The following is a 57,671-nucleotide window of genomic DNA, read 5'->3' on the forward strand; positions in this document are numbered from 1 at the left end:
TCCAGGGCAGCACCCGCCACAGCATCCCGTGGCAGCGCGTCCTGATCCCCGTCGCCGTCGTCGGCGCCGCCGCGCTCGGCAGCTGGGGACTGGTCGTCGCTCTGTGCGCGCTGCTCGACGCCGTCGCCCACGCCGCCACCGTCATCGCCGGCGCCGCCGGACCCATTGGCGTCGGCGGCATCACCCTCAAGCTCACCCGCTCCAAGCACTGAACCAGGGAGACAGCATGTCGCTCGGAGAGACCCCGGTCACGATCATCGGCAACCTGACCGCCGAGCCGGAACTGAAGTTCACCGACTCCGGCCAGGCGCTCGCCAAGTTCACCGTCGCCTCCACCCCGCGCACCTTCGACAAGGACTCCGGCCAGTGGAAGGACGGCACCTCCACGTTCTTCCGCTGCGCCGCCTGGCGCTCGCTCGCCGAGCACGTCGCCGAGTCCCTCACGAAGGGCTCGCGCGTGGTGCTGTCCGGCCGGATCCGTCAGCACAACTGGCAGACCGAGCAGGGTGAGAACCGTTCCATGCTCGCCGTCGAGGTCGACGACATCGGCGCCTCGCTGCGCTTCACCACCGTCGCCATCAACGGCAAGCCGGGCGACAAGCCCGACCCCTCCGGCGACCCATGGAACACCGACGGCAACACCGCCAAGCCCCCGTTCTAGATACGCCCGGGGCGGTCGCCCTCTCGCCAAAGAATCGCGACCGCCCCGGCTCTCCCGTCCCTTCGACAGAACCGGAGACCTCCAGCATGACGTATGACGCACGACTCGCGCTGCTGTCCGCAGCGCTGCAAGCCGCCGCCCGCGGCTGGTACGTTCACCCGCTCCGGCCCGGCGCCAAAGGCTCCGCGCTGCACGGCGAACGCACCTGCCCCCACACCGGCGAGTGCGCCGGCGGACACGTGAAGTGGGAACAGCGCGCCACCACCGACCCGGACCGGATCCGTCAGGCATGGGCCGCGGGTGCGTTCAACGTCGGCATCGCCACCGGGCCCTCCGGCCTGGTCGTCGTCGACCTGGACGTGCCCAAGGAGAAGAGCGGGAAGGGCAGTTCGGGCGCGCCTGACGGCGCGACGTCCTTTGCGGCGCTCTGCGAGCGCGCCGGACAGCCCATCCCCCTCACGTACACGGTGCGGACGCCCAGCGGCGGACTGCACCTGTACTACGGCATGCCGTCGGACGTCCGGCTGTTCAACACCGCCCGTACCGTGGCGCCGAACGTGGACACCCGGGCGTGGGGCGGGAACATCGTCGCCGCGGGCAGCACCACCTCTCAGGGCGCCTACGAGGTCATCAACGGTGCCCCGGTGGCCACGCTGCCCGCCTGGCTTCGGACCCTGCTACAGACTCCGGCCGTGCCCGGCCGGGCGCCCGCTCCACTGCTCATCCCGGGCCAGGCCACCCGCCGCGCCGAGGTGGCCCTGGAACGCGAGACCGCCGCCGTCACCGGCACCTCGGAGGGCGGGCGCAACAACCGGCTGTTGGCGGGCGCCCGTGCCATGGGGCGCTTCGTGGCCTGGGGTGAGATCACCCGGGAGGTGGTCGAGACGGCTTTTCAGGCGGCCGGCGAGGCGGCCGGACTGTCGGCGGGCGAGTGCCGGACCACCATTCACAGCGCCCTGGACTGGTCGATCCGCACCTGCCGACCGAGGGAGACCGCATGAGCCCCTGCCGCGGCCCTGAAAAGCCGTTCCGGCTCACGTCCGGCCGTACGCGCCTGTCTCTGGTCACCCCGGACGTCAGCCGTGGCACGAAGGACGACGGCCGCCAGGCCGTCCCTTCAGCCCTTCCCCCCGAACCGCCCGTGACCCACACGACCGGCATGCAGCCCGGCTTGCAGATCCGCATGACCGGAGGACCCGTCGCGGACTGGCTGTGCGCCTGCGGTCACCACGAACGCGCCCGCGGAAAACGCGCCGTCATCGAACTGACCACCCGCGCCCGCGTCGGGCACTGCCCCCACCAGACCACCCCTCACACAGAAGGGAGGAGCGCCGTATGACCAGCACCGAGGCGCCCGCACCGACCATCGACGGCGCGGCCCTGCTCGATGAGGTCGAAGCGTTCCACCGCCGCTTCAACGTCTTCCCCACTGAGGGCGCCTACGTGGCCGTGGCCCTGTGGGACGCCCACGCGCACCTGCTGGACTGCTTCGACTCCACCCCGCGCCTGGCGTTCCTGTCTCCGGAGCCGGGGTCGGGGAAGTCGCGGGCGCTGGAGATCGTGGAAACCCTGGTCCCGCACCCCATGGTGGCCGTCAACGCGTCCGCCGCCGCCCTGTTCCGTGCCGTCTCCGGCACGGAGGGACGGCCCACGATCCTCTTCGATGAGATCGACACCGTGTTCGGCCCCAAGGCCAACGACAACGAGGAACTCCGCGGCTTCCTCAACGCAGGCCACCGACGCTCCGGGGTCACCTACCGGTGCGTGGGCGACGGCTCCAGCCAGAGCGTGCAGCCCTTCCCCTCGTACTGCGCGGTCGCCATGGCCGGACTCGGCTCGCTGCCCGACACGATCCTGACCCGCTCAGTCATCGTCCGCATGCGCCGGCGGGCCAGGAACGAGCACGTGGAACCGTTTAGGCAGCGACTCCACGAGAAGGGAGGGCACGCGCTGCGCGACCGGCTAGGGAAGTGGGCCGACAGCGTTCGCAAGGCCGTCGAAGGTTCCTGGCCTGCCATGCCGGAGGGCATCACCGACCGGCCCGCGGACGTGTGGGAACCCCTGCTCGCCGTCGCGGACGCGGCCGGCGGGATGTGGCCCAGGCGGGCCCGCGCCGCCTGTGTCGAGCTGGTCGCCGCTGCCGCCCAGGACGACGAAGCCTCCCTTGGAATCCGGCTGTTGATCGACCTGCGCGACACCGTGTTCTGCGGCATCGACCGCATGCCCACGGCCGCCATCCTGGAGTGCCTGACCGCCATGGACGACGCACCGTGGGTCGACATGGGCGGCAAGCCGCTGACGCCGCGCGGACTGTCCCGTCTGCTCAGTGGCTACGTCACCGGAGCCAACAAGCCCATTAAGGCACGCCCGATCCGCACGGCCGCCGGCACGGTGCCGCGCGGCTACTACGCCGAGGATCTCGCGGACGCGTGGGCCCGCTACTGTCCCCCGCCCCCTCCAAAGTCCGCTACATCCGCTACATCTGCTACACCGCAGGTCAGCGGCGGTGAATCTGTAGCAGAAAGGCTCCCTGGAATCTGCTACACGGCCACCGAAACCGCTACACCGGACGCTCGGACAGCCTGATCGGCGCGAGCGCGTAAGACCGAACTGACCACCATCAGCCGCTACACCGCCCTCCCGGGCCGCTGAATCCGCTGTGCCCCCGGGAGGGCGGGTGCAGTGGGTCTATCTGCTACACGCTACCTATCTGCTACAGAAAACAGGCCCCTGACCTGCGATGTAGCGGATGTAGCGGATGTAGCGGATCTGGGGGAAGGGAGGCGTAGCGATCCGCGACAGGAGTGACGCCGTGGCCAGGCCTCGCGACGAAATGCTCACCATCCCGCAGGTGATCGAAGAGATCGGAATTCCTCGGGCGACGTTCTACCGTTGGCGCGCCTGTAAGAAGGGCCCGAAGTCCATCAAACTCCCGAACGGCTCCGTAAGAATCCGTCGTTCCGAACTCGATCGCTGGCTGACCTCACTGGAGGAAGCCGCGTGACGAGCAACAACAACTTGGGGGCCGGGCGGCAAAACCGTCCGGCTTCCGAGGGGTTTTCCTTCGATGTTCGCCTATGGAACGTGACAAAGGTGAACAGTAAAACCCGGCCGTACCAACTGCGTTGGAAGGTCGGTGGCAAAGTCAGTAGCGCCACGTTTGCCACCGCCACGCTTGCCGATGGACGCCGATCTGAACTCCGGCAAGCCATGCGCAAAGGGGAAGCTTTTCGGATCACGGATGGACTTCCTGAGTCCGAAGTGCGCGCGGCCGAAGCAGCGGCCATGGTGCGCAACGATCCGTCATGGTTCGAATTCGTCCGCGAGTACATGGCAGTTCGCTGGCGCACCGCCGCCGCGAAGACGCGCGAGGGGTTGGCTGACAGCCTCGCCACCGTGGCTCTCGCCATGATGGGGGAGGACTCCAAGGCACCGACGCTGGAGGACGTTCGGCGCACCGTGCGGTGGGCTGTCGTACCGGCGCACAAGGACGAGGAACCCCCGGAGGAGCTGGAGGCTGCGTACGCCTGGCTCGCGGCGCACTCGCTTCCGCTGTCGGCTCTCACGGACTCCAAGGTCATCCGGGACGTCCACTATCGGCTGTCCTTCAAACTGGACGACACCCCTGCCGCAGCCGATACGTACAAGCGGAGACGTCGCGGATTCAACACCGCGATGGAGTACGCGATTCAAGAGGGCTATCTCGAAGAGAACCCCCTGAACGGCGTGAAGCGATCCACATCCCAAAGGGGCGATGCTGTCGACCCCCGAACCCTGGTGAACGAGCTACAGGGAAGGCAACTTCTCACAGCCGTCTCGTACGTGGGATCCGTGCACCGGAACCGCGGGCGTCGACTGGTTGCCTTCTTCGCCTGCATCCTTTACGCCGCAATGCGTCCGGCTGAAGTCGTCGGGCTCCGGCTGAGTGACTGTCATCTTCCTGAGTCACCTCCGTACGTCGTGAGTCTCGTCAAGGGATTCAGGAAACCCCGGGCGAAGTGGGGAACGCTGACTCTTCGAGAGACACGGCCCATCTCGGGAAAGAAGTGGACCGATTCGGGGGAGCGCCACGACAGACGCGGGCTGAAGTCACGAGACCCCGGGGCGGACCGACCGGTGCCCATACCGCCCGTCCTGGTGGCGATCCTTCGAGCCCACATCGCGGAGTTCGGCACGGCCAAGGATGGTCGGCTCTTCCCGAACGAGCGCGGGGGACTACTCGGGACCTCCAGCTACTGGAGGGTGTGGCAGGAAGCCCGGCCGTTCGCGCTCACCCCGCATAAGGTGGCGTCCCCTCTGGCTCGCAGGCCCTACGACCTACGGGCCACCTGCATCACGAACTGGCTCCGCGCTGGCCTCCCGGTAGCCGAGGTGGCCCGGCGCGCGGGCAACTCTCCAGAGGTCATCCACCGCCGCTACGCCGGCGTCATCGACGACAGCGACGAGGCGAACAACAGGAAGATCGAACAGGCAATGGGCTGGGCAGGCTGAGGCCACGGTATGGAGTGGTGAGCTTGGAGGCGGGCCGTGGGGTATCCACGACCATCGGCCCGCCGGCGGCTGCGCGAAGCCTCACCAATGTCACGGCTACTCAGTCAAGAACTTCCTGAGGGTGAATCCCAGGGTGGCTACTCCGATGAAGGTGGCGCCCCCTGCCCCCAGTGAGGTGTACGCGGGCGCCCCCACGGTCCAGAGTGCGGCGGTGCTCAGCATTGCGGCGATGAGCGCACCGAGCACGATGACCGCCGCCCAAAGGCTCCGGATCGATGAGTCGTGGCTGGACAATCTGTATCAATCCCCTCATCAGCGAATCGCGGCAGCGTCCCGATGAACCGCCCGACGATGTCGCGCTTGACTGATGACGATGCTGACAGGGGTAAAACCCCAGGTCAAAGAGGGTGAATGCCCTTTGTGAAGGAGGCAGACAACCTCAGTACAGGGATTAATTTCCTTTGTGCAGTGGAGGCGTAGCGCTCTTGCTGTAGCCTCCCGACTGCTGTGGCGGAATCTATAGAAGAGCCGTGAACCCCCTAGTACCCCTGGTATCCCCATACCCCTGTTGCTCCTGCAGGAAGGTAAAAGTCGTGCCGATTGATGAAGTCCGCTCTGAGGCGCTCGGCTTGCTGCAGGGGGCGGCGGACAAGGCGAAGAGGCGGGGGTACATCCCGTTTCCGCCGACATTCGTCATAGCGCCGGAGGATGCCGATGGGCCTCCGCCCCTGGCGCGGCTGGTCCAAGGCGGGCGTGGAGGCAGGGTGCGACTTCAGCTGTACATGTGCATCACCATGATGGCCACGGGTAAGCCTTACGACCTGCGGACACCGCCAAGTCCGAACGGCTGGACGCGGATGCTCGCGCTCGATCGGAAGAAGGGTCCGCGGCGAGTAGCCAGCAATCTGAAGTGGCTCGCAGACAAGAAGTTCATCGACCTTCAGCCCCAGTGGGGGCGGCCCTCCGCGATCACGCTGCTAAGTGCCACGGGTGACGGAGGCGAGTACACCCAGCCGCGGGAAGAGGGCCGCTACGTCGGTATGCCAGTCGAGTTCTGGACCCAGGGCTGGGTCTTGGAGCTGTCCCCGACGGCCACGGCTCTGCTGTTCGTTCTCCGAGAGGCTCTGGGAGGGCACTCGGAACCGCAGTACATCTCCACGACAAGGCGTCAGCGGTACGGACTGTCCTCAGATACGTGGACAAAGGGTCGCAAAGAACTCGAAGCGCGGGAACTGTTGACCGTCAAGTACGAACCGCAGGGCAGCTTCTACGACTTCACCCGGCTGAGGAACACCTATCAGCTCACCTTGGAGCGGCTGAATGACTATCCGCCCTCCTGGAGTTGATCAAGCGGCCTTCGTTCTATCGCAGGTCTATCGCGACCACTGCGAAACAACGAGAAAGAGCGGGAGTCAGTGAGACTGACTCCCGCTCTTTCATGTCGGCATCCGCCCTGGTCAGCGCTTGGTTTCTGCTGATCTACGGCGAGTGCCCCCGGCAGGATTCGAACCTGCGCACACGGCTCCGGAGGCCGTTGCTCTATCCCCTGAGCTACGGGGGCGTGTTCGTCGCGTTGCTCGCGGCGACGGGTAGAACACTACCAGCTCCCTCGGTGTGGTCATGAACGGGTTTCCGCTGCCCGGGACGGGGGTGTGAGTCGCTCGTGCGGGGTGGAAGTGGGGAAAACCCGGACGCGATGGCCGGGGTCGACCTACTCTCGAGTTGTGCCAGGCGTGTCGGGCCGGGTGCTTGTTGTGGACGACAACAAGGTCATCCGGCAGTTGATCAGGGTCAACCTCGAGCTGGAGGGGCTGGAGGTCGTGACCGCGGCCGATGGTGCCGAGTGTCTTGATGTCGTTCATCAGGTGCGGCCCGATGTTGTGACCCTCGACGTCGTCATGCCGCGGCTTGACGGGCTCAGGACCGCCGCCCGGCTGCGGGCCGATCCCCGTACCCGCGACATGCCCCTCGCCATCGTCAGCGCCTGCGGTCACCCCGAGATCGAGGCCGGGCTCGAGGTGGGCGTCGACGCCTTCCTCTCCAAACCCTTCGAGCCGGCGGAACTGGTGCGGATGGTGAGCCAGTTGGTCGAGCGGGCGCGGGGCGGTGGGCGGGAGCGCGGTGGCGGCCCTGACTCCGACGGCGGTGGTGCCCAAGTGGAGGAACCGGTGAAGGGTCAGGGGAAGGAAGTGGATCTTCCCGCCGTATCGTAGGCGGGTGGCGTCGGCGCAAGCCCTGAACGAGCACGGGCGGCGTCCATCGGTGCAGGTCTTAACGTCCATTCGCAGCGCCTACCGGCGCAAGTTCCGAACATGGGTAACCTTCACCGGCCCACCGGCCCACCGGCCCACCGGCCCACCGGCCCACCGGCCCACCGGCCCACCGGCCCACCGGCCCACCGGCCCAGCTCCCGACAAGCAGTGGCCCCCTGCACCCAGCGCCGCGTCCACATCCCGGACCGCACCGAAACCGGGTCGCATACCCACCCCCTTCCTCCCATACGCTTGTCCCGTGACCCCCGTCGAGCTCTCCCGCACCGTGCTGCACGCCGTGCGCCGCGCTGTCGACGAGGGTGAGCTCAGCGTGACCGTGCCGGAGCGGGCCGTGGTCGCTCCGCCGGGGCCCGGCGGGTGTGGCGACTACGCCACGAACATCGCCCTCCAGCTGGCCGCCGCCGCAGGGCAGCCGCCGCACCGTGTCGCCGAGATCCTGCGCGCCCGGCTCCTCGACGAGCAGCGGTTCGCCGACGTCGTCGTCACCGGGCCCGGCTTCCTCAACTTCAGCCTGTGCGGCACCGCCTCCGCCGAGCTCGTCGAGGAGGTCCTGCGGCGCGGGCCGCGCTACGGGCACGCGACGACCGGCGTCAGCGGGACCGCCGTCCGGATCTCGTGCCCGGCAGAGGTGCGTGCCGTCGTGGTCGCGGACGCCGTGAGCCGGGTGCTGCGCAGCCAGGGCCACTGCGTCCGGGTCGAGTGCGAGGGCCGGCCCGCACCGGAGTGGCAGTCCGTGCTCGGGGCAGACGTCACCGCCCGAGGGTTGAATATCGCCGACACGTACGCCCGGGTCGAGTGCGAGGGCCGGCCCGCACCTGAGTGGCAGTCCGTGCTCGACGCGGACGTCACCGCCCAGGCGCCGCGCATCGCCGGCACCGACCTCCGCTGCGAGGGCCGGCCCGCACCTGAGTGGCAGTCCGTGCTCGACGCGGACGTCACCGCCCAGGCGTCGCGTATCGGCGACACATGCGCCCGCATCGCCGACACGCACGTCCGCATGTCTGACACGTACGTCCGTATCGCCCCCGTCCCCGCCCCCGCCGACCCCCTGCCCCTCGGCCGGGACGCCGCCCGCTGGGCGCTGCTGCACCCCGCCGGCCACGACCGGCCCCGGATCCCCGGCGATCACCTCGTCCAGCGGGAGAGCAATCCCCTCTTCCGTGTCCGGTACGCCCACGCCCGCACCCGGGCCCTCCTGCGCAACGCCGCCGACCTCGGCTTCCACCCCGAGCCCGGTCCCGTGAGCGAAGCGGACGCGCTGACCGCCCTGCTCGGCGACCACCCCCGCGTCCTCGCCGCCACCGCCACGCATCACACCCCCGACCGCCTGGCCCGGCACCTCCTCGCCGTCGCCGATGCCGCGATGCCCCTGCTCCCCGCCGTGCTGCCCCTCGGTGAGGAGAAACCCTCGGCCGCCCACCGTGCCCGGCTCGCGCTCGCCGAAGCCGCCGGGACGGTGCTGGCCGGCGGCCTGTCCCTGCTCGGCATCGACGCTCCCGACCATCTCTGAGAGACACGAACAGATCATGAGCCGTTCCGCACACCCCGCCGGGCCCCGTCACGCCGATGTCCTCCCCGAGGGCCACTACTCCGCCCCGCCCGCCGATCTCAACGCGCTGGACCCCAAGGTGTGGGCCCAGACCGTGACGCGGGACGAGGACGGAGTCGTGACCGTCGGCGGTATCCCCGTCACCAGGCTCGCCGAGGAGTACGGCACCCCCGCCTACGTCCTGGACGAGGCCGACTTCCGGGCCCGCGCGCGGGCCTGGCGCACCGCCTTCGGTGCCGAAGCCGACGTCTTCTACGCCGGCAAGGCGTTCCTCTCGCGCGCCGTGGTGCGCTGGCTCGACGAGGAGGGGCTGAACGTCGACGTCTGCTCGGGCGGCGAGCTGGCCACCGCCCTCTCCGCCGGCATGCCCGCCGACCGCATCGCCTTCCACGGCAACAACAAGTCCGTCGACGAGATCACCCGGGCCGTCGAGGCCGGGGTCGGGCACATCGTCCTGGACTCCTTCCAGGAGATCGTCCGCGTCGCCCACATCGCGCAGAGCCTCGGCAAGCGGCAGAAGGTCCTCATCCGCATCACCGTCGGCGTCGAGGCCCACACCCACGAGTTCATCGCCACGGCCCACGAGGACCAGAAGTTCGGCATCCCGCTGGCCGGCGGGCACGCCGCCGAGGCCGTACGCCGGGCCCTGCAGCTCGACGGGCTGGAGCTCGTCGGCATCCACAGCCACATCGGGTCGCAGATCTTCGACATGTCCGGGTTCGAGGTCGCCGCGCACCGGGTCGTCTCGCTCCTGAAGGCCGTCCGCGACGAGCACGGCGTCGAGCTGCCCGAGATCGACCTCGGCGGCGGACTCGGCATCGCGTACACCAGCGACGACGACCCCCGCGAGCCGCACGAGATCGCCAAGGCGCTCACCGAGATCGTCACCAGGGAGTGCGAGGCCGCGAAGCTGCGCACGCCGCGCATCTCCGTCGAGCCCGGGCGCGCCATCGTCGGTCCGACCGCCTTCACGCTCTACGAGGTCGGCACCATCAAGCCCCTCGAGGGGCTGCGGACCTACGTCTCGGTCGACGGCGGCATGTCGGACAACATCCGCACCGCGCTCTACGACGCCGAATACAGCATCGCGCTCGTCTCGCGCACCTCCGACGCCGAGCCGATGCTCGCCCGCGTCGTCGGCAAGCACTGCGAGAGCGGGGACATCGTGGTCAAGGACGCCTTCCTGCCGTCCGACCTGGCACCGGGTGACCTCGTCGCCGTACCGGCCACCGGCGCGTACTGCCGGTCGATGGCCAGCAACTACAACCACGTGCTCCGCCCGCCGGTCGTCGCCGTCGACCGCGGTGAGGCGCGGGTGATCGTCCGCCGCGAGACGGAGGAGGACCTGCTGCGTCTCGACGTCGGCTGAACGGCAGAAGGCCTGGACCTTGAAGCCGAGAGCCGTGAGCGGAGGCCCAGAGCCGAGAGCCGAAGGCCGAGAGCCGTGAGCGGAGGCCCACAGCCGAGAGCCGAAGGCCGAAAGCCGTGAGTCGAAGGCCCAGAGCCGAAGGCCGTGAGCCGAAAGCCAGCAAGCGGGCGGCGGAAGATCTCCTGTCTGCCGCCCGCGTGAAAATGAAATAGACATCTCACGATCCGGACCGGGGGCAGAAACTCCCGTCCGGTGAGTGAGACTGGTTCCACCGTAGACGGTAAAGAGGAAACGAGGTCGGATGATGCGTACGCGTCCGCTGAAGGTGGCGCTGCTGGGCTGTGGAGTGGTCGGCTCAGAGGTGGCGCGCATCATGACGACGCACGCCGACGACCTCACGGCCCGGATCGGGGCCCCGGTGGAGCTGGCCGGTGTGGCCGTACGGCGGCCCGACAAGGTGCGCGAGGGCATCGACCCCGAGCTCGTCACCACCGACGCCACCGCCCTGGTCAAGCGCGGCGACATCGACGTCGTGGTCGAGGTCATCGGCGGCATCGAGCCCGCGCGCGGCCTCATCACCACCGCCTTCGAGCACGGCGCCTCCGTCGTCTCCGCCAACAAGGCGCTGCTCGCCCAGGACGGCGCCGCCCTGCACGCCGTCGCCGAGCAGCACGGCAAGGACCTCTACTACGAGGCCGCCGTCGCCGGTGCCATCCCGCTGATCCGGCCGCTGCGCGAGTCCCTCGCCGGCGACAAGATCAACCGGGTGATGGGCATCGTCAACGGCACGACGAACTTCATCCTCGACAAGATGGACTCCACCGGCGCCGGCTACCAGGAGGCCCTCGACGAGGCCACCGCCCTGGGGTACGCCGAGGCCGACCCGACCGCCGACGTCGAGGGCTTCGACGCCGCCGCCAAGGCCGCGATCCTCGCCGGCATCGCCTTCCACACGCGCGTGCGCCTCGACGACGTCTACCGCGAGGGCATGACCGAGGTGACCGCCGCGGACTTCGCCTCGGCGAAGGAGATGGGCTGCACCATCAAACTGCTCGCCATCTGCGAGCGGGCCGAGGACGGGGCGTCCGTCACCGCGCGCGTGCACCCGGCCATGATCCCGCTGAGCCACCCGCTCGCCTCCGTCCGCGGCGCCTACAACGCCGTGTTCGTCGAGTCCGACGCCGCCGGGCAGCTCATGTTCTACGGCCCCGGAGCGGGCGGTTCCCCCACCGCCTCCGCGGTGCTCGGCGACCTCGTCGCCGTCTGCCGCAACCGGCTGAGCGGCACGACCGGGCCGGGCGAGTCCGCCTATGCCGCGCTGCCGGTGTCCCCGATGGGCGACGTCGTCACGCGGTACCACATCAGCCTCGACGTGGCCGACAAACCGGGTGTTCTCGCCCAGGTCGCGACCGTATTCGCCGAGCACGGAGTCTCGATCGATACGGTTCGCCAGTCGGGGAAGGACGGCGAGGCCTCCCTCGTCGTCGTCACGCACCGCGCGTCCGACGCGGCCCTCACCGGGACCGTGGAGGCGTTGCGCAAGCTCGACACCGTGCGTGGTGTCGCCAGCATCATGCGGGTTGAAGGAGAGTAACCAGCAATGACCCACCAGTGGCGCGGAATCATCGAGGAGTACCGGGACCGGCTGCCCGTCTCCGACAGCACTCCGGTCGTGACACTCCGCGAGGGCGGTACGCCCCTCGTGCCCGCGCAGGTGCTCTCCGAGCGCACGGGCTGCGAGGTCCACCTCAAGGTCGAGGGCGCGAACCCGACCGGGTCCTTCAAGGACCGCGGCATGACCATGGCCATCACCCGGGCCAAGGAGGAGGGCGCGAAGGCCGTCATCTGCGCCTCCACCGGCAACACGTCGGCCTCCGCCGCCGCGTACGCCGTGCGGGCCGGGATGGTCTGCGCCGTGCTCGTGCCGCAGGGCAAGATCGCGCTCGGCAAGATGGGCCAGGCCCTCGTGCACGGCGCGAAGATCCTCCAGGTCGACGGCAACTTCGACGACTGCCTCACCCTCGCCCGCGGCCTGAGCGACAACTACCCCGTCTCGCTGGTCAATTCGGTCAACCCGGTACGTATCGAGGGTCAGAAGACGGCCGCCTTCGAGATCGTGGACATGCTCGGCGACGCGCCCGACATCCACGTCCTGCCGGTCGGCAACGCGGGCAACATCACGGCCTATTGGAAGGGCTACACGGAGTACGCCGCCGACGGCGTGGCGACCCGTACGCCGCGGATGTGGGGCTTCCAGGCCTCCGGCAGCGCCCCGATCGTGCGCGGCGAGGTCGTCAAGGACCCGTCGACCATCGCCACGGCCATCCGCATCGGCAACCCGGCCTCCTGGCAGTACGCGCTCGCCGCGCGGGACGAGTCGGGCGGCTTCATCGACGAGGTGACGGACCGTGAGATCCTGCGCGCCTACCGGCTGTTGGCGTCGCAGGAGGGCGTCTTCGTGGAGCCGGCGTCCGCCGCGTCCGTCGCCGGTCTGCTGAAGGCCGCCGAGCAGGGCAAGGTCGACCCCGGGCAGCGGATCGTGTGCACCGTCACCGGCAACGGGCTGAAGGACCCCGACTGGGCCGTCGCCGGTGCCCCGCAGCCGGTCACCGTGCCCGTCGACGCGGCGGCCGCCGCGGAGCGCCTCGGCCTGGCCTGACCTGCGGCGACGCACCGAGCGCCGGGGCAACGCCGGACACGTTCCGGCGTAAGACGGCGCTTGTCCGAGGGTGTTCCCCACGGGGGGTGCACAGGGGGCTTACGACACGCATCGTGCGCCTCCTGTGCGCCCTATGTCGCCACAGAACCTTCCTTCGATAGGCTGTACTGAACCCGCCCGCCGCATATGCCTCCGCACGGAGCGCGGTGCCGCGCCGTCTCCGCGGCCGGGACAGCGGCCGGCCATCGCGGCCGGCGGCGGCCCCCAGGGTTCTCGTACGTCATCGAATGTCCACTGAACGTCATTCGACAATCACCGCAGCTCAAGGAGAGTCATCGAGCGATGGCCGGTCCAGCGTTCCGCGCCGCCGCCGTCCGGGTGCGCGTCCCCGCCACCAGCGCCAACCTCGGCCCGGGCTTCGACGCCCTCGGCCTCGCGCTGGGCTTGTACGACGACGTGGTCGTCCGGGTGGCCGACTCCGGGCTGCACATCGACATCGCGGGTGAGGGAAGCGAGACGCTCCCGCGCGACGAGCAGCACCTTCTCGTGCGTTCCCTGCGCACCGCCTTCGACCTGCTGGGCGGACAGCCGCGCGGTCTGGAAATCGTCTGCGCCAACCGCATTCCGCACGGCCGGGGTCTCGGCTCCTCCTCGGCCGCCATCTGCGCCGGGATCGTCGCCGCCCGCGCCGTCACCATAGGGGCCGACGCCAAGCTCGACGACACGGCGCTGCTGGAGCTCGCCACCGAGATCGAGGGCCACCCCGACAACGTCGCGGCGTGTCTGCTCGGCGGCTTCACGCTGTCCTGGATGGAGGCCGGCGCCGCCCGCGCGATCAGGATGGACCCCGCCGATTCCATCGTTCCGGTGGTTTTCGTCCCCGGAAAGCCGGTCCTGACCGAAACGGCGCGCGGCCTGCTCCCGCGCACCGTTCCGCACGTCGACGCAGCCGCCAACGCGGGCCGGGCCGCCCTGCTCGTCGAAGCCATGACGCGCCGCCCCGAGCTGCTGCTGCCCGCCACCGAGGACCGTCTGCACCAGGAGTACCGCGCACCCGCCATGCCCGAGAGCGCGGCACTGGTGGAGCGGCTGCGGGGCGACGGCATCCCCGCGGTGATCTCCGGGGCCGGACCCACGGTCATGGCCCTGGCCGACGCCGAGACCGCCGACAAGGTCGAGGCCCTGGCAGGCGCGGAATGGGCCGCGAACCGGCTGCGCCTCGATCAGCAGGGCGCGAGCGTGCTGCCGCTCGCGGCCTCCGGCGATATCTGAATACGGCGCGGTTGCCGGATTTCGAGAGGGGGAATGTTTGTTGGATCCGGTAGTGTTAACCTCAAGTCTGCACCCGACCCCACCATGGCGAGGTGCCTTGTGTCCCCGTCCGGGACAGACATTCTTCCGGGAGCCCCCCAAGCCGCACTGTGTTCTGTACGTCGGACCGTACGCCGTACAAGGGCACTGAGCGGGGCGCAGGGCATGCTCCGGAACCGGTGCGACCACGCCGCGTGACACTGACACTGGGTGCCACGGCTCAAGGAAGCGCCATCACCAGATTCCTCCGCCGCTTAGGCGGACCACCGCCCCGGCACGGTTCACACCACACGGACCGAAGTCGGACAGCACAACCGGTCGCCGAGCCAGACAGGCCGACGTCCGCTCCAGGGAAGGACCCTTCGTGAGCGACACCACCGATCTGATGGGCGCACGTGTCGAGGAGACCGCTGCCGCGCCCGCCACGGACGCCTCCGCGCCTGCCACCGGTGCCGGCTCCCGGCGGCGCCGCGGTACCGGCCTCGAGGGCATGGTGCTGGCCGAACTGCAGCAGGTCGCATCCGGCCTCGGCATCAGGGGCACCGCGCGTATGCGCAAGAGCCAGCTGATCGAGGTCATCAAGGAGGCACAGGCGTCCGGCGGCGCCGCTCCGGCCGCGAAGGCCGACGCGCCCGCCGAGACCAAGCCCAAGCGCCGCGCCACCTCGCGGACCCGTACGGGCGACAACGCCGAGAAGGCGGACAAGAAGGCGGACGCGAAGGAGGCCCCCCAGGCCCCCGCGGACCAGGCCGACAAGGCCGTGGCCCAGCAGCAGATCGAGATCCCCGGCCAGCCGGCCGGCGGCCCCGCCCGCGACGGGGGGGACGAGGCGCCCGAGCGCCGTCGCCGCCGGGCCACCGCCGAAGCCGGAGCCCCGGCCTCCGCTGCCGCGGAGACCATCGTCGCCGAGGCGAAGAACGACACCAAGTCCGAGACGCAGTCGCAGCAGCAGTCCCAGGGCAACGACGCCAAGTCCGACGGCGGTGACGGCGGCGAGGGCCGTCGTCGCGACCGCCGGGACCGCGGCCGGGACCGCGACCGCGACCGTGACCGCCGCGGTGGCAAGGGCGACGACCAGCAGGGCGGCCAGCGCGGCCAGCAGCAGGGCCAGGGCGGCGGCGGCCGTCAGGACCGTGGTCAGCAGCAGCAGGATGACGACGACTTCGAGGGCGGGCGTCGTGGCCGTCGCGGGCGCTACCGCGACCGCCGGGGCCGTCGCGGCCGTGACGACGTCCAGGAGCCGCAGATCACCGAGGACGACGTCCTGATCCCCGTCGCGGGCATCCTGGACATCCTCGACAACTACGCGTTCATCCGCACGTCGGGCTACCTGCCCGGCCCGAACGACGTGTACGTCTCCCTCGCCCAGGTCCGCAAGAACGGCCTGCGCAAGGGCGACCACGTCACCGGTGCCGTGCGCCAGCCCAAGGACGGCGAGCGGCGCGAGAAGTTCAACGCGCTGGTGCGGCTCGACTCCGTCAACGGCATGGCGCCCGAATCGGGCCGCGGGCGGCCGGAGTTCAACAAGCTGACGCCGCTGTACCCGCAGGACCGCCTCCGTCTGGAGACGGACCCGGGCGTCCTGACCACCCGCATCATCGACCTCGTCGCGCCGATCGGTAAGGGCCAGCGCGGTCTGATCGTGGCCCCGCCGAAGACCGGCAAGACCATGATCATGCAGGCGATCGCCAACGCGATCACCCACAACAACCCCGAGTGCCACCTGATGGTCGTCCTCGTCGACGAGCGTCCGGAAGAGGTCACCGACATGCAGCGGTCGGTGAAGGGCGAGGTCATCTCCTCGACCTTCGACCGCCCGGCCGAGGACCACACCACCGTCGCCGAGCTGGCCATCGAGCGCGCCAAGCGCCTGGTGGAGCTGGGCCACGACGTGGTCGTCCTGCTCGACTCGATCACCCGTCTGGGCCGCGCGTACAACCTCGCCGCCCCGGCCTCCGGCCGCATCCTGTCCGGTGGTGTCGACTCGACGGCGCTGTACCCGCCGAAGCGCTTCTTCGGTGCGGCCCGCAACATCGAGGACGGCGGCTCGCTGACGATCCTCGCCACCGCCCTGGTGGACACCGGGTCCCGCATGGACGAGGTGATCTTCGAGGAGTTCAAGGGCACCGGCAACGCCGAGCTGAAGCTCGACCGGAAGCTCGCCGACAAGCGCATCTTCCCGGCGGTGGACGTCGACGCGTCCGGCACCCGCAAGGAAGAGATCCTGCTGGCCCCGGACGAGCTGTCCATCGTCTGGAAGCTGCGCCGGGTGCTGCACGCGCTCGACCAGCAGCAGGCGGTCGAGCTGCTTCTCGACAAGATGAAGCAGACGAAGTCGAACGCCGAGTTCCTGATGCAGATCCAGAAGACCACCCCGACGCCGGGCAACGGCGACTGAGGCAGGTCGACCGCGTAAGAACCGCACAAGAGGGCCGTCCCCCGAACTGGGGGCGGCCCTCTGTGCTGTTCGGGTGCGGATAGGATCACGCTCTCTTCGAACTTGTGATCCCGAGGGGGGACATTCGTGGGTACACCCATGCCCGGGGGCGGTCGGCACAGACGCCGGATACGCATAGCACTGCCCGTCGCCGCGGCCGGTGTGGCCGCCGCCGTGGCCGGCGCGCTGCTGACGACCTCCGCCGGTGCGGCCACCGTGCTGCCGCAGCCGAAGGTCAGGCCCGCCGCCGACGCGCCGTCGCCCGCCGAGCTGCAGAAGCGGGTCGCGGGCGCCATGGCCGGTGACGACGTCGCCGGCAAGACGGGCAAGGCCGCGCTCACCGCGGGCACCGTCGCCGGCGGCATCGACGCGAAGGTCATCGGCGGCAACGAGACCACCATCAGCACGGCCCCGTGGATGGCGCAGCTCCACTACTACGACGACCGGGGCACTTCCAGCACCGGCGACGACATCGGCTTCTTCTGCGGCGGCGCCGTCGTCGCGCCGACGAAGATCCTCACCGCCGCGCACTGCGTCAAGGGCTACAACTGGTACGCCAACGGTGCCGTCGTCACCGGCACCTCCAAGCTGCCCTCGGACAACGGCGCCGACCTGCACGGCGGTACCGCCACGGCGGTCTGGCGGCAGTGGAACCACTCGTCGTACGACCCGACGGCCATCGACAACGACATCGCGGTGCTGACGCTCGACACCGCGGTCAAGGCCACGCCGATCCGCATGACGACGTCAGGTGACACCGCGTCGTACAAGGCCGGCGTCAGCGCCAAGGTCTACGGCTGGGGCCGCACCAGCTCCACCAGCGACGACATCTCCGAGACGCTGAAGACCGCCACGCTGCCCATGCAGTCCGACACGACCTGCTCCGGCGCGTACGGCAGGAACTTCGTCAAGGGCCACATGGTCTGTGCGGGCAAGCCCGCCACCGGCAGCGACACCGGCACCGTCTCGGCCTGCAACGGCGACTCCGGCGGCCCCCTGGTGGTCAACAACCGGATCGTCGGTGTCGTGTCCTGGGGCGTCACCGACTGCGTCGCCAAGGGCGCCTACAGCGTCTTCAGCAAGGTCAGCACGTACATCGGCGCCACCTACCCGCGCGTCGACGACGCCAACCTCAGCGGCGACAGCAAGGCCGACCTGTGGGTGCGCAACGCCTCCACCAAGACCGGCTACTCCAAGGACTCCAAGGGGACGTCGTTCGCCGCCCGTCAGTCCTGGGGCAACTGGAACGGCGTGAACGTCGTCCTGCAGACGGACCTCGACCGCGACGGCTACCAGGACCTCGTCTACCGGCGCAGCAGCGACGGCGACGTCTTCTGGGCCTCCGGCCGTACGGGCACCACCAAGCAGATCGCCGACAACTGGAAGACCCGCACCCGGATCGTCACCCCCGGTGACGTCACCGGCGACTACCTGCCCGACCTGCTCTCGGTCGACTCCGCGGGCGTCCTGTGGATCTACCCGGGCAAGGGCAACGGCACCTTCGCGACCCGTGTGAAGGTCGGCACCGGCTGGAACCAGTACAACTCCGTGCGCGGCAAGGGCGACTTCAACGGGGACGGCAAGACCGACCTGATCGCCCGCAGCAAGTCGGGCAGCTACCTCTACCTCTACAAGGGCACCGGCAAGGCCGGCTCGGGCGCCTTCTCGGCCCGCGTCAAGGTGCGCACGTGGGACGGCTACAACGCCTTCGACGCGCCCGGCGACGTCACCGGCGACGGCAGGGCCGACTTCCTGGCCCGCACCCCCGGCGGCACGCTGTATCTGTACGCGGGCACCGGCAAGGGGACGAGCGAGATCTTTGCCACAAGGAAGTCCGTCGGCACCGATTTCAAGCAGTACGACATCTTCGGCTGAAACCGCAGGTGAGCGAGGCTCACCGCGCTGTGACGAACACGGACTGTGCCCACCGCCGCACGCGGTGGGCACAGTCCGTTGTGCAACCCTTTCCCGAGTTTCCCCGTCTGACCAGGTGGGGCGACGATAGTGCGAGGAAGGGTCTTCTCCGGCCACGCCTGGCACTGACCGCAGGGGGTAACCGACCGTAGAAGAGCTGAGGAGTACATGTCTGCCGAGAGCACGCCGGGTCCGGGTATACCGGGCGATACCGGCACGAGCGGAGCGAGTGGCCGCGGCAAGGGCAAGCGCCGCAAGCCCCAGCGGCGACGCAAGGGCTTGATGATCACGGCCTGGACCGCCGCGGGCATCGTCGTGATCGGCGGCGCCGGCGCCGGGTACCTGTACTTCCAGCTCAACGGCAACCTCAAGAGCGTCGACATCGACCAGGCCCTCGGCGCGGACCGGCCCAAGAAGGCCGACAACGGCTCGGAGAACATCCTCGTCCTCGGCTCGGACACCCGCTCCGGCAGCAACAAGAAGCTCGGCGGCGGCACCGACGACGGCAGCTCCCGCTCGGACACGGCGATGATCGTGCACCTCTACAAGGGTCACAAGAAGGCCAGCGTGGTCTCCATCCCGCGCGACACCCTCATCGACCGGCCCGCCTGCACGGACGCCCAGGGCACCGAGCACCCGGCCGCGCAGAACGCGATGTTCAACTCCGCGTACTCCACCGGCGGGGCCGCCTGCGCCGTGAAGACCGTCGAGTCGATCACCGACCTGCGCATGGACCACTACCTCGAGGTCGACTTCGCCGGTTTCCAGAAGCTCATCGACGACCTCGGCGGCGTGGAGATCACCACGACCAAGAGCATCGACGACCCCGACAGCCATCTGAAGCTGAAGGCCGGCACCCACACGCTCGACGGCAGACAGGCCCTCGGCCTGGTCCGCACCAGACACGGCGTCGGCGACGGCTCCGACCTGGGCCGCATCCAGCTCCAGCAGGCCTTCGTCAAGGCCCTGGTCAACCAGATCAAGGACGTCGGCGTCTTCTCCAACCCCAAGAAGCTGCTCGACCTCGCGGAAACCGCGACCAAGACCGTGACGGCCGACTCCGACCTCGGCTCGGTCAACAAGCTCGCGTCCTTCGCGAACGGACTCAAGGGCATCAGCCCGTCCGACATGCACATGATCACGATGCCGGTGGTCTACGACCCGGCCGACCCCAACCGCGTCCTCCTCCAGAAGAAGAAGGCCGACCGGATCTGGAAGGCTCTGGAGAACGACAAGCCGATCCCGGGGTCGGCGACGTCGGGCACGGCGACAGGTGAGGCCAAGGGCGTCGTGAGCGCCCCGTGAGGGGCGGGGCCGGCCCGCGGGGAATAGGTCACGACAACCCCCGGTTTTGGGAGTAGGCCCCAGTCCTGGCAGACTGGTACGTCGGCTCCGGTTCACGCTCGCGCACCCCGCGTCAGCGACCCGGCGCCCTCCCGAACCTAGGAGACACCTTGAAGCGCGACATCCACCCCGAGTACGTCGAGACGCAGGTCAGCTGCACCTGTGGCGCGTCGTTCACCACCCGCAGCACCATCGACTCCGGCACCATCCGCGCCGATGTCTGCTCCGAGTGCCACCCGTTCTACACGGGCAAGCAGAAGATCCTCGACACCGGTGGCCGTGTGGCCCGCTTCGAGGCCCGCTTCGGCAAGGCCGCCGGCTCCAAGAAGTAGCGAGCCCCATTTCGCCGGTCCGCGGACGCGCCCCCACCGAGGGCGCTCCGGGACCGGCGTTTTTGGTCGCCCGCCCTTCACCCCCGTCCGTACACAGGAGCCCAAGATGTTCGAGGCCGTCGAGGAACTCGTCGCCGAGCACGCCGACCTGGAGAAGAAGCTCGCCGACCCGTCGGTCCACGCCGACCAGGCCAACGCGCGCAAGCTGAACAAGCGCTACGCCGAGCTCACCCCGATCGTCGCCACGTACCGCTCCTGGAAGCAGACGGGCGACGACATCGAGACCGCGCGCGAACTGGCCGCCGACGACCCCGACTTCGCGGCCGAGGTCAAGGAGCTGGAGCAGCAGCGCGAGGAGCTCACCGAGAAGCTGCGCCTCCTGCTCGTCCCGCGCGACCCCAGCGACGACAAGGACGTCATCCTCGAGATCAAGGCGGGCGCGGGCGGCGACGAGTCGGCCCTGTTCGCCGGCGACCTGCTGCGCATGTACCTGCGCTACGCCGAGCGCGTCGGCTGGAAGACCGAGATCATCGACGCCACCGAGTCCGAGCTGGGCGGCTACAAGGACGTCCAGGTCGCCGTGAAGACCAAGGGCGGCCAGGGGGCCACCGAGCCCGGCCAGGGCGTCTGGGCGCGGCTGAAGTACGAGGGCGGCGTGCACCGCGTGCAGCGCGTGCCGGCGACGGAGTCCCAGGGCCGTATCCACACCTCCGCCGCCGGTGTGCTCGTCACGCCCGAGGCCGAGGAGGTCGACGTCGAGATCAACCCCAACGACCTGCGCATCGACGTCTACCGGTCCTCCGGGCCCGGTGGGCAGTCCGTCAACACCACCGACTCCGCCGTGCGCATCACCCACCTTCCCACCGGAGTCGTCGCCTCCTGCCAGAACGAGAAGAGCCAGCTGCAGAACAAGGAGCAGGCACTGCGTATCCTGCGCTCCAGGCTGCTCGCAGCGGCGCAGGAGGAGGCGGAGCGGGAGGCCGCCGACGCCCGCCGCAGCCAGGTCCGCACCGTCGACCGCTCCGAGAAGATCCGCACCTACAACTTCCCGGAGAACCGCCTCTCGGACCACCGCGTCGGCTTCAAGGCGTACAACCTGGACCAGGTCCTGGACGGCGACCTCGACGCGGTGATCCAGGCCTGTGTCGACGCGGACTCCGCGGCGAAGCTGGCGGCCGCGTAGGGCAGGCACGAACACGTACGAGTGATCACGTACGAGTAATACGGAGGACTTGCGTGCAGCAGTCATTTGGGGGGCGACCCCCAAGCCCCCGCAGCGTGCTGCTCGCGGAGGTGGCCCAGGCCACCCAGCGGCTCGCCGACGCCGGCGTGCCCTCGCCGCGTACCGACGCGGAGGAGCTCGCCGCGTTCGTGCACGGCGTCAAGCGCGGCGAGCTTCACTCCGTCAAGGACTCCGACTTCGACGCCCGCTACTGGGAGGTCATCGCCCGCCGCGAGGCCCGCGAACCGCTCCAGCACATCACCGGGCGTGCCTACTTCCGCTACCTGGAACTCCAGGTCGGCCCCGGGGTGTTCGTGCCCCGGCCCGAGACGGAGTCGGTGGTCGGCTGGGCCATAGACGCCGTGCGGGCCATGGACGTCGTCGAGCCGTGCATCGTCGACCTGTGCACCGGCTCCGGCGCCATCGCGCTGGCGCTCGCCCAGGAGGTGCCGCGCTCGCGCGTGCACGCCGTGGAGCTGTCCGAGGACGCCCTCAAGTGGACCCGCAAGAACGTCGAGGGGTCCAGGGTCGACCTGCGGCAGGGCAACGCCCTCACCGCCTTCCCCGACCTGGACGGCCAGGTCGACCTGGTCATCACCAACCCGCCGTACATCCCGCTCACCGAGTGGGAGTACGTCGCCCCCGAGGCGCGGGACCACGACCCCGACATGGCCCTCTTCTCCGGCGAGGACGGCCTGGACCTCATCCGCGGCCTGGAACGCACCGCGCACCGGCTGCTGCGCCCGGGCGGTGTGGTCGTCGTCGAGCACGCGGACACCCAGGGCGGCCAGGTGCCGTGGATCTTCGCCGAGGACCGCGGCTGGACCGACGCGGCCGACCACCCGGACCTCAACAACCGCCCGCGCTTCGCCACGGCCCGCAAGGCACTGCCGTGAGCACACCGGGCACCCCGCGCTCTTCGCGGACTTCATCCCAGCAGCACGTGTACGAGGAGGCCAGCTAAAGATGGCACGGCGATACGACACCAACGACGCGACCGACCGTGTGACCGGTCTGCGCGAGGCAGCGTCCGCCGTCCGCCGTGGCGAGCTCGTGGTGCTGCCGACGGACACGGTGTACGGCATCGGCGCCGACGCGTTCTCCTCGGAGGCGGTCGCCGACCTGCTGGACGCGAAGGGCCGGGGCCGCAACATGCCCACCCCCGTCCTCATCGGCTCCCCGAACACCCTGCACGGCCTCGTCACGGACTTCTCCGAGCTCGCCTGGGAGCTGGTCGACGCCTTCTGGCCGGGCGCGCTGACGCTCGTCGCCCGGCACCAGCCGTCCCTCCAGTGGGACCTCGGGGACACCCGTGGCACGGTCGCCGTGCGCATGCCGCTGCACCCGGTCGCCATCGAGCTGCTGACCGAGGTCGGTCCCATGGCCGTCTCCTCCGCCAACCTGACCGGCCACCCGGCGCCGGAGGACTGCGACGCCGCGCAGGCGATGCTGGGCGACTCCGTCTCCGTCTACCTCGACGGGGGCCCGACCCCCGGCATCGTGCCGTCGTCGATCGTCGACGTGACCCGTGAGGTGCCGCTGCTGCTGCGCGCGGGCGCCATCTCGGCGGAAGAGCTGCGAAAGGTCGTACCCGACCTCGAGGTGGCGAATTGACGGCCCCTGGATCGGGGCGTGGCATAGGCAACGGGGAAAGCGCGGCGGAGATCACGACGACCTTCGTGGGACTTCCGCGCGACAGCTTCCGCATCCTCCACGTCAGCACCGGCAACGTGTGCCGCTCGCCCATCACCGAGCGGCTGACCCGGCATGCCGTGCGGGAGCGGCTCGGGATCCTGGGCGGCGGGCTGATCGTGGAGAGCGCCGGCACCTGGGGCCACGAGGGCGCGCCCATGGAGTCCCACGCGGAGACCGTCCTGGCCGACTTCGGCGCGGACGCCTCCGGCTTCACCGGGCGCGAGCTCCTCGACGAGCACGTGATCCGCGCCGACCTGGTGCTGACCGCCACCCGGGACCACCGGGCGCAGGTCATCTCCATGGGGCACTCGGCGGGCCTGCGCACCTTCACGCTCAAGGAGTTCACCCGCCTGGTCAAGGCCATCGACCCGGCGACCCTGCCGCCCCTGGAGGAGGGCGTGGTCATCCGCGCGCGTGCCCTGGTCCGCGCCGCGGCCGCTCTACGCGGGTGGCTGCTCGCGCCGACCGCCGAGGCGGACGAGGTCTACGACCCCTACGGCGCGCCCCTGACGTTCTTCCGTTCCATCGGGGACGAGATACACCAGGCACTCGATCCGGTCGTCACGGCCCTCACGGGCGTCCCCGCAAAGACGTAACAGCCGAGCGCTCCGCAGGCCCCGGGCCTACATTGGTCGTACGTGTCACCGTCGACGCCCGGAGCCCACCATGACGGTCACCCCTGCCATCGAGGCCGACGTCCTGCGCCGCCAGGACCCCGAGCTCGCCGACATCCTGCTCGGGGAGCGGGAGCGGCAGTCGACGACACTCCAGCTGATCGCCGCCGAGAACTTCACCTCCCCGGCCGTGCTGGCCGCGCTCGGGTCACCGCTGGCCAACAAGTACGCCGAGGGCTATCCGGGGGCGCGCTACCACGGCGGCTGCGAGATCGTCGACGTCGCCGAACGCCTCGCGGTCGACCGGGCCAGGGCGTTGTTCGGCGCCGACCACGCCAACGTCCAGCCGCACTCGGGCTCTTCGGCGGTGCTCGCCGCCTATGCCGCCCTGCTCCGCCCCGGGGACACCGTCCTGGCGCTCGGCCTGCCCTACGGCGGGCACCTCACGCACGGCTCGCCCGCGAACTTCTCCGGCCGCTGGTTCGACTTCGTCGGCTACGGCGTGGAGGCCGAGTCCGGGTTGATCGACCACGAGCAGGTGCGCACGCTGGCCCGCACGCGCCGGCCCAAGGCGATCGTGTGCGGCTCGATCGCCTACCCGCGCCATGTCGACCACGCCTTCTTCCGCGAGGTCGCCGACGAGGTGGGCGCGTACCTGATCGCGGACGCCGCGCACCCCCTCGGCCTCGTCGCGGGGAGAGCGGCCCCGAATCCGGTGCCGTTCGCGGACATCGTCTGCGGGACCACCCACAAGGTGCTGCGGGGTCCGCGCGGCGGCATGATCCTGTGCCGCGCGGAGCTGGCCGAGCGGGTCGACCGGGCCGTGTTTCCTTTCACACAGGGTGGTGCGCAGATGCACACCATCGCCGCCAAGGCGGTCGCCTTCGGGGAGGCGGCAACACCGGCGTTCCACGCGTACGCCCATCAGGTGGTGGCGAATGCGCGGGTTCTGGCGGCCTGGCTGGCCGCGGCGGGCATGGTCGTCACCACGGGCGGCACGGACACCCATCTGATCACCGCCGACCCGGCCCCGCTCGGCGTCGACGGGCGCACCGCCCGGGGCCGTCTCGCCGCCGCGGGCCTGGTCATGGACTCCTGCGCGCTGCCGCACGGCGACGCCCGGGGGCTCAGGCTCGGTACGGCCGCGATCACCACACAGGGCATGGGCGAGGCGGAGATGGTCCGCATCGCCGAGCTGATCACCGGGGTGCTGCGGGGTGTGACGGAGACCTCGAGAGCCCGTGAAGATGTGCGGGAGCTGGCCGGTGGATTTCCGCCGTATCCCGCCTGAGCCGGGGTAGGCGCATCAGGGTGCACAGCCACCCGTGCAACCATCGTCGCTACCCGGAAGTCCCCACTCATATGCGCGCATCGCTAGGGTGTGGGGCTGAGATGGCCAGCGAGACCTGTGGGGAAGCCTGTGCGTGAATACCTCCTGACGCTCTGCATCACGGCCGCGGTGACGTATCTGCTGACAGGGCCGGTACGGAAGTTCGCGATCGTGGCCGGAGCGATGCCGGAGATCCGGGCGCGTGACGTGCACCGGGAGCCCACTCCGCGCCTCGGCGGTATCGCGATGTTCTTCGGCCTGTGCGCGGGCCTGCTGGTCGCCGACCATCTGACCAATCTCAACCAGGTCTTCGAGACGTCGAACGAACCCCGGGCGCTGCTGTCCGGAGCGGCCCTGATCTGGCTGATCGGGGTGCTGGACGACAAGTTCGAGATCGACGCCCTGATCAAGCTGGGCGGCCAGATGATCGCCGCGGGCGTGATGGTCGTGCAGGGTCTGACGATCCTGTGGCTGCCGATCCCGGGCGTCGGCTCGGTCGCGCTCACCCAGTGGCAGGGCACCCTGCTCACGGTCGCGCTGGTCGTCATCACCATCAACGCGGTCAACTTCGTCGACGGCCTGGACGGCCTCGCGGCGGGCATGGTCTGCATCGCGGCCACGGCGTTCTTCCTGTACGCCTACCGCATCTGGTACTCGTACGGCATCGAGGCCGCCGCCCCGGCCACCCTCTTCGCCGCCATCCTGATGGGCATGTGCCTGGGCTTCCTGCCGCACAACATGCACCCGGCGCGGATCTTCATGGGCGACTCGGGCTCGATGCTGATCGGTCTGGTCCTGGCCGCCGGCGCGATCTCCGTCACGGGCCAGGTCGACCCGGACGCGCTCAACCTGTACGTCGGGTCGGAGAAGGAGGCCGTGCACCAGACGGTCCCCGTCTATATCCCGCTGCTGCTGCCGCTGACGATCATCGCGGTGCCTGCCGCCGACCTGATCCTGGCGATCGTGCGCCGGACCTGGCGCGGGCAGTCCCCGTTCGCCGCCGACCGCGGGCACCTGCACCACCGGCTGCTGGAGATCGGCCACTCGCACAGCCGCGCGGTGCTGATCATGTACTTCTGGTCGGCGCTGATCGCCTTCGGGGCGCTCGCCTACTCGGTCAACTCGGCGTCCATGTGGATCGTGCTGGGTGTGGTGTTCCTCAGCGCGATCGGGCTGCTCCTGCTTCTGCTGCCGCGCTTCACGCCGCGCACCCCGCGCTGGATGGAGCGCTTCGTGCCGCCGCGCTACCGGCGCCGCGGTTCGGTCGCGGCCCTCTCACCCGAGGCCTCCACCCCGGCGCCGACGGACCAGTCCGTCCCGGCCGGGGCCGAGAACCGCACGCCCGTGGTGTCCGGGGTGGCCGGCGTCAATGGGGCGACCGCCATCGGACCCCGTTCGCGTCTGGCCGACCGGCGCAAGGCGGGGACAAGGTAAGAATCTGACGAGAGCATTGCCAAGTCGTGGGGTGGTGATGGGGGTGCGAAGCACCCCAATACCAGACATGTCGGCGCTGTTCTCGCTCAGACGCGCAAGTTCACTCTCATGTGTGACAGTCCGCACACCTCCAGGTAAAGACTGCATCAAATAGTTTGTGATACGGTTCACGAGAACCCCCCGGATAGAGCCGAAGGACCGCAGTGCGACGGTCCATTGGTGTGAGGTCTCCACTCAGCCCGGGACTACGCTCGTCCATGACGACACCCCTGCCCCCTGCGAAAGCGGAGTTGCCGCCATGCCGTCCAATGACGCCCGGAACCTCTTGCAGTGCGCTGTACCCACAGCCGCTGCCGGTGCGGTCGTGGTCGCCGTCAGTGGCGTGGTTGCCGGAGGCAAGGGAGCCGTCGGAGCGGCCGTCGGCACGGTGCTGGCCATCCTCTTCATGGGGATCGGCCTGTACGTCCTCCAGTGGACGGCAAAAACGCTCCCGCAGCTGTTCCAGGCCATGGGGCTGATGCTCTATGTCGCCCAGCTGCTGCTTCTCCTGATCTTCGTCGCCCTCTTCAAGGACACCTCTCTCTTCAACGCGAAGACGTTCGCCCTCGGGCTCGTCATCGCCACCGTCGTGTGGATGGCCGCGCAGGCTCGTGCGCATATGAAGGCCAAGATCTTCTACATCGATCCGGACTCCGAGAAGAGTGAGAAGCCCGAGAAGACCGGACCGTCGTCGTGACGAGTAGGGGCGCGATAAAGGGCAGTAGGAACTCCTGCTATCGTCCGGTGCCAACTGCGGCATCGCGGGCGCGGGCATGTGAGCTGACGCCTGCTCGATCGCGAGGCTCGATGCCCCCAAGCCGCCCTCACATCCGTAACACCAGTCCGGTGCCGATCCGCGGCTGCGCGCCGCGCCGACACAACGAGGTTGCCGTACCTATGCGTCACACCGAAGGAGCCCGCGGTGAGTGCTGACCAGACCCAGCTCGCCTTCGACTGGAGCTGTCGGATCATGTCCGACGGGTGTGGTTTTCCGGCACCGGGCCTGCACTCGTTCCTCTTCAAGCCGATTGCCACGGTTGGAGGGTTCGAGTTCAACAAGGTGATGCTGCTCGCCCTCATCACCACCGTCCTCGTCATCGGCTTCTTCTACGCGGCCTTCGGCAAGGCCAAGGTCGTGCCGGGCAAGCTGCAGATGGTCGGTGAAGCCGGATACGACTTCGTCCGCCGCGGCATCGTCTACGAGACCCTCGGAAAGAAGGAGGGCGAGAAGTACGTCCCCCTGATGGTCTCGCTCTTCTTCTTCATCTGGATCATGAACATCTGGTCCGTGATCCCGCTCGCGCAGTTCCCGGTCTCGTCGATCATCGCCTTCCCGGCGGTCCTCGCCGCGATCGTCTACGTGACCTGGGTCTCGCTGACCTTCAAGCGGCACGGCTTCGTCGGGTTCTTCAAGAACGTCACCGGCTACGACAAGTCGCTCGGCCCGGTGCTGCCGCTCGTCATGGTCATCGAGTTCTTCTCGAACCTGCTCGTCCGGCCGTTCACGCACGCCGTGCGACTGTTTGCGAACATGTTCGCCGGCCACCTGATGCTGGTCATGTTCACCGTCGCCTCCTGGTACCTGCTGAACAGCTGGATGATCCCGGCGGCCGGTGTCTCCTTCGTCATGACCGTCGCGATGATCGGCTTCGAACTCTTCGTGCAGGCCGTCCAGGCGTACGTCTTCGTACTCCTTGCCTGCACGTACATCCAGGGCGCTCTGGCCGAGCACCACTGAGCCCCGCCCGCCCCGCCAACCCCAAGAACGTCCGGTGGCCAACCCCCGCCGGTCCGTGAAAGAGAAGGAAGAAACAGCATGGCTGCCACTGAGACCCTCGCCGCTGTCTCCGGTTCGCTCGGCTCCATCGGCTACGGCCTCTCCGCCATCGGCCCCGGCATCGGCGTCGGCATCATCTTCGGCAACGGCACCCAGGCTCTGGCCCGTCAGCCCGAGGCCGCCGGCCTGATCCGTGCCAACCAGATCCTGGGCTTCGCCTTCTGTGAGGCGCTCGCCCTCATCGGCATCGTTATGCCGTTCGTGTTCGGTAAGTAATCACCGCTTACTGACACGCATCGACGAAAGGCACTGATGTGATCGCCAACCTGGTGCAGCTGGCGGCCGAGGAAGAGCAGAACCCGCTCATTCCTCCGGGCCCCGAGCTGCTCATCGGCACCATCGCCTTCGCCATCGTGTTCTTCTTCTTCTGGAAGAAGCTGCTTCCGAACATCAACAAGGTTCTGGAGGAGCGCCGCGCGGCGATCGAAGGCGGTATCGAAGAGGCCGAGACCATGAAGGTCGAGGCCCAGAGCGTCCTTGAGCAGTACAAGGCACAGCTCGCCGAGGCCCGGCACGAGGCCGCGCGCCTGCGCCAGGAGGCGCAGGAGCAGGGCGCCACGCTCATCGCCGAGATGCGGGCCGAGGGCCAGCGTCAGCGCGAGGAGATCGTCGCCGCCGGCCACGCCCAGATCGAGGCCGACCGCAAGGCCGCCGCTTCCGCGCTGCGCCAGGACGTCGGCAAGCTCGCCACCGAACTGGCCGGCAAGCTCGTCGGCGAGTCCCTCGAGGACCACGCCCGCCAGAGCCGCGTGATCGACCGGTTCCTCGACGAGCTCGAGGAGAAGGCCGAGGCCGGGCGATGAACGGAGCGAGCCGCGAGGCCCTGGCAGCCGCACGTGAGCGTCTCGACGCGCTGACGGACTCCACGTCCGTGGACGCCGCGCAGCTCGCCGACGAGCTGGCCGCCGTCACCGCGCTGCTCGACCGCGAGGTGTCGCTGCGTCGGGTCCTCACCGACCCGGCGCAGCCCGCAGAGGCCAAGGCAGAGCTGGTCCAGCGCCTGATCGGCACCCAGGTCAGCGGCGCCGCCGCCGACCTGGTGGCCGGCATGGTGCGCTCGCGCTGGTCGCAGTCCCGCGACCTGGTGGACGCGCTGGAGCAGCTGGCCGACATCGCCGACCTCACGGCCGCCCAGCAGGCGGACAAGCTCGACGACGTCGAGGACGAGCTGTTCCGGTTCGGCCGGATCGTCTCCGGCAGCGCCGAGCTGCGCGCCGCGCTGACCGACCGCAAGGCCACCGCCTCGGCCAAGAGCGAGCTGCTGCGCAACCTCCTCGGCTCACGGGCGCAGCCGACCACCGTGCGTCTGGTCACGCGCCTTGTGACCGCGCCGCGGGGACGTAGCCTGGAGTCGGGACTCGAGTCCCTGTCCAAGCTCGCCGCCGAGCGCCGGGACCGCATGGTGGCCATCGTCACCTCGGCGGTGCCGCTGAGCGACACGCAGAAGCAGCGCCTGGGCGCCGCCCTCGCGAAGCTCTACGGCCGCGCGATGCACCTCAACCTGGACGTGGACCCCGAGATCATCGGCGGAATCCGGGTGCAGGTCGGCGACGAGGTGATCAACGGCTCCCTCGCGGACCGCATCGAGGACGCCAGCCGCCGGCTCGCCGGCTGAGCAGCAACTCAATAGGCACAACGTACTTACGACGGCCCTGGTTGGGCCGTGCAGAAGAATCCTGGGGGTCAACCCCAGACCCCAAGAAACTTCGGGCCCAACAAGGAGAGCAGGGAACCCAGATGGCGGAGCTCACGATCCGGCCGGAGGAGATCCGGGACGCGCTGGAGAACTTCGTCCAGGCGTACAAGCCGGACGCGGCCTCGCGCGAGGAGGTCGGTACGGTCACCTTTGCCGGCGACGGCATCGCGAAGGTCGAGGGCCTGCCCTCGACCATGGCCAACGAGCTGCTGAAGTTCGAGGACGGCACCCTCGGCCTCGCCCTCAACCTCGAGGAGCGCGAGATCGGTGCCATCGTCCTCGGCGAGTTCAGCGGCGTCGAGGAGGGTCAGCCGGTGCAGCGCACCGGTGAGGTTCTCTCCGTCGCGGTGGGCGAGGGCTACCTCGGCCGCGTGGTGGACCCCCTCGGCAACCCGATCGACGGCCTCGGCGAGATCGAGACCGAGGACCGCCGCGCCCTGGAGCTGCAGGCTCCGGGCGTCATGGTCCGCAAGTCGGTGCACGAGCCGATGGAGACGGGCTACAAGGCCGTCGACGCGATGACCCCGATCGGCCGTGGCCAGCGTCAGCTGATCATCGGTGACCGCCAGACCGGCAAGACCGCCCTGGCCGTCGACACCATCATCAACCAGCGCGACAACTGGCGCTCGGGCGACCCGAACAAGCAGGTCCGCTGCATCTACGTCGCCATCGGCCAGAAGGGCTCCACCATCGCCGGCGTGCGCGGCGCTCTGGAGGAGGCCGGCGCGCTGGAGTACACGACCATCGTCGCCGCCCCGGCGTCCGACCCGGCCGGCTTCAAGTACCTGGCGCCGTACACCGGTTCGGCCATCGGCCAGCACTGGATGTACCAGGGCAAGCACGTCCTGATCGTCTTCGACGACCTGTCGAAGCAGGCCGACGCCTACCGCGCCGTGTCGCTGCTGCTGCGCCGCCCGCCGGGCCGTGAGGCCTACCCGGGTGACGTCTTCTACCTGCACTCCCGTCTGCTGGAGCGCTGCGCCAAGCTCTCCGACGAGATGGGTGCCGGTTCGATGACCGGTCTGCCGATCGTCGAGACGAAGGCCAACGACGTCTCGGCGTTCATCCCGACCAACGTCATCTCCATCACCGACGGCCAGTGCTTCCTGGAGTCGGACCTGTTCAACGCCGGTCAGCGCCCCGCGCTGAACGTCGGTATCTCCGTCTCCCGAGTCGGTGGTTCCGCGCAGCACAAGGCGATGAAGCAGGTCTCCGGCCGTCTGCGCGTGGACCTCGCCCAGTTCCGTGAGCTGGAGGCGTTCGCCGCCTTCGGTTCCGACCTGGACGCCGCGTCGAAGGCGCAGCTGGAGCGTGGTCAGCGCATGGTCGAGCTGCTGAAGCAGCCGCAGTACCAGCCGATGGCCACCGAGGACCAGGTCGTCTCCGTCTGGGCCGGCACCACCGGCAAGATGGACGACGTCCCCGTCGCCGACATCCGCCGCTTCGAGAAGGAGCTGCTGGAGTACCTGCACCGCAAGGAGCAGGGCCTGATGACCTCCATCCGCGAGGGCGGCAAGATGTCCGACGACACGCTTCAGGCCCTCGCCGACGCCATCGCGGAGTTCAAGAAGCAGTTCGAGACCTCCGACGGCAAGCTGCTCGGCGAGGACACCCCGGCTGCCGGCAAGTGACGACGGAAGGGACCTGACTCATGGGAGCCCAGCTCCGGGTCTACAAGCGTCGCATCCGATCCGTCTCCGCGACCAAGAAGATCACGAAGGCGATGGAGATGATCGCCGCCTCGCGCGTCGTCAAGGCGCAGCGCAAGGTGACGGCCTCCACCCCGTATGCGACCGAGCTCACCCGCGCGGTCACGGCGGTCGCCGGCGGATCCAACACCAGGCATCCGCTGACGACGGAGCCGGAGAACCCGACCCGTGCCGCGGTCCTGCTCCTCACGAGCGACCGCGGTCTGGCCGGCGCCTTCAACTCCAACGCCATCAAGGCCGCGGAGAAGCTCACGGCCGAGCTCGAGGCCGCGGGCAAGGAGGTCGTCAACTACATCGTCGGCCGCCGTGGTGTCGCCCACTACAACTTCCGCGAGCGCAAGATCGCGGAGTCGTTCACGGGCTTCACCGATGAGCCGTCGTACGCGGACGCCAAGAAGGTCGCGGCCCCGCTGATCGAGGCGATCGAGACGGAGACGGCCGAGGGCGGCGTGGACGAGCTCCACATCGTCTACACCGAGTTCGTGTCGATGATGACGCAGACGGCGATCGAGGCCCGGCTGCTGCCGCTCAGCCTCGACGAGGTTGCGGCGGAGGCCAAGCCCAAGGGCGAGATCCTCCCGCTGTTCGACTTCGAGCCCTCGGCGGAGGACGTCCTCGACGCCCTGCTGCCGCGCTACGTCGAGAGCCGTGTCTACAACGCGCTGCTTCAGTCGGCCGCCTCCAAGCACGCCGCCACGCGGCGCGCGATGAAGTCGGCCACCGACAACGCCGGAGAGCTCATCGAGACGCTCACCCGGCTTGCCAACCAGGCCCGCCAGGCCGAAATCACCCAGGAAATCAGCGAGATCGTCGGTGGCGCGAGTGCCCTGGCCGACGCGACCGCGGGGAGTGACCGATAAATGACCACCACTGTTGAGACGGCCACGGCGACGGGCCGCGTCGCGCGGGTCATCGGCCCGGTCGTCGACGTGGAGTTCCCCGTCGACGCGATGCCGGACATCTACAACGCCCTTCACGTCGAGGTCACCGACCCGGCGCTCGCGGGCGAGAAGAAGACGCTGACCCTGGAGGTCGCCCAGCACCTGGGTGACGGCCTGGTCCGCGCGATCTCCATGCAGCCCACCGACGGTCTGGTCCGCCAGGCCCCGGTGACCGACACGGGCGCGGGCATCACCGTCCCCGTCGGCGACTTCACCAAGGGCAAGGTGTTCAACACCCTCGGTGAGGTGCTGAACAGCGACGAGACCCACGACGGCGAGCGCTGGTCCATCCACCGCAAGGCCCCCGCGTTCGACCAGCTCGAGTCGAAGACCGAGATGTTCGAGACGGGCCTGAAGGTCGTCGACCTGCTCACCCCGTACGTCAAGGGCGGCAAGATCGGTCTGTTCGGTGGTGCCGGTGTCGGCAAGACCGTGCTGATCCAGGAAATGATCATGCGTGTCGCCAACCTCCACGAGGGCGTCTCCGTCTTCGCGGGCGTCGGCGAGCGCACCCGTGAGGGCAACGACCTCATCGCGGAGATGGAAGAGTCCGGCGTTCTGGACAAGACCGCCCTGGTCTTCGGCCAGATGGACGAGCCCCCGGGCACCCGTCTGCGCGTGGCCCTGGCCGGCCTGACGATGGCGGAGTACTTCCGTGACGTCCAGAAGCAGGACGTGCTGTTCTTCATCGACAACATCTTCCGCTTCACCCAGGCCGGTTCCGAGGTGTCGACCCTGCTCGGCCGTATGCCCTCCGCGGTGGGCTACCAGCCGAACCTGGCCGACGAGATGGGCACCCTCCAGGAGCGCATCACCTCGACCCGTGGTCACTCGATCACCTCGATGCAGGCGATCTACGTCCCCGCGGACGACCTGACCGACCCGGCCCCGGCCACCACCTTCGCCCACCTCGACGCGACGACGGTTCTGTCCCGTCCGATCTCCGAGAAGGGCATCTACCCGGCCGTGGACCCGCTGGACTCGACGTCCCGCATCCTCGACCCGCGGTACATCTCGGCGGAGCACTACAACGCCGCGATGCGCGTGAAGAACATCCTGCAGAAGTACAAGGACCTGCAGGACATCATCGCGATCCTCGGTATCGACGAGCTCGGCGAGGAGGACAAGCTCGTCGTCCACCGTGCCCGTCGCGTGGAGCGCTTCCTGTCCCAGAACACCCACGCCGCCAAGCAGTTCACCGGCGTGGACGGTTCGGACGTGCCGCTGGAAGAGTCGATCGCCGCGTTCAACGCGATCTGCGACGGTGAGTACGACCACTTCCCGGAGCAGGCGTTCTTCATGTGCGGTGGTCTCGAGGACCTGAAGAAGAATGCCAAGGAGCTCGGCGTCTCCTGAGCCCCGTGCTCGTCGGAGGGGGCGGGGTTCGTCCCGCCCCCTCTGTCACGCCTACTAGACTTGTAACCAACACCCGGCACTCCCGCCGGGTGGTGACCCGAGGAGCCACCCTTGGCTGCTGAGCTGCACGTCGCGTTGGTCGCGGCCGACCGTGAGGTCTGGTCCGGCCAGGCCACCCTGGTCGTCGCGCGCACCACGTCCGGCGACATCGGCGTCATGCCCGGTCACCAGCCGCTGCTCGGTGTGCTGGAATCGGGCCCGGTGACCATCCGTACGAGCGAGGGCGGGACGGTCGTCGCCGCTGTGCACGGCGGATTCATCTCGTTCGCGGACGACAAGCTCTCGCTCCTGGCGGAGGTCGCGGAGCTGGCGGACGAGATCGATGTCCAGCGCGCGGAGCAGGAGCTCGAGCGTGCGAAGGCGGAGGACGACGCGGACGCCCAGCGCCGCGCGGACGTCCGTCTGCGGGCTGCCACGGCGGCGCGCTGACCCCGTCCGCCGTGTGATGACGTCACTCAGCCGCGGCTGGGTACCGGAGAGATCCGGACCCCGCCGCGGCTGAGGCGGATGTGGGTGATTTTTACGTTCCGTTACCTAGGAGACGAGGAGGTCGGTGTCGATGGTCCTCGCTCTGACTGTGTGCGGAATCGTGGTGGCCCTCGTGGTGGTGGGCCTGTTCGTCTTCGGCCTGCGCCGCCGGCTGATCCAGCGGTCGGGCGGCACGTTCGACGCCAGCCTGCGCTGGGACGCCCCCGCCGAGGGTGACACCAACGGCAAGGGCTGGGCGTACGGGGTGGCCCGCTACAACGGCGACCGGGTCGAGTGGTACCGCGTCTTCTCGTACTCGCCGCGTCCGCGCCGTGTCCTGGAGCGTTCCGCGATCGAGGTGGTCGGCCGTCGCGTGCCGGAGGGCGAGGAGGAGCTGGCGTTGCTCTCCGACCATGTGATCCTGGCCTGTCTGCACCGGGGCACGCGTCTGGAACTGGCGATGAGCGAAGACGCGCTGACCGGTTTCCTCGCGTGGCTGGAAGCAGCCCCGCCTGGTCAGCGCGTCAATGTCGCTTAGGGTCTACGACCCTTCGAACTTCTCTTTCATCCGGCCTACTTCAGGCCGCTGTCGATGGCCGTTGCCAGCTCGCCGTTCGCGGTGTCGCCGCTGAACTCCCAGAAGAACGCACCGCCCAGGCCCTGGTTCTTGGCCCAGCTCATCTTCCCGGCGATGGTCGACGGGGTGTCGTAGGACCACCAGTTGCTGCCGCAGTGCGCGTAGGCCGTGCCGGCGACGGTGCCGGTGGCCGGGCAGGAGTTCTTCAGGACCTTGTAGTCCTCGATGCCCGCCTCGTACGTGCCCGGAGCCGCGCCGGTCGCCGATCCGCCCGGGGCGGACTGGGTGACGCCGGTCCAGCCGCGGCCGTAGAAGCCGATGCCGAGCAGCAGCTTCTTCGCGGGGACGCCCTTCGCCTTGAGCTTGGCGATCGCGTCGGCCGAGTTGAAGCCCTCCTGCGGGATCCCCGGGTAGGACGTGAGCGGGGAGTGCGGGGCGGTCGGGCCGTCCTTGTCGAAGGCGCCGAAGTAGTCGTACGTCATCACGTTGTACCAGTCGAGGTGCTGGGCGGCGCCGCCGTAGTCGGCCGCGTCGATCTTGCCGCCGGAGGAGCCGTCGGCGGTGATGGCCGCGGTGACCAGGTAGTTCGGGCCGAACTCGGTGCGCAGCGCCGACATCAGGTTCCTGAAGGCGGCGGGGCCCGAGGTGTCGCAGCTCAGGCCGCAGGCGTTCGGGTACTCCCAGTCGATGTCGATGCCGTCGAAGACGTCGGCCCAGCGCGGGTCCTCCACGACGGCCTTGCAGGACTTGGCGAACGCGGCGGCGTTGGCCGCGGCCTGGCCGAAGCCGCCGGAGTAGGTCCAGCCGCCGAAGGAGTACAGCACCTTGATGTGCGGGTACTTGGCCTTCAGCTGGCGCAGCTGGTTGAAGTTGCCGCGCAGCGGCTGGTCCCAGGTGTCGGCGGTGCCGCTGACGGACTGGTCGGCCGTGTAGGCCTTGTCGTAGGCGGCGTAGGTGTCGTCGACGGTGCACTGCCCGTTCTTGACGTTGCCGAAGGCGTAGTTGATGTGCGTGATCTTCGACGCCGTGCCCGAAGTCACCAGGTTCTTGACGTGGTAGTTGCGGCCGTAGACGCCCCACTCGGTGAAGTAGCCGAGCTTGACCTTGTCGCCGGTGGGCGGCTCGGTGGTGCCGCCGGTGGTGCGGACCCGGACGGCGCCGCTGACCGGGCCGGTCTGGTCGGCGGTGTCACGGGCCTGGACGGAGTAGGAGTAGTCGGTGCCCGCGGTGAGGCCGGTGTTGGTGTACGAGGTGCCCGTCACGGTGGCGACCTTGCTGCCGTCGCGCAGGACGTCGTAGTTCTTGACGCCCTTGTCGTCGGTGGCGGCGGACCAGGACAGCTTCACCGAGGTGTTGGTGATGTCCGAGGCGGTCGGGGTGCCCGGGGCGCTCGGCGCGCTGTCGCCGGGTTCCGTGGTGCCGCCGTCGCAACTGCCGCCGTTGAGCTTGCAGTTCGAGGGGGAGCCGGTGCCGCTGCCGTTGAAGCCGAAGGAGATGGAGGCGCCGGGGGCGAGGGTGCCGTTCCAGGACTTGTTCTTCGCGGTCCAGTGGGTGCCGGAGGAGGTGACGTCGGCGTCCCAGGCGGAGGTGACGGAGGTACCGGAGGGGAAGTCCCACTCGACGGTCCAGGAGCTGAGGGCCGTGGTGCCGGTGTTCTTCACCGTCCACTTGCCCTCGAAGCCGGAGCCCCAGTCCTGGGTCTTCGCGTAGGAAGCGGTGGCGGATGTCGCGGCCTGGGCCGGGCTCGCCAGGCCGACGAGGCCGGCCAGCGGGAGCAACAGCGTCGCGAACCCTGCCGCGGCTCTGTGTCTGAAGCGCATGCTGCGCCTCCTTGATGGAGTTGTGGGGGCGTGACTGAGCCTCACGCCCACTCATGGTGCGGTGAGAATAGAAAGGTCTGGACCACCGGTCAATAGGTCTGGACCACCATGCCCCGGGATCGGTTCAGATCCCCAACTCCTGAGCCAGTACCGCCGCTTGCACCCGGCTGCGCAGCTCCAGTTTCCCCAGCAACCGGCTGACATGGGTCTTCACGGTCGCCTCGGCCATGTCCAGCCGCTCCGCGATGCCCGCGTTGGACAGGCCCTCGCCCACGCAGGCCAGCACTTCCCGCTCGCGCCGGGTGAGCCGGTCCAGCACGGCCGGATCGGCCGCCGGCTCACGGGCCGGCTTCGCGGCGAACTCCGCGATCAGCCGCCGCGTGACCGCCGGGGCGATCAGCCCCTCCCCGCGCCCGACCGTCCGCACCGCCTCCAGCAGCTCCCGCGCCTCGGTGTTCTTCAGCAGGAAGCCCGACGCACCCGCCCGCAGCGCCCCGAAGACGTACTCGTCGAGGTCGAAGGTGGTCAGCACCAGCACGTCGGCGAGCCGCTCCGCCACGACCTGCCGGGTCGCCGACACCCCGTCCAGACGCGGCATCTGAACGTCCATCAGCACCAGGTCCGGCCGCAGCTCCCGGGCCAGCGCCACCGCCCGCTCACCGTCCGCCGCCTCGCCGACCACCTCGATGTCGGGAGCGCTGCCCAGGATGAGCACCAGGCCGGCGCGGACGGCGGACTGGTCCTCGGCGACCAGGACCCGGACGGGCGAGCTCATGCGGTGTCTCCTTCGACGGTGTCGTGCACGGGGAGGGTGGCGCGTACGGCCCAGATCTTGCCGTCGGGCGAGTCCTCGGGGCCCGCCTCGAAGGTGCCGTCGAGCAGCGCGGCACGCTCCCGCATGCCGACGAGACCGGCGCCCGAGCCGGGGGCGCCCGGCCCGTCCCGGTCGCCGTAGGGACTGGTGATCCGGACGGTCAGCACGCCGTCGCGGCGGCCGAGGGACACGGCGACGCGGCCGGGGCCGGCGTGCTTGAGGGCGTTCGTCAGGGACTCCTGGACGATGCGGTAGGCGGCGAGCTCGACCGGCGCCGGAACCTTGCCCTGTCCGGCTTCGAGGGTCACGTCCAGACCGTTGGTGCGCGCGTTGCCGACCAGCGCGCCCAGTCCGTCCAGGGTGGGCGCGGCGACGGGCTCGGTGTCGCCGCTGTCGTCCCGGAGGATCCCGATCAGCCGCCGCATCTCCGCGAGCCCCGCCACGCTGTTCTCACGGATGACCACCAGCGCCTCCTGCGAGGTCTTCGGATCCTCCAGGGAGAGGGCGGCGGTGGAGTGGATGGCGATCGCGGACAGGTGGTTGGCGACCATGTCGTGCAGCTCGCGCGCCATCCGGGCGCGTTCTGCGGTGACGGCCTGGGTGCGGTCCATCTCGGCGAGCAGCGCGGTCTGCTCGGCGCGCAGCCGGGCCGCCACGGCGGCGTCACGGTGATTGCGGACGATCAGTCCGGTGGCGGCCGGCCCGAATGCCACGATGCCGGTGACCACACCGATCAGCAGCGCCTCGGGCTCACGCCAGACCGCGAACGGCACCACGGTCCCGGCGACCGCCAGCAGGCCGGTGATCCGGGGGATGCGGTGGGCCGACGCGGGCGGGCCGTACAGGACGGCCGCGTACATCAGGTCCGTGTACATCAGGATCGTGACCAGGTTGCCCTGGGTGAAGACGTCCAGGACGATCGCGGCGGTGCCGACCAGCAGGGCGGTGCGCGGAGACGACCGGCGCAGCAGCTCGCAGCCGGCCATGACGAACAGCGGCAGCAGCACCGGCCAGCGGCCCGGCAGCAGCACGTACGCCTCGGTGGCTGGACGGGTGGCCAGACCGAGCGCCCACAGCAGCAGCCCGCCGAGCAGACTGCCCAGGGCGATGTACACGTCGAAACGGCGTGGGCGGGGGAGTCGTACGGCCATGCCACCATCCAACACGGCCGCCGCCCGCGCCGCGTGATCCCCGCGTAGGGTCCCCGACTGCATCTTTCGATGTACCGCGGGTTCGTCAGTGGCGACGACGATCCGGGCCGCGCCGACCGGGAGCCTGGAAGGGTGACCGAGAGGAGCGAACCGTGATCGTCGCCTTGATCGCCGCCTGCGAGATCGGCTTCTGGGTGCTGCTGGCCGCCGGACTGGCCACCCGCTATCTGCTGAGGATGCCGCGCACCGGCCTGGCGCTGCTGCTGTGCGAGCCGCTGCTGGAGGTCGTCCTGCTGGTCGCCACCGCGCTGGACCTGAAGAACGGCGCCGACCCGAACTGGACGCACGGCCTGGCCGCGCTGTACATCGGCTACACCGTCGGGCACGGCCACCGCACCGTGAAGTGGCTCGACGGCCACGCGGCCCACCGGCTCGGCGGCGCCCCGCCCCCGCCCAAGCCCCCGCGCTACGGCATGGCCCGGGCACGCCACGAGGGCAAGGTGTGGCTGGGCACGCTGACCGGCGCCGTCGTCGCGACCGTGCTGCTCCAGCTGGCCATCTGGTACGTCGACGACCCGGGCCGCGTCACCTCCCTGGAGAGCTGGCGCTGGGTGGCCTGGCGCACCGCCGGGATCCACGGCCTGATCGCGCTGAGCTATGCGATCTGGCCGCGGAGGGCTCCCGCCGGGGAGACCGCGGAAACCGAGGAGGCTGGGGAGACCGGGGTGACGGTGGAGAAGGAGAGGGCGCGGGGTTAAGGGCTCAGCGCTCCCCGCCCGGCACCCACAGCACGTCTCCGACCTCCTTGTTCGCCGTCCTCGCGAGGATGAACAGGAGGTCGGACAGGCGGTTGAGATACGTCGCCGTCAGGGGGTTCATCACCTCGGCGTGGACCTCCAGCGCCGCCCACGTCGAGCGTTCGGCCCGGCGTACGACCGTGCAGGCCTGGTGGAGCAGGGCCGCGCCGGGGGTGCCGCCGGGCAGGATGAAGGAGCGGAGCTTCTCCAGCCGCTCGTTGAAGCGGTCGCAGTCCGCCTCCAGCTTGTCGATGTAGAACTGCTCCACCCGCAGGGGCGGGAACTCCGGGTTCTCCACCACCGGCGTCGACAGGTCCGCCCCCACGTCGAAGAGATCGTTCTGGACGCGGGTGAGGACCGTGACGATCTCCTCGTCCAGGCCGCCCAGCGCGATGGCCGTGCCGATCGCCGCGTTCGCCTCGTTGGCGTCGGCGTACGCGGAGATCCGCAGGTCGGTCTTGGCGACCCGGCTCATGTCGCCGAGGGCGGTGGTGCCCTGGTCGCCGGTCCTGGTGTAGATGCGCGTCAGATTGACCATGTGGCCAGCGTAGTTACGCTCAGGCGGTTCGGAACACGCGTGTGCCCACTGTCACCGACAGCGCCGTGAGACCGACGGCCACCAGTGCGCCGTCGAGCAGGGGGGGGCGGCGTACTCGCCGGCAGCAGGGCCGGCCGGCTGACCGGGGCCGCGCGAGCGGCGCGCCGAGACCGAGGCCGTCTCGCCCCGTACGGGCCTCATCGATGCTCGTCGTTCTCGACGACATCGAGGAGTTGTTGAGCGAGAAGGTGCTCAACTACGCCGTACGAGGCGCCCCGTGACCCCTCCTGGTGTGATGTCCGTCATGTGAGACGTGACGCGCATTACTTACTGGTCACACAGCCCCTCACGACCGCTAGTGTCCGGCCGAGAAGCAGACATAAGCAGCGCGTCAGGGGAGTCGCACAGTGGCACGGAAGCTCGCCGTCATCGGAGCCGGCCTCATGGGATCCGGCATCGCCCAGGTCTCCGCACAGGCGGGCTGGGAGGTGGTCCTGCGGGACGTCACCGACGAGGCACTGACGCGGGGCACCGACGGCATCAAGGCGTCGTACGACAAGTTCGTCGCCAAGGGCAAGCTGGAGGCGCACGACGCCGACGCCGCCCTGGCCCGCATCACCGCGACCACCGACCTGGACGCCGTCGCCGACGCTGACGTCGTCGTCGAGGCCGTCTTCGAGAAGCTCGAGATCAAGCACGAGATCTTCCGTGCGCTCGACAAGATCGTGAAGGACGAGGCCGTCCTCGCCTCCAACACCTCCGCCATCCCGATCACCAAGATCGCGGCGGCGACGGAACGCCCGGAGCGGGTCGTCGGCACGCACTTCTTCTCGCCGGTGCCGATGATGCAGCTGTGCGAACTCGTCCGCGGCTACAAGACCAGCGACGAAACCCTCGCCACGGCCCGCGAGTTCGCCGAGTCGGTCGGCAAGACCTGCATCGTCGTCAACCGCGACGTCGCCGGCTTCGTGACGACCCGGCTCATCTGCGCCCTGGTCGTCGAAGCCGCGAAGCTGCAGGAGTCGGGCGTCGCGAGCGCCGAGGACATCGACCTCGCCTGCAAGCTGGGCTTCGGTCACGCCATGGGCCCGCTGGCGACGGCGGACCTGACGGGCGTCGACATCCTGCTGCACGCCACGAACAACATCTACACCGAGTCCCAGGACGAGAAGTTCGCCGCCCCCGAGTCGATGCGCCGGATGGTTGACGCCGGTGACATCGGACGCAAGAGCGGGCAGGGCTTCTACAAGCACTGAAACCGCACATGCCCCGGTCCCATCACACGCCAGGGTGAATTCGGTATCGGTTCGCTTACAAGAAGCAACCTCTGACACCTCCACACAGTCAGAGGTTGCATCACCCACATCAGAACGCGGAGCACGATTCGCACGCACGGGGAGCGCATATGTACATCAGGGGCGACCACGCCGAGCTGGTCGTCGGGGGCCGCCTCGACGTCCGGAGCGCGGCGGACGCCCGTACGGTCCTGCACTCGGCCGTCGACGACGGAGTCGGAGACCTGGTGCTGGACCTGTCCGAACTGGACTCCTGGGACGCCACCGGACTGGGCGTGATCATGGGGGCCCACCGGCGGGCCGGCCGCTGCGGCCGGCGCCTGGTGCTGCGCGGAGTACCACCGCAGATGCAGCGCCTGCTGGTGGCCACCCGCCTGCACCGGATCCTGGCGATCGAGGGCGGCATCGGGGTGGAGACCCTTCCCCGCGTGTGACGCCTCCCGCGGGTGTGAGCCGGGCGACCGGGGAGACCCGGACGCACGTCGTCGAATCGTGCGACGCGCACAATCCTCACGAGACCGTGACGTTACGGACGGCGCGGTACCCCGGACTGTCGTAGATACTGTGCGAAGGTTTAGGGTTCGGCTGCCCGCTGCCATGACACCCTTCGAGCGGGACCGGACCAGAAGCGACAGCGCGGTGTGCAGCAAGGCCGGGAGGGGCTTTTCCGAGCACGCACACGCTTTTGGGGGGCTTGACCTATGGATCCTGACAACCAGGGACCCGAGGAGTACGGCCACGACGGTGACGGCCATGCGCCGCGCCAGCGCCCTCCCAGGGAATCCCTCACACCCGACTTCGCGCAGCACGCGCCGGCGCTCGCCCGCACGGTGCAGCTCGTCTCCGGCGACTTCCTGCTGACCGTCAACCCCGTCGACGGCAGCGAGATCGAAGCCTGCCCGCCCACCGAACGGCCCGCCCGGCCCGTCAAGCTCACCGCGGCCGAACGCGCCGAGGTCGAGCGGGCGGCCCGCCCGCCCGTTCCGCCCGGCCCCGCGCTGCCGGCCCTGCCGCTGCTGGCCCGCCAGGACGAGCGCGAGCGCCTGGTGCGCCTGCTCGCCCGCGGCCGCTCCACCCGCCTCACCGGCGCGCCCGGCTCCGGCCGCACCCGCCTCCTCGACCTCGTCGCCGAGGACTGCTCCGACCTCGCCCCCGACGGCGTCGTCCGCCTCAACGGCTTCGGACGCACCTCCGACGACCTGCTGTACGACCTGTTCCACGCGGTGTACAGCGCCCCGCTGTACCGCCCGGCCCGCGACGAGCTGCTCACCCACGTGCGGGAGATCGGCGCGGTCGTCGTCCTCGACGACCTGGAGTTCGGCGGCGCCGCGCTCGACGAGCTGCTGGAGGCCACCCCCGAGTGCGCCTTCCTGCTCGGCGCCACCCCGGACGTGCCGGCCCCCTCCGCCGGAGCCGGTGTCGAGGAGGTCCTCCTCGGCGGACTGGAACGCGCGGCCGGCCTCGACCTGCTGGAGCACGCCGTCGGCCGGACCCTCACCGAGGACGAGTCCAACTGGGCGGGCGACCTCTGGTTCGAGTCCGAGGGCCTGCCGCTGCGCTTCGTCCAGGCCGGCGCCCTGCTCCGGCAGCGCGACCGGCTGCGCGCCGGCACCGGCGCCGTCGACGAGTTCGGCGTCTTCGAGGACGCGCCCCCGGCCGACCCCGCGGGGGCCTACGACCTCGGCGACGACGTGCCGTTGCCCGCGCTCGGCGAGGCCGCCGCGCCCGCGCCGCTGCTCGCCTCCCGGCTGAGCGCCTCCGCCCGCGCCACCCTGCGGTTCGCCGTCGCCCTCGGCGGCGAGGTCCCGCACCAGGCGCATCTGCCCGCCCTGGTCGGCGACACCCACGCGGACGCCGCGCTCGGCGAACTGGCCGCCTGCGGCCTGGTCTCCCCGGTCGGCTCCCGCTACCGCCTCGCGGCCGGCGTACCGGCCCAGCTGGAGGCCGCCGGGTACGCCGACGAGGCCGAGGCCGGCGCCCGGAGCGCCGCACAGCACTACTCCTGGTGGGCCGGGCACCCCTCGGTCACCCCCGAGCGGGTGTGCGCCGAGGCCGACGCGGTCCTCGCCGCCCTGGCCCTCCTCGGACCCGCCACCCGGCCGGCCGCCGAGGGCGAGGAGAGCGCGGCCGTGCACCTGGCCCGCACCGCCGCCCCCGCGTTCGCCGCCGGACTGCACTGGAACGCCTGGGAGCGGGCCCTGCGCTCCGGCGCCGAGGCCGCCCGGCTCGCCGGGGACGTCGGTGAAGAGGCCTACTTCCACCACGAGCTCGGTGTCCTCGCCCTGTGCGGGGGCCGGCTCGACCGGGCCCGTGCCGAACTGGAGGCCTCCATCGGCCTGCGCGGCGCCCTCGCCGACAAGCGCGGCACCGTCGCCGGCCGCCGTGCCCTCGCCCTGGTCGCCGACCGCTCGGGCACACCCATCGGGCTCGGGCCGACCGCGGGGGAGGAGGTGCCCGACACCCGTGACGAGGAGTCGGCGTCCCCGCCCGGCGGTGTTCCGGCGGCCTTCCCGACGCTCCAGAAGCCGCCCTCCCCGACGCTGGTCACCCACCGCAGCTCGCCCGCGCCCTCACGCAAGGCCGGCGGCCTCAAGGGCCTCGCCCGGCGCAACCTCGTGGCCGCCGGCGCCGGCGCCCTGCTCGTGGCCGTCCTGGGCACGGTGGTGACGCTCGGCGCCACCTCCGACAACGACGCGAACCCGCCGTCCGACCAGGTCGGCGTCAACCCCTCCGCCAGCCAGGGCATCGACGGCGGCAGCCTCGGCGCCGACCCGGCGGCGAACGACGGCGACGGCGACAACGGCGAGCCGGCCCCCCGCCCGACGGACCCGGGCCCCGACGGCACGCTCGGCACGTCGGACGACCCGACGCCGACGGACTCGCCCAGCGGTTCGCGGGAACCGAGCGATGCGGCGTCGCCGTCGAAGCCGTCGTCGACCTCGAAGCCGCCGACGACGTCAAAGCCGCCCACTTCGAAGCCGCCGACGTCGAAGCCGCCGACCTCCAAGCCGCCGACGTCCGTGCCGCCGACCTCGCAGCCGCCCACCTCCGTGCCGCCGACCTCGGAGCCGCCCACGACCAGCCCGTCCACCTCCGACTCGGCCAGCGGCCCGGCGCCCAGCGCTCCCACGAGCACCTCGGCGAGCGCGCCGCAGAGCAGCACCGGTACGCCGAGCAGCCCGGAGATGGTGATCTGACACCCGTACACACGACAGGGCCGGGTCCGTTCCGCGGACCCGGCCCTGTTCGTCGTCGCAGGGGTGGTCAGAACAGCCGCAGCTTGTCGTCCTCGATGCCCCGCAGCGCGTCGTAGTCGAGGACCTGGCAGCCGATGCCGCGGTCGGTCGCGAGGACGCGGGCCTGGGGCTTGATCTCCTGGGCCGCGAAGACGCCGCGCACCGGGGCGAGATGGGGGTCGCGGTTCAGCAGCTCCAGATAGCGCGTGAGCTGCTCCACGCCGTCGATCTCACCGCGCCGCTTGATCTCCACCGCGACGGTCCTGCCGTCGGCGTCCCGGCAGAGGATGTCGACCGGCCCGATGGCCGTCGGGTACTCGCGGCGGATCAGCGTGTAGCCGTCGCCGAGTGTCTCAATACGGTCGGCGAGCAGCTCCTGGAGGTGCGCTTCCACGCCGTCCTTGATCAGGCCGGGATCGACGCCCAGTTCGTGCGACGAGTCGTGGAGGACTTCCTCCATCGTGATGATGAGCTTCTCGCCCGCCTTGTTGACGACGGTCCAGACGCCCTCCTCCTCGCCGGTGCCCTCCTTCAACGTGCAGGGCGGCGACATCCAGTTCAGAGGCTTGTAGGCCCGGTCGTCGGCGTGGATCGAGACGCTGCCGTCCGCCTTCACCAGGATCAGGCGCGGGGCCGAGGGAAGGTGGGCGGTGAGCCGCCCGGCGTAGTCCACGGAGCAGCGGGCAATGACGAGACGCATGGTCGGCAACGCTACTCGACGGGCACCTGTCCACGCGATTCGCCCTGGAAAACACGTGTTCAGTAATGGCCGATTGTGTGCACGAAGTGGTCAGCGGGAGTGTCTCATCTGCGCATTTTCCTGGTGCGGTCACCGTACGGTGCTTACCGTAGGAACGGGAGGTCGCGGTGCGTGTACGCAGCGTGTCCGGTATCGCGAACTCCCTTATCTGTCAGGCAACCCCTGCTCGTCGGGGGTGCGAGAGGAGAACTCATGTCGCTCGACGTCTCACCGGCCCTACTCGAACAGGCCGAGCGAGGCGAGGTCGACGAAGCGGAATTCGTCGACTGCGTCCGGACCTCCCTGCCCTACGCGTGGGAGATGATCAGCTCACTGGTGGCCCAGCTGAAGGTGGACGGCGGCGCGTTCGCCGACAACCAGACGCCCCCGCCGGACGAGCAGGCACGCGGTCAGCTGCTGCGTGCGCTTGCGAGTGACGCGATACGCGGCGCGCTGCAACGGCACTTCGGTGTGCGCCTGGCCTTCCAGAACTGCCACCGGGTGGCCGTGTTCCCGCTTGACTCCTCGGTCGACGAGAAGCTGGACCGCTTCACCTCGGTCCGCAGTCAGGTGCTGAACCAGTCACCCGAGTTCCGGGACTGCTGACGCGGCGCCACTGCTTGCCGCTCCGTACGCGGGAGGTGCAGTTCTGTACCGGAGCGGCAAGCCCCCAGGGGTCCACCAAGCCCTCACACGAGTTGGGGGAGCACCTCGGCGCCCAGCCGCCGCACGTTCTCCTCGGTCGCCGCCAGGTCCCCGGAGCCCTCGACGAGCAGCGCGAAGCGGGAGATGCCCGTCCGCTCGCTGGTCGCCGCCAGCCGGTCCGCGCACAGCCGCGCGGTGCCCACCGGGTGCAGCCCGCAGAGCAGTTCGGTGTACGCCAGCGGGTCGCGCATCCGGCGTGTGCGCCCGTCGACCGTGACATGCGCCTCCAGGCCCTGCTTCAGCCAGCCCGGCATCGCCTTCATCAGCGTCTCCGCCGCGTCGACCCGCCGGTCCGCGATCTGGCAGACGCCGGCCGAGACATGGGACGCACCCTGGATCTCCTCCGGAGTCCGGCCGCAGGCCCGCGCGTGCTGCCGCCACAGCGCGACCATCTCGGCCTTCTCCTCGTCCCCCACGTGCATCCCGAGCAGCATCGACAGGCCCCGCTCGGCGGCGAGCCGCACGCTCGACGGTGAGGTGCAGGCCACGACGAGCTCGGGCCCCGCGCCCTCCGTCAGGGCCTCCGACGGGCGCGGCACCACCGGGACTTCGCGGAAGCGGAAGCGCTCCCCGTCGGCTGCCACGGACGACTCGCGCAGCCACCGGACCAGAAGCTCCAGGGACTCCGGGAACCCCTTCTCGTACGCCTCCAGGCCCGCGCCGAACACCTCCAGGTCGACCCAGGGGCCGCCGCGCCCGACGCCGAGCGTGAACCGGCCGCCGCTGGTGTGGTGCAGCAGCGCGGCCTGTTCGCCCAGCGCCACGGGGTGGACGGTGGGCAGCACACTGACCGCCGTGCCGACCCGGATGCTGCGGGTGCGGCCCAGCAGTAAGGCGGCCAGGGTGATGGCGGACGGGCACGTGCCGTACGGCACGAAGTGGTGCTCGGCCAGCCAGACCGTGTCGAGCCCGGCCTCCTCGGCCACCTCGGCCGAGCGGACCGCCCGGTGCAGCGCCTCTCCCTCCCCCTGACCGGGGAACTGGGCCGCCAACACGAAACTTCCAACGCGCATTGCTTTCCTGCTTCCTTGGCTCCGACACGGAGCTCCCCCACAGCGCATAACCGTCTGACACGTGCCGAGGACACGGCCGGGCGGAGTATTTTGCGGATTGTCTGCAGAATGCGGCGTTCCGCCTGGAGTCCGGGGGAGAGCACCCGGGTGAGCCCGTCGCGCCCGCGTGGCCACAGAGGGCGATTGGTGGCGTACGCGTACCCCTGTGCGCTCCGCGTAGGCTGGATGCGGCCCGTGCTTCCTGTATAGCTCCGAGAGGTGTCCCGTGTCCCCGCGTCGCAACCGACCCAAGGGCGCCGCTTCGTCCGGCTCGAGTGCAGAGGGCGAGCGCCCCGGCCGTTACGGGGGCTGGCAGTCCTCGCAGAACTGGCAGGGCGAGAACTGGAGCGTGCGGCACGTGGCCGGCGCGAGCGCGCAGGGCAAGTCGTACCGCTGCCCCGGCTGCGACCAGCTGATCCCGGACGGGGTGCCGCACGTGGTGGCCTGGGCCGAGCACACGGGCGTCGACGACCGCAGACACTGGCACAAGGCCTGCTGGAACGCGCGGGACCGCCGCACCCCGGGGGTGCAGCGGTCCCGTAACGCGCCGAGGTTCTGAGCGGACTCAGACGTCCCGCTTCTCCTGCAGCGCGAAGGCGCCGGCGAACGCGACGGCCGTGACGCCGAGGATGATCCACAGCGGGTCCCAGCCGGTCGGGCCGGACTGGCCTGCCGTGTTGAGGGAGTTGGCGTAGAAGACGCTCAGCTGGCTCGGGATCGAGTACTCGAACAGGGCGTCGCGCACGCCCTGCAGCGACTCCGAGAACATGAACAGCGCGATCACCAGCGGGGCCAGCACGGTGCCGATCATGATGGTGATGGCGCCGGCCGAGTGCCGGATGATCGAGCCGATGAGGAGCGAGACCAGGCCGAGCAGCGCGATGTAGAGCGAGATGCCGACCGTGCTCTTCAGCCACTCGCCGCCCGAGGGTTCCTTGGCGCCGTTGCCGTCCAGCATGGCCACGTGCAGGAACGCGACGAGGGAGGCCGACACCAGCGTCACCACGAACGCGACCAGGAAGAACACGATGGCCTTCGCCGCCAGCACGCGTCCGCGGCTCGGGCACGCGACCATCGTGGTGCGGATCATGCCCGTCCCGTACTCCGAGGCCGTGGTCAGCACGCCGAGCGTGATGATGCACATGCTGCCGAGCAGCAGTCCGAAGAAGCCGAGGGACAGCGCGTTCTCGCCGGACAGGTCCGAGGAGGAGCTCGACACCACGATGCCGGTGAGCAGACCGATGCCGACGACGAGCAGGACGAACACGCCGAGCGTCCACATCGTGGAGCGCACCGACCTGATCTTCGTCCACTCGGAGGCGATGGCGTTGCCGAGGTGCGTGCGCACGACCGGGATCGGCGAGGTGTAGCCGGGGCCGCCGGAGTGCGGGGCGGAACCGGGAGCCGCCTGCCAGGCGGGGGCGGCCTGCGGCATCTGGGGCTGGGGGCTGCTCATCGGGCGTCCTCGGGCTTGGTCAGGTCGGAGGTCGGGGCGGCGGCGGGCGCCGGCGGGACGGGCTGCGAGGGGGCGGGGGCGGCCGGCTGCGCGGCGGGGGCCTGCGGCGCGGGGGAGGCGGGCGCGGGGGCGGCCTGGCCCGCGGAGGGCTGCGGCGCGGGCTGTGCGGCGCCCTGGGGCGCCTGAGGCGCCGGCTGGGCGTACGGATTGGGCGTTCCCGCGCCGGGGCCGCCAGGGGCGGTCGGAGCGGCGCCGTGAGCCCCTGGAGCGCCGTAGGGGCCCGCCGGAGCCTGGCCCGGTGCGCCGCCGGGTGCGCCCTGCGGCGGCGCCGGGAACGGCTGCCCGCCCTGCTGGGGCGGCGGCGGGGCGTACCAGCCCGGCTGGCCCTGCCCGGGCACCGGCATCGGCGGCTGCACGCCGGGCGGCAGCGGCTGCTGGAGCCCTTCCTTCTGGTCGATCGTCGAGCGGTAGTCGACGGCGCCCTGCGTCATCCGCATGTACGCCTCCTCCAGGGAGGCCTGGTGCGGCGACAGCTCCCACAGCCGGACGCCGTGGTCGTGCGCGATGTCGCTGATGCGCGGCAGCGGCAGCCCCGTCACGCGGAGCCCGCCGTCCTGCTCGGGCAGCACGTGCCCGCCCGACTCGGTGAGCGCGGCCGACAGCTTCTCGCGCTGCTGCGGCTCGGTGTCGGGCGTGCGCACGCGCGCGAAGTCGGCGGAGTTCGCCGAGATGAAGTCGGTGACGCTCATGTCGGAGAGCAGCTGACCGCGCCCGATGACGATGAGGTGGTCGGCGGTCAGCGCCATCTCGCTCATCAGATGGGAGGAGACGAAGACCGTACGGCCCTCCGCCGCCAGCGCCTTCATCAGGTTGCGGACCCAGAGGATGCCCTCGGGGTCGAGGCCGTTGACCGGCTCGTCGAACAGCAGCACCTGCGGGTCGCCGAGCAGCGCCGCGGCGATGCCGAGCCGCTGCCCCATGCCGAGGGAGAAGCCCTTGGACCGCTTCTTGGCCACGTCCTGCAGACCGACGACCCCGAGCACCTCGTCCACCCGCCGGGCCGGGATGCCCGACAGCTGGGCCAGGGACAGCAGGTGGTTGCGGGCCGAGCGGCCGCCGTGCACCGCCTTGGCGTCCAGCAGGGCGCCGACCTGGCGGGCGGCGTTGGGCAGCCTGCGGTACGGATAGCCGCCGATCGTCACCTGCCCGGCCGTCGGATTGTCCAGGCCGAGGATCATCCGCATCGTCGTCGACTTGCCCGAGCCGTTCGGCCCGAGGAAGCCGGTGACGGCTCCGGGCCGCACCTGGAAGGAAAGGTTGTACACAGCGGTCTTGTCGCCGTAGCGCTTCGTCAGGCCGACTGCTTCGATCATGCTCCGCACCCATCGCAAGGTTCAGGACAGCGGGGCACACGCCCCCGTAAGGGTTAGGAGGATATCGAGGCGCTGACGGTTCCGCCCAAGAGGAGGTAAAGGTCAGCCGCCCCGACACCTAGGCGTCGCGCTTCTTCAGCAGCACATAGCCGCCGATCAGCGCCGCCAGCACCCACAGCCCCATGATCCCCAGGCCGCCCCACGGGCCGTACGGGGTGTCGTCGTCGATGGGCGGGACCACCTGCATGATCTTGCTGCCGGCCTGGTCGGGAAGGAACCGGCCGACCTTCTTCGTCGCGTCGACGTTGCCCAGGATGTTGGAGATCAGGAAGAAGAACGGCATCAGGATGCCCAGCGACAGCATCGGCGAGCGCAGCATCGCCGCCACACCCATGGAGAACATCGCGATCAGCGCCATGTAGAGGCCCCCGCCGAGCACGGCCCGCAGCACCCCCGGGTCGCCGATCTCCGCCCGGTGCGAGCCCAGCATCGCCTGCCCCAGGAAGAAGGCGGCGAAGCTGGTGACGAGACCGACCAGCAGGGCCAGCCCACCGGCCACCGCGATCTTGCTGAACAGGAAGGCGCCGCGCTGCGGCACCGCGGCCAGCGAGGTGCGGATCATGCCGGTGCTGTACTCGTTCGACACGACCAGCACACCGAAGACGATCATCGCGAGCTGACCGAGACTCATCCCCGCGAAGCTGATGAACGTCGGATCGAACTCCGCCCGGCCCTGCGCGCTCATCGAGTCGAACTCGTTCTTCGACAGCGCCGAGATCAGCATGCCGAGGGCGACCGTCACGACCACCACCAGCGACAGTGTCCACACCGTGGACGCCACCGACCGGATCTTGGTCCACTCCGACCGTACGACCTGTGTCACCGCCATGCTCAGCCCCTCTTCCAGCCGTCGCCCCACTGCTGCCGCGCGGGCCCGGGGCTCGCCGGACTCGTTCCGCTGTGCGCGTGGTACTCCACCGACTCCGCCGTCAGCTGCATGAACGCCTCCTCCAGCGAGGCCTGTTGCGGGCTCAGCTCGTGCAGCGTGATCCGGTGCTGCGCCGCCAGCTCACCGATGTGCTCGGCCTTGCCGCCGTCCACCTCCAGCACCCCCTCGCCGCTCTCCACGGCCACGATCCCGGCCTGGTGCAGCACATCGAGCAGCCGCTCCCGCTGCGGACTGCGAACCCGGACGTACGAACGTGAGTTGCGGTCGATGAAGTCCGCCATGGAGGTGTCCGCGAGCAGCCGGCCCTGCCCGATGACGACGAGGTGCTCCGCCGTCAGGGCCATCTCGCTCATCAGATGGGAGGAGACGAAGACGGTCCGGCCCTGTGCGGCGAGCGACTTCATCAGGGTGCGGATCCAGTGGATGCCCTCGGGGTCGAGGCCGTTGACCGGCTCGTCGAACATCACGATCCGCGGATCGCCGAGCAGCGCGGCCGCGATGCCGAGCCGCTGCCCCATGCCCATGGAGAAGCCCTTGGTCTTCTTCTTCGCGACCCCCGTCAGCCCGACGGTGTCCAGCACCTCGCGCACCCGGCTGCTCGGGATGCCGTTGCTCTGCGCGAGGCACAGTAGATGGTTGTAGGCGGTGCGCCCGCCGTGCCAGGCCTTGGCCTCCAGCAGGGCGCCGATGTACGTCAGCGGGTCCTTGAGCTGCTGGTAGTGCTTGCCGTCGATACGGACGTCGCCGGCGGTCGGGTGGTCGAGCCCCAGAATCATCCGCATGGTCGTGGACTTGCCCGCGCCGTTGGGCCCGAGGAAGCCGGTGACGATGCCCGGTCTGACGGTGAAGGACAGGTTGTTGACCGCCACCTTCTCGCCGTACCGCTTCGTCAGCCCCTCGAGCTCAATCATGCCGCCACGCTAGAACGTGACAAAGCCCTCTGCCACCCGAGCGGCAGAGGGCTTTGCCGGAGATTCAGACTCCGTGTGCCGGGCTGTTACCGGGACTGCTGCGCCGGGACCCCACGGGAGATCGGCTCGTCCTCGGCCGGCGTACCGGCGGCGGCCACCGCGGCGCCCGTGAGCGTCGCGAGCATCTCGCGGACGTTCGTCAGCTGGGCGTTGATGCTGTCGCGGCGGTTGGTGAGGGCCGCGAGCTCCCGCTCGGATTCCGAACGGATGCGGTCGGCCTTGGCGTTGGCGTCGGCGACGATGTCCTCGGCCTGGCGCTGGGCCGTCTCCACCGTCTGGCGGGCGCGGCGCTCGGCGTCCGTGCGCAGCTTCTCGGCCTCCAGACGCAGCTGCTCCGCGCGGTGCTCGATCTCGGCCAGGCGCTTCTCGGCCTTGGCCTGACGGGAGGCCAGATCGCGCTCGGACTGCTCGCGGCGCTTGGCGAGGTTCGTCTCGAAGTCGGCGGCGGCCTGCGCGGCCTTCGCACGGGTCTCCTCGAAGAGGGCGTCCGCCTCCTCGCGCTTGGACTGCGCGTCCTTCTGCGCCTCGGAACGCAGCTGGGCGGCGTCACTCTTGGCCTTCTCGACGATCCGCAGACCCTCGTCCTCGGCCTTCGCCTTGCGGTCCGCCGAGTACGACTCGGCGTCGTTGCGCACCTGCTGGGCCGCCGACTCGGCGAGCTCGCGGTGCTGCTCGGCCGCGCGCCGGGCCTCCTCGCGCAGGTCCTTCGCCTCTTCCTCGGCGAGGCGGAGGATCTTCTCCACGCGCGCGCCGAGACCCGCGTACGACGGCTCGGCGTCGGTGACCTGGGCCTGGGCGTTCTGCGTCTCGAGGTGGAGCTCTTCGATGCGCTTTTCCAGAGCGGTGATGCGGGCGAGAGCGCTGTCACGGTCGGAGACGAGCTTGGAGATACGTTCGTCCACCTGAGCGCGGTCGTACCCACGCCGCACAAGCTCGAAGCCGTAGGGGGAAGTGTCGCTCATGGGGTTCCTGTCGAATGAGACCGGTGAGGTGATAGGTGGAATCCTAGGGGCCGAAACGGTGTGTCATCGAGCGGATGCGCGTTTGATCTGGAAAATGACACCCCTTTTGAGTGGCTATCCCCGAGATCGCTTGCCAAAGACTTGGCCAAAGGCCCCAGCACACACCGGATTCGCCCCGTTTCGCTAGCTATCCGAAGACTTGCCACCCGAACGGGGTGCGCCGACCGTCGCGCCCGCCTTGACTCCGTTGTCCTTGCCCGCGGCAGGGGCCTCGAAGGACTCCAACGCCTCCAGGACGTCCTGGACACGGGAGATCTCGGCGTTGATGTCCTCGCGGCGACGGACCAGCACCTCCAGTTCGCGCTTGCCCTCCTCGACCGTGCGCTTGGCCTCGCGGATCGCCTCGGCCTTGAGCTCCTCGGCCTCCCGGACCAGCGTGGACTTCTTCTGCTCGGCCTCCTTGAGTAGCCCCTCCGCCTTCTTCACCGCGGCGATACGGACCTTGCCCGCCTCGGAGTTGGCCTCCGAGACGATCTCCTTGGCCTTCGCCTGCGCCTTCGCCAGCTGCTCCTCGGCCGCCTTGACGAGCGCGTCACAGCGGTCGCCCGCCGACTTCATCGCCTCGGCCGACTCCCGGCGGGCCCGCTCGTGCAGCTCCTCGATCTCGGAGGTGATGCGGTCGCGCAGCTCCTCGGCGCGCTCCCTGATCTGCGTGGCGTCCCGGCGCGCACCGACCAGCAGCTCGTCCGCGTCCGTACGGGCCTTCTCCACCGCCGAGTTGCCCTCGACCGTCGCCTCCGACACCAGCCGGTCGGCCTCGGTGCGGGCCGCGCCGACCATCGTGTCGGCCTGCGACTCGGCCTCCGCGGTGGTCTTGTGCGCCTGCTGCTGCGCCTCCGTCAGCAGCTTGTCCGCCTCGGCCGTGGTCTCCGTGATGAGCTTGTCGACCTGCTCGGCCGCCTCGGAGCGCCGCTTGTTGGCGTCCTTGCGGGCCTCGTCCAGCGTGCGGTCGGCCTCCTCGCGCGCACTGGTGACGAGCCGCTCCGCCTCCGCCTCCGCGTCGGACTTCACGCGCGCGGCCTCGGTACGGATGCGCTCCGCGTGCTGCTGCGCCGAACCGACCGTCTCGGCGGCCTCGGCCCGCACCCGCTCGGCCTCCGCGGCCGCCTCGGAGCGGACCCGCTCGGCCTCGGCGACCGTGTCCATGCGCAGCCGGTCGGTCTCCTGGACGGTCTCCGTCGTGAGCCGCTCCGCCTCGTTGCGCGCCTCGGTGATGAGGGTGTCCGCCTGCGTCGCCGCGTCCGACCGGATGCGGTTGGCGTCCTCCCGGGCGTCCGCCCGGGTGCGCGAGGCGGCCTGCTCGGCCTCGGCGATCGCGTCCGACGCCTCCGTGCGCGCCCGCTGGGCGTGCTCGGCGACCTCCGTGCGGATCCGCTCCGCCTCCGAGATCGCCTCGGACATCGTCCGCTCGGCGAGCGCCTTGGCCGCCTCGGTCTCCTCGTGCGCCTCGCGCCGCAGCCGTCCCGCGTCCTCGCTCGCCCGCTCCCGCTCGGCGTAGGCGTCGGAGCGGACCCGGTCCGCCTCCTCCTGGGCCTCCCGGCGCGTACGGTCCGCCGCGTGCTCGGCGGCGCTGCGCAGGCCGGTGATCTCCTCCTGGGCCTGCTCGTGCAGCCCCGCGACGGAGTCCCGCACCTGCTGGGCGTGCTGTTCGGCCGCCGACACCATCTCCGTGGCACGCCGGTCGGCCTCCTCGACCAGCCGTACGGCCTCGGTCTGCGCGTCCTCCACGCGCTTGCGCGCCGAGGCCAGCAGCTCCTCGCTCTGCTCGCGGGCCCGCTCGCGCTCCTGGTCGGCCTCCTGCCGGGCGCTGCCGAGGAGTTCCTCGGCCTCGCGGCGGCGCCGGTTGGCCTCCTCCTGGGCGGCGGCCAGCGTCTCCGAGGCCTCCATGCCGAGCCGCTCGGCGGCGGCCTGCGCCTCGGCGCGCATCCGGTCGGCGCTCTCCTGCGCCTCCGACTTCAGCCGCTCGGCCTCGTTCGCCGCCTCCGAACGCAGCCGTACGGCGACGGCCTCGCCCTCGGCGCGTGAGGCGGACGCGTCCGACGCGGCCTCGTCCCGCAGCCGCTCGGCCTCCGCCTCGGCCTGCTGCTGGAGCGTGCGGATCCGCTCCGCGGCCTCGGCGCGCAGCCGCTCGTTCTCCTCGGCGGCCTCACGGCGGATCCGCGCGGCCTCCTCACGGGCGTCCGACAGCGCCTGCTCGGCGGCCGTCAGCCGCTCCTCGGCCTCCCTCTGGAGCCGCGTCAGCTCCTCGGCGGCCTCCGCCCGACGGGCCTCTATGGCCCGCTCGGTCTCCGCGTGCAGTTCCCGCGCAGCGCGCTCGGCGTCCTCCTTGAGCGCCTCGGCCTGCTCGACGACCTCCTCGCGGTGCCGCTCGGCCTCCTGCCGGGTGCGCTGAAGGGTCTCCTCGGCCTGCCGGCGCAGGGTCGTCGCCCGCTCGATGGCCTCGGTGCGGACCTTCTCGCTGTCCGCCTGAGCCGTCGCGCGCAGCTCGTCCGCGTCCGCCTTGGCCTTGGCGAGCAGCTCCTCGGCGGACTTCGCCGCCTCCTCGATCTGCGCCACGGCCTCCTTGCGGGCCTCGGCGCGGATCTTCTCGCCCTCGTCGACCGCGTCCGCCCGCAGCTGCTCGGCCTCGCCGCGCAGCCGGCGGGCCTCCTCCTGCAGCTCGACCGTCTTGGCGCGGTACTCCTTGGTGTCGTCCTTCGCCGCGCCCTTGAGCTGCTCGGCGATGTCGTGCGCCTCGGCCCGCAGCCGGTCCGCCTCGGCCTCGGCCTCGGAGCGGATCCGCTCGGCCTCCTCGGCCGCGGCCCTGGTGGTCTTCTTGGCGTCCTCCGACGCCTTGTCCAGGACCTCCTCGGCGGTCCTGGCCGCCTTGGACAGCTGGGTCGCGGTCTCCTCGGCGGTGAGCGTGCGGGCCTTCTCGGAGGCCTCCGCGACGATCTTCTCCGCCTCGGCCCTGGCGTCCGCGACGATCTGCTCGGCCTCGGACTTGGTGTTCTCGGCCTCCTTCGTGGCCTCCTCGACCAGCCGGGCGACCTGCTCCTTGGCGGTGCGCGTGCGCGTCTCGTTCGCGGACTCGGCGCTCGACAGGGCCTTGGCGGCGGCCTCCTTGGCCTCCGCGACCAGCTTCTCCGACTCGGACTGCGCCTTGCGCAGCGCCTCCTCGGCCTCGGCCATCCGCTGCTCGGCGGCCCTGCTCAGCTCCTGGGCCTCGCGGCGGGTGGACTCCGACTCCGTGGCGCTGGAGGTGCGCAGCTGCTCGGCGTGGTCGGTGGCCTCCTGGGCCTGTGTGGAGGCGGCGTTGAGCAGGCGCTCGGCGTCCGTGCGGGCGCGGCGCAGGATCTGCTCGGCCTCCGCCCGGGCCTCCTCGGCCGCACTCGTCAGCCGCTGCCTGGCCTCCGTCGCGAGCCGCTCGGCCTCCGCGCGGGCGGTGGACATGGCCTGCTCGGCCTCGGCCCGGGACTCCTCCAGCAGCCGGCGCGCCTGCTGCTCGGTGCGGGCCCGCAGCTGCTCGGCCCACGCCACGTTCTCGTTGACGTGCGACTCGACCGTCTGGCGGCGCTCGGACAGCTCCTGGTCCAGCTGCTGGCGGCGGGTCACCGCCTCCTGGTGCAGCTCGGCCTGGAGCCGGGCCGCCTGCTCGGCGTGCTCCTGGAGGATCCGCTGGGTCTGCGCCCGGGCCTCGCTCAGCTCCCGGTCGGCGTCCGCGCGGATCTGGTCGGCCTGCATCTGCGCATTGCGCAGCAACTGCTCGGCCTGCCAGCCGATGTCGCCCCCCTCGAAGGAGGGCCGGGTCATGATGGTCCGCCGCGCCTCGTGCAGCTTGGCGCGCAGCACCTCGACCTGGTAGCCGAGGTCCTCGGCGTGCTGGATCGCCTTTTCCCGCTCGGTCTTCAGCCGCTTCATCTCGGCTTCGAACCGAGAGAGGTGGTCGACGTCAGCCGCCGGCTCTCGCTCCTGGCTCTCGTAGCCCCGCACTGCGCGGTCCCATCCGTCCCCTGGTCGAAACTCTTACCGAACGAGCTCCGTCCATCCGCCGAACGGGGCCCCCGGGGAATGGTGTCAGATCATCGGCGGAGCAGAGGCTGCTGCCCCGACGCTCGTCCCCCGAAACCCGGACCCCGGTGGTCCTGCCGTAGCACGGCGGGACCGCGGTCACCCTGGACTGAGCGGCGACCGCCCCCAACCCTACCGGCCCCTATGTACGAGGGTCAGTGCTCAGATGACTCAACAGGCGCCGAAGTGACCAGTTCTGTCAGTACGCCATGACAGTCCTTGGGGTGCAGGAAGGTGATCCGTGACCCCATGGAACCGACCCGCGGCTCTTCGTACAGCACGCGTACGCCCTTGCCCTTGATCTCCTCGGCGTCACCGTCGACATCCGCCGTACCGAAAGCGATGTGGTGGACGCCCTCGCCGTTCTTCGCCAGCCACTTCGCGA

53 protein-coding genes, 1 tRNA gene and 1 pseudogene (2 of these 55 cut by a window edge) are annotated in these 57,671 nt (G+C 70.2%); 41 read left to right on the top strand and 14 right to left on the bottom strand.

All coding sequences use genetic code 11. The features are described from left to right. The 8 genes from IGS69_RS23995 to IGS69_RS24030 form a co-directional block, all read left to right on the top strand. Positions 1–212, top strand: the 3' portion of a protein-coding gene (locus IGS69_RS23995) for a hypothetical protein (protein ID WP_190902585.1). 97 nt of this gene lie to the left of the window's left edge; the window shows 212 of its 309 coding nt (coding positions 98–309); its start codon lies beyond the left edge, outside the window; its stop codon occupies positions 210–212. Positions 213–226: 14 nt separating this feature from the next. Continuing rightward, positions 227–661 carry a single-stranded DNA-binding protein gene (gene ssb / locus IGS69_RS24000; RefSeq protein WP_190902586.1) on the top strand — a complete coding sequence of 145 codons (435 nt, stop codon included), beginning with the start codon at positions 227–229 and terminating at the stop codon, positions 659–661. 86 nt (positions 662–747) lie between these two features. Then, complete coding sequence (locus tag IGS69_RS24005; protein ID WP_190902587.1) at positions 748–1,662, top strand: bifunctional DNA primase/polymerase; 915 nt, start codon at positions 748–750, stop codon at positions 1,660–1,662. Beyond that, positions 1,659–2,000, top strand: a complete 342-nt coding sequence (locus IGS69_RS34740) for a hypothetical protein (RefSeq protein WP_232543629.1) — start codon at positions 1,659–1,661, stop codon at positions 1,998–2,000. Before IGS69_RS24005 ends, IGS69_RS34740 begins: the two co-directional genes overlap by 4 nt. Next, positions 1,997–3,247, top strand: a complete 1,251-nt coding sequence (locus tag IGS69_RS24015) for a DUF3631 domain-containing protein (protein WP_190902588.1) — start codon at positions 1,997–1,999, stop codon at positions 3,245–3,247. The genes IGS69_RS34740 and IGS69_RS24015 overlap by 4 nt, the downstream gene beginning before the upstream one ends. Positions 3,248–3,452: 205 nt before the next feature. Then, on the top strand, positions 3,453–3,665 hold the full coding sequence (locus IGS69_RS24020; protein WP_332836580.1) for a helix-turn-helix transcriptional regulator: 213 nt from the start codon (positions 3,453–3,455) through the stop codon (positions 3,663–3,665). A 281-nt stretch (positions 3,666–3,946) separates the two neighbouring features. Next, positions 3,947–5,152: a tyrosine-type recombinase/integrase gene (locus IGS69_RS24025; RefSeq protein WP_232543630.1), complete on the top strand. Its 1,206-nt coding sequence runs from the start codon at positions 3,947–3,949 to the stop codon at positions 5,150–5,152. 593 nt (positions 5,153–5,745) lie between these two features. Continuing rightward, on the top strand, positions 5,746–6,498 hold the full coding sequence (locus IGS69_RS24030; protein ID WP_190902589.1) for a hypothetical protein: 753 nt from the start codon (positions 5,746–5,748) through the stop codon (positions 6,496–6,498). Positions 6,499–6,641: 143 nt separating this feature from the next. Here IGS69_RS24030 and IGS69_RS24035 read toward each other — a convergent pair. Further along, positions 6,642–6,713: transfer RNA gene (locus IGS69_RS24035), tRNA-Arg, on the bottom strand. Positions 6,714–6,828: 115 nt separating this feature from the next. On the opposite strand from IGS69_RS24035, the gene IGS69_RS24040 reads away from it, so the two are divergent. The 26 genes from IGS69_RS24040 to IGS69_RS24165 all read left to right on the top strand — a co-directional run bounded on the left by IGS69_RS24040 (position 6,829) and on the right by IGS69_RS24165 (position 35,279). Then, the gene (locus tag IGS69_RS24040; RefSeq protein WP_190902590.1) at positions 6,829–7,365 is read left to right on the top strand and encodes a response regulator; all 537 of its coding nucleotides are present in this window, start codon (positions 6,829–6,831) and stop codon (positions 7,363–7,365) included. A gap of 298 nt (positions 7,366–7,663) precedes the next feature. Next, entirely contained in the window at positions 7,664–8,935 is a 1,272-nt protein-coding gene (gene nrtL / locus IGS69_RS24045) for an ArgS-related anticodon-binding protein NrtL (RefSeq protein ID WP_190902591.1), read from the top strand. A 16-nt stretch (positions 8,936–8,951) separates the two neighbouring features. After that, positions 8,952–10,343 (top strand): diaminopimelate decarboxylase, encoded by a 1,392-nt coding sequence (gene lysA / locus IGS69_RS24050; RefSeq protein ID WP_190902592.1) that lies wholly within the window; start codon positions 8,952–8,954, stop codon positions 10,341–10,343. Between the two features lie 301 nt (positions 10,344–10,644). After that, the gene (locus IGS69_RS24055; protein ID WP_190902593.1) at positions 10,645–11,937 is read left to right on the top strand and encodes a homoserine dehydrogenase; all 1,293 of its coding nucleotides are present in this window, start codon (positions 10,645–10,647) and stop codon (positions 11,935–11,937) included. A gap of 6 nt (positions 11,938–11,943) precedes the next feature. Continuing rightward, the gene (gene thrC, locus IGS69_RS24060) at positions 11,944–13,002 is read left to right on the top strand and encodes a threonine synthase (RefSeq protein ID WP_190902594.1); all 1,059 of its coding nucleotides are present in this window, start codon (positions 11,944–11,946) and stop codon (positions 13,000–13,002) included. A 342-nt stretch (positions 13,003–13,344) separates the two neighbouring features. Next, positions 13,345–14,274 (top strand): homoserine kinase, encoded by a 930-nt coding sequence (gene thrB, locus IGS69_RS24065; RefSeq protein ID WP_190902595.1) that lies wholly within the window; start codon positions 13,345–13,347, stop codon positions 14,272–14,274. A gap of 403 nt (positions 14,275–14,677) precedes the next feature. Then, a complete protein-coding gene (gene rho / locus IGS69_RS24070) occupies positions 14,678–16,711 on the top strand; it encodes a transcription termination factor Rho (RefSeq protein WP_190902596.1) in 2,034 nt (677 codons plus the stop codon). Between the two features lie 138 nt (positions 16,712–16,849). Beyond that, a complete protein-coding gene (locus IGS69_RS24075) occupies positions 16,850–18,625 on the top strand; it encodes a trypsin-like serine protease (protein WP_190904624.1) in 1,776 nt (591 codons plus the stop codon). A gap of 207 nt (positions 18,626–18,832) precedes the next feature. Beyond that, positions 18,833–19,969 carry an LCP family protein gene (locus tag IGS69_RS24080; RefSeq protein ID WP_190902597.1) on the top strand — a complete coding sequence of 379 codons (1,137 nt, stop codon included), beginning with the start codon at positions 18,833–18,835 and terminating at the stop codon, positions 19,967–19,969. A gap of 149 nt (positions 19,970–20,118) precedes the next feature. Beyond that, on the top strand, positions 20,119–20,340 hold the full coding sequence (rpmE, locus tag IGS69_RS24085; RefSeq protein ID WP_189708508.1) for a 50S ribosomal protein L31: 222 nt from the start codon (positions 20,119–20,121) through the stop codon (positions 20,338–20,340). Between the two features lie 106 nt (positions 20,341–20,446). Beyond that, complete coding sequence (gene prfA, locus IGS69_RS24090) at positions 20,447–21,523, top strand: peptide chain release factor 1 (protein WP_190902598.1); 1,077 nt, start codon at positions 20,447–20,449, stop codon at positions 21,521–21,523. 95 nt (positions 21,524–21,618) lie between these two features. Next, on the top strand, positions 21,619–22,458 hold the full coding sequence (prmC, locus tag IGS69_RS24095) for a peptide chain release factor N(5)-glutamine methyltransferase (protein WP_190902599.1): 840 nt from the start codon (positions 21,619–21,621) through the stop codon (positions 22,456–22,458). Between the two features lie 70 nt (positions 22,459–22,528). After that, positions 22,529–23,176, top strand: coding sequence for an L-threonylcarbamoyladenylate synthase (locus IGS69_RS24100; RefSeq protein ID WP_190902600.1), 648 nt, complete (start codon positions 22,529–22,531; stop codon positions 23,174–23,176). Continuing rightward, entirely contained in the window at positions 23,173–23,853 is a 681-nt protein-coding gene (locus tag IGS69_RS24105) for an arsenate reductase/protein-tyrosine-phosphatase family protein (RefSeq protein WP_142159456.1), read from the top strand. Before IGS69_RS24100 ends, IGS69_RS24105 begins: the two co-directional genes overlap by 4 nt. Positions 23,854–23,923: 70 nt before the next feature. After that, positions 23,924–25,162, top strand: coding sequence for a serine hydroxymethyltransferase (locus tag IGS69_RS24110; protein WP_190902601.1), 1,239 nt, complete (start codon positions 23,924–23,926; stop codon positions 25,160–25,162). A 129-nt stretch (positions 25,163–25,291) separates the two neighbouring features. Continuing rightward, a complete protein-coding gene (locus tag IGS69_RS24115) occupies positions 25,292–26,635 on the top strand; it encodes an MraY family glycosyltransferase (RefSeq protein WP_190902602.1) in 1,344 nt (447 codons plus the stop codon). A 298-nt stretch (positions 26,636–26,933) separates the two neighbouring features. Next, on the top strand, positions 26,934–27,371 hold the full coding sequence (locus IGS69_RS24120; protein WP_190902603.1) for a hypothetical protein: 438 nt from the start codon (positions 26,934–26,936) through the stop codon (positions 27,369–27,371). 273 nt (positions 27,372–27,644) lie between these two features. Then, complete coding sequence (atpB, locus tag IGS69_RS24125) at positions 27,645–28,412, top strand: F0F1 ATP synthase subunit A (RefSeq protein WP_190904625.1); 768 nt, start codon at positions 27,645–27,647, stop codon at positions 28,410–28,412. Positions 28,413–28,490: 78 nt separating this feature from the next. Then, the gene (locus IGS69_RS24130; protein ID WP_031104199.1) at positions 28,491–28,727 is read left to right on the top strand and encodes an ATP synthase subunit c family protein; all 237 of its coding nucleotides are present in this window, start codon (positions 28,491–28,493) and stop codon (positions 28,725–28,727) included. A gap of 38 nt (positions 28,728–28,765) precedes the next feature. Next, positions 28,766–29,314, top strand: coding sequence for a F0F1 ATP synthase subunit B (locus IGS69_RS24135; RefSeq protein WP_190902604.1), 549 nt, complete (start codon positions 28,766–28,768; stop codon positions 29,312–29,314). Next, positions 29,311–30,126: a F0F1 ATP synthase subunit delta gene (locus tag IGS69_RS24140; RefSeq protein ID WP_190902605.1), complete on the top strand. Its 816-nt coding sequence runs from the start codon at positions 29,311–29,313 to the stop codon at positions 30,124–30,126. Before IGS69_RS24135 ends, IGS69_RS24140 begins: the two co-directional genes overlap by 4 nt. Before the next feature lie 122 nt (positions 30,127–30,248). Continuing rightward, positions 30,249–31,838 (top strand): F0F1 ATP synthase subunit alpha, encoded by a 1,590-nt coding sequence (gene atpA / locus IGS69_RS24145; protein WP_190902606.1) that lies wholly within the window; start codon positions 30,249–30,251, stop codon positions 31,836–31,838. Between the two features lie 20 nt (positions 31,839–31,858). Then, on the top strand, positions 31,859–32,776 hold the full coding sequence (locus IGS69_RS24150; protein ID WP_190902607.1) for a F0F1 ATP synthase subunit gamma: 918 nt from the start codon (positions 31,859–31,861) through the stop codon (positions 32,774–32,776). Further along, positions 32,777–34,213: a F0F1 ATP synthase subunit beta gene (gene atpD, locus IGS69_RS24155; RefSeq protein ID WP_190902608.1), complete on the top strand. Its 1,437-nt coding sequence runs from the start codon at positions 32,777–32,779 to the stop codon at positions 34,211–34,213. A gap of 111 nt (positions 34,214–34,324) precedes the next feature. Next, positions 34,325–34,702: a F0F1 ATP synthase subunit epsilon gene (locus IGS69_RS24160; RefSeq protein WP_190902609.1), complete on the top strand. Its 378-nt coding sequence runs from the start codon at positions 34,325–34,327 to the stop codon at positions 34,700–34,702. Positions 34,703–34,832: 130 nt separating this feature from the next. Beyond that, complete coding sequence (locus IGS69_RS24165) at positions 34,833–35,279, top strand: DUF2550 domain-containing protein (RefSeq protein WP_031104206.1); 447 nt, start codon at positions 34,833–34,835, stop codon at positions 35,277–35,279. A gap of 35 nt (positions 35,280–35,314) precedes the next feature. Here the strand turns inward: IGS69_RS24165 and IGS69_RS24170 are convergent, their stop codons facing one another. The 3 genes from IGS69_RS24170 to IGS69_RS24180 form a co-directional block, all read right to left on the bottom strand. Continuing rightward, entirely contained in the window at positions 35,315–37,138 is a 1,824-nt protein-coding gene (locus IGS69_RS24170; protein WP_190902610.1) for a glycoside hydrolase family 18 chitinase, read from the bottom strand. A gap of 124 nt (positions 37,139–37,262) precedes the next feature. After that, positions 37,263–37,913: a response regulator gene (locus IGS69_RS24175; protein WP_190902611.1), complete on the bottom strand. Its 651-nt coding sequence runs from the start codon at positions 37,911–37,913 to the stop codon at positions 37,263–37,265. Further along, on the bottom strand, positions 37,910–39,103 hold the full coding sequence (locus IGS69_RS24180; protein ID WP_232543632.1) for a sensor histidine kinase: 1,194 nt from the start codon (positions 39,101–39,103) through the stop codon (positions 37,910–37,912). Before IGS69_RS24180 ends, IGS69_RS24175 begins: the two co-directional genes overlap by 4 nt. A gap of 152 nt (positions 39,104–39,255) precedes the next feature. On the opposite strand from IGS69_RS24180, the gene IGS69_RS24185 reads away from it, so the two are divergent. Continuing rightward, positions 39,256–39,861: a hypothetical protein gene (locus IGS69_RS24185; protein WP_190902613.1), complete on the top strand. Its 606-nt coding sequence runs from the start codon at positions 39,256–39,258 to the stop codon at positions 39,859–39,861. Positions 39,862–39,865: 4 nt separating this feature from the next. On the opposite strand, the gene IGS69_RS24190 is transcribed toward IGS69_RS24185, so the two are convergent. Further along, positions 39,866–40,438, bottom strand: a complete 573-nt coding sequence (locus tag IGS69_RS24190) for a cob(I)yrinic acid a,c-diamide adenosyltransferase (RefSeq protein WP_190902614.1) — start codon at positions 40,436–40,438, stop codon at positions 39,866–39,868. 182 nt (positions 40,439–40,620) lie between these two features. On the opposite strand from IGS69_RS24190, the pseudogene IGS69_RS35240 reads away from it, so the two are divergent. The 4 genes and pseudogenes from IGS69_RS35240 to IGS69_RS24205 all read left to right on the top strand — a co-directional run. Further along, positions 40,621–40,719, top strand: a pseudogene (locus IGS69_RS35240) (TetR/AcrR family transcriptional regulator); the annotation flags it as partial. A 126-nt stretch (positions 40,720–40,845) separates the two neighbouring features. Beyond that, positions 40,846–41,694 (top strand): 3-hydroxyacyl-CoA dehydrogenase family protein, encoded by an 849-nt coding sequence (locus tag IGS69_RS24195; protein ID WP_053670570.1) that lies wholly within the window; start codon positions 40,846–40,848, stop codon positions 41,692–41,694. A 149-nt stretch (positions 41,695–41,843) separates the two neighbouring features. Further along, a complete protein-coding gene (locus IGS69_RS24200) occupies positions 41,844–42,167 on the top strand; it encodes an STAS domain-containing protein (RefSeq protein WP_030246483.1) in 324 nt (107 codons plus the stop codon). A gap of 267 nt (positions 42,168–42,434) precedes the next feature. Beyond that, entirely contained in the window at positions 42,435–44,930 is a 2,496-nt protein-coding gene (locus IGS69_RS24205) for an ATP-binding protein (protein ID WP_190902615.1), read from the top strand. A 67-nt stretch (positions 44,931–44,997) separates the two neighbouring features. Here IGS69_RS24205 and nucS read toward each other — a convergent pair whose 3' ends face one another. Then, a complete protein-coding gene (gene nucS, locus IGS69_RS24210; protein ID WP_053670567.1) occupies positions 44,998–45,669 on the bottom strand; it encodes an endonuclease NucS in 672 nt (223 codons plus the stop codon). 252 nt (positions 45,670–45,921) lie between these two features. On the opposite strand from nucS, the gene IGS69_RS24215 reads away from it, so the two are divergent. Further along, a complete protein-coding gene (locus IGS69_RS24215; protein ID WP_003993005.1) occupies positions 45,922–46,314 on the top strand; it encodes an SCO5389 family protein in 393 nt (130 codons plus the stop codon). A gap of 83 nt (positions 46,315–46,397) precedes the next feature. On the opposite strand, the gene IGS69_RS24220 is transcribed toward IGS69_RS24215, so the two are convergent. Further along, complete coding sequence (locus IGS69_RS24220; RefSeq protein WP_190902616.1) at positions 46,398–47,426, bottom strand: LLM class flavin-dependent oxidoreductase; 1,029 nt, start codon at positions 47,424–47,426, stop codon at positions 46,398–46,400. A 265-nt stretch (positions 47,427–47,691) separates the two neighbouring features. Here IGS69_RS24220 and IGS69_RS24225 point away from each other — a divergent pair, with 265 nt between their 5' ends. Continuing rightward, positions 47,692–48,024, top strand: coding sequence for an ATP/GTP-binding protein (locus IGS69_RS24225; RefSeq protein ID WP_190902617.1), 333 nt, complete (start codon positions 47,692–47,694; stop codon positions 48,022–48,024). 6 nt (positions 48,025–48,030) lie between these two features. Here the strand turns inward: IGS69_RS24225 and IGS69_RS24230 are convergent, their stop codons facing one another. The 7 genes from IGS69_RS24230 to mce all read right to left on the bottom strand — a co-directional run. Then, the gene (locus IGS69_RS24230) at positions 48,031–48,921 is read right to left on the bottom strand and encodes an ABC-2 transporter permease (RefSeq protein ID WP_190902618.1); all 891 of its coding nucleotides are present in this window, start codon (positions 48,919–48,921) and stop codon (positions 48,031–48,033) included. After that, positions 48,918–50,294, bottom strand: a complete 1,377-nt coding sequence (locus IGS69_RS24235; RefSeq protein ID WP_190902619.1) for an ABC transporter ATP-binding protein — start codon at positions 50,292–50,294, stop codon at positions 48,918–48,920. Before IGS69_RS24235 ends, IGS69_RS24230 begins: the two co-directional genes overlap by 4 nt. A gap of 118 nt (positions 50,295–50,412) precedes the next feature. Continuing rightward, positions 50,413–51,183: an ABC transporter permease gene (locus tag IGS69_RS24240; RefSeq protein ID WP_190902620.1), complete on the bottom strand. Its 771-nt coding sequence runs from the start codon at positions 51,181–51,183 to the stop codon at positions 50,413–50,415. A 2-nt stretch (positions 51,184–51,185) separates the two neighbouring features. Then, positions 51,186–52,154, bottom strand: coding sequence for an ABC transporter ATP-binding protein (locus tag IGS69_RS24245; protein ID WP_190902621.1), 969 nt, complete (start codon positions 52,152–52,154; stop codon positions 51,186–51,188). Between the two features lie 86 nt (positions 52,155–52,240). Beyond that, positions 52,241–53,176, bottom strand: coding sequence for a coiled-coil domain-containing protein (locus IGS69_RS24250; RefSeq protein WP_190902622.1), 936 nt, complete (start codon positions 53,174–53,176; stop codon positions 52,241–52,243). A 183-nt stretch (positions 53,177–53,359) separates the two neighbouring features. Continuing rightward, on the bottom strand, positions 53,360–57,208 hold the full coding sequence (scy, locus tag IGS69_RS24255) for a polarized growth protein Scy (protein ID WP_190902623.1): 3,849 nt from the start codon (positions 57,206–57,208) through the stop codon (positions 53,360–53,362). Between the two features lie 233 nt (positions 57,209–57,441). Then, positions 57,442–57,671, bottom strand: the 3' portion of a protein-coding gene (mce, locus tag IGS69_RS24260; protein WP_190902624.1) for a methylmalonyl-CoA epimerase. Its footprint extends 211 nt past the window's final position; the window shows 230 of its 441 coding nt (coding positions 212–441); its start codon lies beyond the right edge, outside the window — the gene reads right to left on this strand; the stop codon is at positions 57,442–57,444.

It is taken from the genome of Streptomyces tuirus, from assembly GCF_014701095.1.
In the GTDB taxonomy this organism is placed as follows: Bacteria; Actinomycetota; Actinomycetes; order Streptomycetales; family Streptomycetaceae; genus Streptomyces; species Streptomyces tuirus.

Bases quoted from the DNA above. Each gene is read 5' to 3' on its own strand.
- IGS69_RS34740 (WP_232543629.1), top strand. From the start codon at position 1,659: ATGAGCCCCTGCCGCGGCCCTGAAAAGCCGTTCCGGCTCACGTCCGGC.
- thrB (WP_190902595.1), top strand. From the start codon at position 13,345: ATGGCCGGTCCAGCGTTCCGCGCCGCCGCCGTCCGGGTGCGCGTCCCC.
- thrC (WP_190902594.1), top strand. From the start codon at position 11,944: ATGACCCACCAGTGGCGCGGAATCATCGAGGAGTACCGGGACCGGCTG.
- ssb (WP_190902586.1), top strand. From the start codon at position 227: ATGTCGCTCGGAGAGACCCCGGTCACGATCATCGGCAACCTGACCGCC.
- IGS69_RS24150 (WP_190902607.1), top strand. From the start codon at position 31,859: ATGGGAGCCCAGCTCCGGGTCTACAAGCGTCGCATCCGATCCGTCTCC.
- atpD (WP_190902608.1), top strand. From the start codon at position 32,777: ATGACCACCACTGTTGAGACGGCCACGGCGACGGGCCGCGTCGCGCGG.
- IGS69_RS24140 (WP_190902605.1), top strand. From the start codon at position 29,311: ATGAACGGAGCGAGCCGCGAGGCCCTGGCAGCCGCACGTGAGCGTCTC.
- nucS (WP_053670567.1), bottom strand. From the start codon at position 45,669: ATGCGTCTCGTCATTGCCCGCTGCTCCGTGGACTACGCCGGGCGGCTC.
- IGS69_RS24180 (WP_232543632.1), bottom strand. From the start codon at position 39,103: ATGGCCGTACGACTCCCCCGCCCACGCCGTTTCGACGTGTACATCGCC.
- atpB (WP_190904625.1), top strand. From the start codon at position 27,645: ATGTCCGACGGGTGTGGTTTTCCGGCACCGGGCCTGCACTCGTTCCTC.
- IGS69_RS24080 (WP_190902597.1), top strand. From the start codon at position 18,833: ATGTCTGCCGAGAGCACGCCGGGTCCGGGTATACCGGGCGATACCGGC.
- IGS69_RS24170 (WP_190902610.1), bottom strand. From the start codon at position 37,138: ATGCGCTTCAGACACAGAGCCGCGGCAGGGTTCGCGACGCTGTTGCTC.
- IGS69_RS24235 (WP_190902619.1), bottom strand. From the start codon at position 50,294: ATGATCGAAGCAGTCGGCCTGACGAAGCGCTACGGCGACAAGACCGCT.
- prfA (WP_190902598.1), top strand. From the start codon at position 20,447: ATGTTCGAGGCCGTCGAGGAACTCGTCGCCGAGCACGCCGACCTGGAG.
- atpA (WP_190902606.1), top strand. From the start codon at position 30,249: ATGGCGGAGCTCACGATCCGGCCGGAGGAGATCCGGGACGCGCTGGAG.
- IGS69_RS24025 (WP_232543630.1), top strand. From the start codon at position 3,947: ATGGTGCGCAACGATCCGTCATGGTTCGAATTCGTCCGCGAGTACATG.
- IGS69_RS24130 (WP_031104199.1), top strand. From the start codon at position 28,491: ATGGCTGCCACTGAGACCCTCGCCGCTGTCTCCGGTTCGCTCGGCTCC.
- IGS69_RS24190 (WP_190902614.1), bottom strand. From the start codon at position 40,438: ATGGTCAATCTGACGCGCATCTACACCAGGACCGGCGACCAGGGCACC.
- IGS69_RS24200 (WP_030246483.1), top strand. From the start codon at position 41,844: ATGTACATCAGGGGCGACCACGCCGAGCTGGTCGTCGGGGGCCGCCTC.
- IGS69_RS24110 (WP_190902601.1), top strand. From the start codon at position 23,924: ATGACGGTCACCCCTGCCATCGAGGCCGACGTCCTGCGCCGCCAGGAC.
- IGS69_RS24055 (WP_190902593.1), top strand. From the start codon at position 10,645: ATGATGCGTACGCGTCCGCTGAAGGTGGCGCTGCTGGGCTGTGGAGTG.
- IGS69_RS24245 (WP_190902621.1), bottom strand. From the start codon at position 52,154: ATGATTGAGCTCGAGGGGCTGACGAAGCGGTACGGCGAGAAGGTGGCG.
- IGS69_RS24165 (WP_031104206.1), top strand. From the start codon at position 34,833: ATGGTCCTCGCTCTGACTGTGTGCGGAATCGTGGTGGCCCTCGTGGTG.
- IGS69_RS24075 (WP_190904624.1), top strand. From the start codon at position 16,850: ATGCCCGGGGGCGGTCGGCACAGACGCCGGATACGCATAGCACTGCCC.
- IGS69_RS24220 (WP_190902616.1), bottom strand. From the start codon at position 47,426: ATGCGCGTTGGAAGTTTCGTGTTGGCGGCCCAGTTCCCCGGTCAGGGG.
- lysA (WP_190902592.1), top strand. From the start codon at position 8,952: ATGAGCCGTTCCGCACACCCCGCCGGGCCCCGTCACGCCGATGTCCTC.
- IGS69_RS24175 (WP_190902611.1), bottom strand. From the start codon at position 37,913: ATGAGCTCGCCCGTCCGGGTCCTGGTCGCCGAGGACCAGTCCGCCGTC.
- IGS69_RS24120 (WP_190902603.1), top strand. From the start codon at position 26,934: ATGCCGTCCAATGACGCCCGGAACCTCTTGCAGTGCGCTGTACCCACA.
- IGS69_RS24205 (WP_190902615.1), top strand. From the start codon at position 42,435: ATGGATCCTGACAACCAGGGACCCGAGGAGTACGGCCACGACGGTGAC.
- IGS69_RS24250 (WP_190902622.1), bottom strand. From the start codon at position 53,176: ATGAGCGACACTTCCCCCTACGGCTTCGAGCTTGTGCGGCGTGGGTAC.
- IGS69_RS24230 (WP_190902618.1), bottom strand. From the start codon at position 48,921: ATGAGCAGCCCCCAGCCCCAGATGCCGCAGGCCGCCCCCGCCTGGCAG.
- IGS69_RS24015 (WP_190902588.1), top strand. From the start codon at position 1,997: ATGACCAGCACCGAGGCGCCCGCACCGACCATCGACGGCGCGGCCCTG.
- IGS69_RS24240 (WP_190902620.1), bottom strand. From the start codon at position 51,183: ATGGCGGTGACACAGGTCGTACGGTCGGAGTGGACCAAGATCCGGTCG.
- IGS69_RS24215 (WP_003993005.1), top strand. From the start codon at position 45,922: ATGTCGCTCGACGTCTCACCGGCCCTACTCGAACAGGCCGAGCGAGGC.
- IGS69_RS24100 (WP_190902600.1), top strand. From the start codon at position 22,529: ATGGCACGGCGATACGACACCAACGACGCGACCGACCGTGTGACCGGT.
- IGS69_RS24005 (WP_190902587.1), top strand. From the start codon at position 748: ATGACGTATGACGCACGACTCGCGCTGCTGTCCGCAGCGCTGCAAGCC.